At 47.3% G+C, this 57671-nt stretch carries 54 protein-coding genes (2 of these 54 cut by a window edge); 45 read left to right on the top strand and 9 right to left on the bottom strand.

Annotated elements, in window-relative coordinates; all coding sequences use genetic code 11:
• The 6 genes from ACQSGY_RS00815 to spoVM form a co-directional block, all read left to right on the top strand.
• Positions 1-375, top strand: the end of a protein-coding gene (locus tag ACQSGY_RS00815) for a Stp1/IreP family PP2C-type Ser/Thr phosphatase (RefSeq protein ID WP_184187566.1). 402 nt of this gene lie to the left of the window's left edge; 375 of the gene's 777 nt are visible here — the last part of the coding sequence; its start codon lies beyond the left edge, outside the window; its stop codon occupies positions 373-375.
• Positions 372-2597: a Stk1 family PASTA domain-containing Ser/Thr kinase gene (gene pknB / locus ACQSGY_RS00810; protein ID WP_427050314.1), complete on the top strand. Its 2226-nt coding sequence runs from the start codon at positions 372-374 to the stop codon at positions 2595-2597. The genes ACQSGY_RS00815 and pknB overlap by 4 nt, the downstream gene beginning before the upstream one ends.
• Before the next feature lie 83 nt (positions 2598-2680).
• Entirely contained in the window at positions 2681-3598 is a 918-nt protein-coding gene (gene rsgA / locus ACQSGY_RS00805; protein WP_216517372.1) for a ribosome small subunit-dependent GTPase A, read from the top strand.
• Between the two features lie 2 nt (positions 3599-3600).
• Positions 3601-4260: a ribulose-phosphate 3-epimerase gene (gene rpe, locus ACQSGY_RS00800; RefSeq protein WP_110898586.1), complete on the top strand. Its 660-nt coding sequence runs from the start codon at positions 3601-3603 to the stop codon at positions 4258-4260.
• A gap of 3 nt (positions 4261-4263) precedes the next feature.
• On the top strand, positions 4264-4524 hold the full coding sequence (locus tag ACQSGY_RS00795; RefSeq protein ID WP_184187575.1) for a hypothetical protein: 261 nt from the start codon (positions 4264-4266) through the stop codon (positions 4522-4524).
• 156 nt (positions 4525-4680) lie between these two features.
• Positions 4681-4761 carry a stage V sporulation protein SpoVM gene (spoVM, locus tag ACQSGY_RS00790; protein WP_019424875.1) on the top strand — a complete coding sequence of 27 codons (81 nt, stop codon included), beginning with the start codon at positions 4681-4683 and terminating at the stop codon, positions 4759-4761.
• Positions 4762-5045: 284 nt separating this feature from the next.
• Here spoVM and rpmB read toward each other — a convergent pair whose 3' ends face one another.
• A complete protein-coding gene (gene rpmB, locus ACQSGY_RS00785; RefSeq protein WP_024631107.1) occupies positions 5046-5234 on the bottom strand; it encodes a 50S ribosomal protein L28 in 189 nt (62 codons plus the stop codon).
• Positions 5235-5689: 455 nt separating this feature from the next.
• Here rpmB and ACQSGY_RS00780 point away from each other — a divergent pair, with 455 nt between their 5' ends.
• The 6 genes from ACQSGY_RS00780 to ACQSGY_RS00755 all read left to right on the top strand — a co-directional run bounded on the left by ACQSGY_RS00780 (position 5690) and on the right by ACQSGY_RS00755 (position 11711).
• Positions 5690-5872 (top strand): hypothetical protein, encoded by a 183-nt coding sequence (locus tag ACQSGY_RS00780; RefSeq protein WP_427050313.1) that lies wholly within the window; start codon positions 5690-5692, stop codon positions 5870-5872.
• Positions 5869-7665, top strand: a complete 1797-nt coding sequence (locus ACQSGY_RS00775) for a DAK2 domain-containing protein (protein WP_427050312.1) — start codon at positions 5869-5871, stop codon at positions 7663-7665. Before ACQSGY_RS00780 ends, ACQSGY_RS00775 begins: the two co-directional genes overlap by 4 nt.
• Before the next feature lie 100 nt (positions 7666-7765).
• Positions 7766-8629, top strand: coding sequence for a DegV family protein (locus ACQSGY_RS00770; RefSeq protein WP_427050311.1), 864 nt, complete (start codon positions 7766-7768; stop codon positions 8627-8629).
• Positions 8630-8640: 11 nt separating this feature from the next.
• Positions 8641-10686, top strand: coding sequence for an ATP-dependent DNA helicase RecG (gene recG / locus ACQSGY_RS00765; protein WP_427050310.1), 2046 nt, complete (start codon positions 8641-8643; stop codon positions 10684-10686).
• Positions 10687-10769: 83 nt separating this feature from the next.
• Positions 10770-11057 (top strand): stage VI sporulation protein F, encoded by a 288-nt coding sequence (locus ACQSGY_RS00760; RefSeq protein WP_111271045.1) that lies wholly within the window; start codon positions 10770-10772, stop codon positions 11055-11057.
• 450 nt (positions 11058-11507) lie between these two features.
• Positions 11508-11711, top strand: a complete 204-nt coding sequence (locus ACQSGY_RS00755) for a hypothetical protein (RefSeq protein ID WP_427050309.1) — start codon at positions 11508-11510, stop codon at positions 11709-11711.
• 479 nt (positions 11712-12190) lie between these two features.
• Here ACQSGY_RS00755 and ACQSGY_RS00750 read toward each other — a convergent pair whose 3' ends face one another.
• Positions 12191-13801, bottom strand: a complete 1611-nt coding sequence (locus ACQSGY_RS00750) for a response regulator transcription factor (RefSeq protein ID WP_427050308.1) — start codon at positions 13799-13801, stop codon at positions 12191-12193.
• A complete protein-coding gene (locus ACQSGY_RS00745; protein ID WP_427050307.1) occupies positions 13798-15594 on the bottom strand; it encodes a sensor histidine kinase in 1797 nt (598 codons plus the stop codon). The genes ACQSGY_RS00750 and ACQSGY_RS00745 overlap by 4 nt, the downstream gene beginning before the upstream one ends.
• Positions 15595-15724: 130 nt before the next feature.
• Between ACQSGY_RS00745 and ACQSGY_RS00740 the strand changes: the two genes are divergently transcribed.
• The 10 genes from ACQSGY_RS00740 to glsA all read left to right on the top strand — a co-directional run bounded on the left by ACQSGY_RS00740 (position 15725) and on the right by glsA (position 28391).
• Positions 15725-17047 carry an ABC transporter substrate-binding protein gene (locus tag ACQSGY_RS00740; RefSeq protein WP_188591159.1) on the top strand — a complete coding sequence of 441 codons (1323 nt, stop codon included), beginning with the start codon at positions 15725-15727 and terminating at the stop codon, positions 17045-17047.
• 168 nt (positions 17048-17215) lie between these two features.
• A complete protein-coding gene (locus ACQSGY_RS00735; protein ID WP_427050306.1) occupies positions 17216-18094 on the top strand; it encodes a carbohydrate ABC transporter permease in 879 nt (292 codons plus the stop codon).
• On the top strand, positions 18091-18927 hold the full coding sequence (locus ACQSGY_RS00730) for a carbohydrate ABC transporter permease (protein WP_427050305.1): 837 nt from the start codon (positions 18091-18093) through the stop codon (positions 18925-18927). Before ACQSGY_RS00735 ends, ACQSGY_RS00730 begins: the two co-directional genes overlap by 4 nt.
• Positions 18928-18941: 14 nt before the next feature.
• The gene (locus ACQSGY_RS00725) at positions 18942-20561 is read left to right on the top strand and encodes a sugar hydrolase (protein ID WP_427050304.1); all 1620 of its coding nucleotides are present in this window, start codon (positions 18942-18944) and stop codon (positions 20559-20561) included.
• A 269-nt stretch (positions 20562-20830) separates the two neighbouring features.
• Positions 20831-22480 (top strand): LytS/YhcK type 5TM receptor domain-containing protein, encoded by a 1650-nt coding sequence (locus tag ACQSGY_RS00720; RefSeq protein ID WP_427050554.1) that lies wholly within the window; start codon positions 20831-20833, stop codon positions 22478-22480.
• 252 nt (positions 22481-22732) lie between these two features.
• Positions 22733-23548, top strand: coding sequence for a LytR/AlgR family response regulator transcription factor (locus tag ACQSGY_RS00715; protein ID WP_427050553.1), 816 nt, complete (start codon positions 22733-22735; stop codon positions 23546-23548).
• Positions 23549-23747: 199 nt separating this feature from the next.
• Positions 23748-25016: an L-lactate MFS transporter gene (locus ACQSGY_RS00710; RefSeq protein ID WP_260866415.1), complete on the top strand. Its 1269-nt coding sequence runs from the start codon at positions 23748-23750 to the stop codon at positions 25014-25016.
• A 261-nt stretch (positions 25017-25277) separates the two neighbouring features.
• A complete protein-coding gene (locus tag ACQSGY_RS00705) occupies positions 25278-25760 on the top strand; it encodes a GNAT family N-acetyltransferase (protein ID WP_427050303.1) in 483 nt (160 codons plus the stop codon).
• A gap of 405 nt (positions 25761-26165) precedes the next feature.
• Positions 26166-27332, top strand: a complete 1167-nt coding sequence (locus ACQSGY_RS00700; protein ID WP_427050302.1) for a hypothetical protein — start codon at positions 26166-26168, stop codon at positions 27330-27332.
• A 117-nt stretch (positions 27333-27449) separates the two neighbouring features.
• On the top strand, positions 27450-28391 hold the full coding sequence (gene glsA / locus ACQSGY_RS00695) for a glutaminase A (protein WP_248064109.1): 942 nt from the start codon (positions 27450-27452) through the stop codon (positions 28389-28391).
• A gap of 189 nt (positions 28392-28580) precedes the next feature.
• On the opposite strand, the gene ACQSGY_RS00690 is transcribed toward glsA, so the two are convergent.
• Together ACQSGY_RS00690 and ACQSGY_RS00685 are read right to left on the bottom strand one after the other, a co-directional pair.
• The gene (locus ACQSGY_RS00690) at positions 28581-28934 is read right to left on the bottom strand and encodes a YolD-like family protein (RefSeq protein ID WP_427050301.1); all 354 of its coding nucleotides are present in this window, start codon (positions 28932-28934) and stop codon (positions 28581-28583) included.
• The gene (locus tag ACQSGY_RS00685) at positions 28931-30175 is read right to left on the bottom strand and encodes a DNA polymerase IV (protein WP_216514927.1); all 1245 of its coding nucleotides are present in this window, start codon (positions 30173-30175) and stop codon (positions 28931-28933) included. Before ACQSGY_RS00685 ends, ACQSGY_RS00690 begins: the two co-directional genes overlap by 4 nt.
• Positions 30176-30698: 523 nt before the next feature.
• Between ACQSGY_RS00685 and ACQSGY_RS00680 the strand changes: the two genes are divergently transcribed.
• The 7 genes from ACQSGY_RS00680 (at position 30699) to ACQSGY_RS00650 (ending at position 39745) form a co-directional block, all read left to right on the top strand.
• Positions 30699-30962 carry a hypothetical protein gene (locus ACQSGY_RS00680; RefSeq protein WP_186323029.1) on the top strand — a complete coding sequence of 88 codons (264 nt, stop codon included), beginning with the start codon at positions 30699-30701 and terminating at the stop codon, positions 30960-30962.
• A gap of 93 nt (positions 30963-31055) precedes the next feature.
• Positions 31056-33281, top strand: a complete 2226-nt coding sequence (locus ACQSGY_RS00675; protein ID WP_427050300.1) for a hypothetical protein — start codon at positions 31056-31058, stop codon at positions 33279-33281.
• Between the two features lie 123 nt (positions 33282-33404).
• Positions 33405-34616, top strand: a complete 1212-nt coding sequence (locus ACQSGY_RS00670) for a HEAT repeat domain-containing protein (RefSeq protein WP_427050299.1) — start codon at positions 33405-33407, stop codon at positions 34614-34616.
• Positions 34617-34638: 22 nt separating this feature from the next.
• Complete coding sequence (locus tag ACQSGY_RS00665; protein ID WP_427050298.1) at positions 34639-36039, top strand: glycosyltransferase family 2 protein; 1401 nt, start codon at positions 34639-34641, stop codon at positions 36037-36039.
• A gap of 320 nt (positions 36040-36359) precedes the next feature.
• Positions 36360-37163, top strand: coding sequence for a response regulator transcription factor (locus ACQSGY_RS00660; protein WP_427050297.1), 804 nt, complete (start codon positions 36360-36362; stop codon positions 37161-37163).
• Between the two features lie 264 nt (positions 37164-37427).
• Complete coding sequence (locus ACQSGY_RS00655) at positions 37428-38795, top strand: nucleotide sugar dehydrogenase (RefSeq protein WP_427050296.1); 1368 nt, start codon at positions 37428-37430, stop codon at positions 38793-38795.
• A gap of 8 nt (positions 38796-38803) precedes the next feature.
• Positions 38804-39745 carry a hypothetical protein gene (locus tag ACQSGY_RS00650; protein ID WP_427050295.1) on the top strand — a complete coding sequence of 314 codons (942 nt, stop codon included), beginning with the start codon at positions 38804-38806 and terminating at the stop codon, positions 39743-39745.
• Between the two features lie 164 nt (positions 39746-39909).
• Here the strand turns inward: ACQSGY_RS00650 and ACQSGY_RS00645 are convergent, their stop codons facing one another.
• Positions 39910-40383, bottom strand: a complete 474-nt coding sequence (locus ACQSGY_RS00645; protein ID WP_427050294.1) for a stalk domain-containing protein — start codon at positions 40381-40383, stop codon at positions 39910-39912.
• 377 nt (positions 40384-40760) lie between these two features.
• Here ACQSGY_RS00645 and ACQSGY_RS00640 point away from each other — a divergent pair, with 377 nt between their 5' ends.
• Entirely contained in the window at positions 40761-41003 is a 243-nt protein-coding gene (locus tag ACQSGY_RS00640) for a hypothetical protein (protein WP_427050293.1), read from the top strand.
• A gap of 48 nt (positions 41004-41051) precedes the next feature.
• On the opposite strand, the gene ACQSGY_RS00635 is transcribed toward ACQSGY_RS00640, so the two are convergent.
• Both ACQSGY_RS00635 and ACQSGY_RS00630 read right to left on the bottom strand, forming a co-directional pair.
• Complete coding sequence (locus ACQSGY_RS00635; protein ID WP_427050292.1) at positions 41052-41456, bottom strand: hypothetical protein; 405 nt, start codon at positions 41454-41456, stop codon at positions 41052-41054.
• A gap of 605 nt (positions 41457-42061) precedes the next feature.
• A complete protein-coding gene (locus tag ACQSGY_RS00630) occupies positions 42062-42946 on the bottom strand; it encodes a helix-turn-helix transcriptional regulator (protein WP_216514921.1) in 885 nt (294 codons plus the stop codon).
• A gap of 464 nt (positions 42947-43410) precedes the next feature.
• On the opposite strand from ACQSGY_RS00630, the gene ACQSGY_RS00625 reads away from it, so the two are divergent.
• The 15 genes from ACQSGY_RS00625 (at position 43411) to ACQSGY_RS00555 (ending at position 56970) form a co-directional block, all read left to right on the top strand.
• Positions 43411-44595 carry an LLM class flavin-dependent oxidoreductase gene (locus ACQSGY_RS00625; protein WP_427050552.1) on the top strand — a complete coding sequence of 395 codons (1185 nt, stop codon included), beginning with the start codon at positions 43411-43413 and terminating at the stop codon, positions 44593-44595.
• Positions 44596-44858: 263 nt separating this feature from the next.
• Positions 44859-46133: an ABC transporter substrate-binding protein gene (locus ACQSGY_RS00620; protein WP_188591644.1), complete on the top strand. Its 1275-nt coding sequence runs from the start codon at positions 44859-44861 to the stop codon at positions 46131-46133.
• A 3-nt stretch (positions 46134-46136) separates the two neighbouring features.
• Positions 46137-47009: a carbohydrate ABC transporter permease gene (locus tag ACQSGY_RS00615; RefSeq protein ID WP_289371182.1), complete on the top strand. Its 873-nt coding sequence runs from the start codon at positions 46137-46139 to the stop codon at positions 47007-47009.
• Positions 47010-47211: 202 nt separating this feature from the next.
• Complete coding sequence (locus tag ACQSGY_RS00610; RefSeq protein WP_427050291.1) at positions 47212-48027, top strand: carbohydrate ABC transporter permease; 816 nt, start codon at positions 47212-47214, stop codon at positions 48025-48027.
• A gap of 162 nt (positions 48028-48189) precedes the next feature.
• On the top strand, positions 48190-49410 hold the full coding sequence (locus tag ACQSGY_RS00605) for an MFS transporter (protein WP_188591148.1): 1221 nt from the start codon (positions 48190-48192) through the stop codon (positions 49408-49410).
• Positions 49411-50045: 635 nt separating this feature from the next.
• Positions 50046-50672 (top strand): cell wall hydrolase, encoded by a 627-nt coding sequence (locus ACQSGY_RS00600; RefSeq protein ID WP_427050551.1) that lies wholly within the window; start codon positions 50046-50048, stop codon positions 50670-50672.
• Between the two features lie 250 nt (positions 50673-50922).
• Positions 50923-51894 carry a helix-turn-helix domain-containing protein gene (locus tag ACQSGY_RS00595; RefSeq protein ID WP_427050290.1) on the top strand — a complete coding sequence of 324 codons (972 nt, stop codon included), beginning with the start codon at positions 50923-50925 and terminating at the stop codon, positions 51892-51894.
• A 254-nt stretch (positions 51895-52148) separates the two neighbouring features.
• Positions 52149-52319 (top strand): hypothetical protein, encoded by a 171-nt coding sequence (locus ACQSGY_RS00590; protein WP_427050289.1) that lies wholly within the window; start codon positions 52149-52151, stop codon positions 52317-52319.
• Between the two features lie 53 nt (positions 52320-52372).
• Positions 52373-53557, top strand: a complete 1185-nt coding sequence (locus ACQSGY_RS00585) for an MFS transporter (RefSeq protein WP_427050288.1) — start codon at positions 52373-52375, stop codon at positions 53555-53557.
• Between the two features lie 104 nt (positions 53558-53661).
• Positions 53662-53949, top strand: a complete 288-nt coding sequence (locus ACQSGY_RS00580) for a DUF3139 domain-containing protein (protein ID WP_427050287.1) — start codon at positions 53662-53664, stop codon at positions 53947-53949.
• Positions 53950-54066: 117 nt separating this feature from the next.
• On the top strand, positions 54067-54819 hold the full coding sequence (gene yaaA / locus ACQSGY_RS00575; protein ID WP_427050286.1) for a peroxide stress protein YaaA: 753 nt from the start codon (positions 54067-54069) through the stop codon (positions 54817-54819).
• A gap of 260 nt (positions 54820-55079) precedes the next feature.
• Complete coding sequence (locus tag ACQSGY_RS00570; protein ID WP_427050285.1) at positions 55080-55421, top strand: hypothetical protein; 342 nt, start codon at positions 55080-55082, stop codon at positions 55419-55421.
• A gap of 53 nt (positions 55422-55474) precedes the next feature.
• The gene (locus tag ACQSGY_RS00565; protein WP_427050284.1) at positions 55475-55963 is read left to right on the top strand and encodes a hypothetical protein; all 489 of its coding nucleotides are present in this window, start codon (positions 55475-55477) and stop codon (positions 55961-55963) included.
• Positions 55964-56092: 129 nt separating this feature from the next.
• Positions 56093-56398: a hypothetical protein gene (locus tag ACQSGY_RS00560; RefSeq protein WP_427050283.1), complete on the top strand. Its 306-nt coding sequence runs from the start codon at positions 56093-56095 to the stop codon at positions 56396-56398.
• A gap of 56 nt (positions 56399-56454) precedes the next feature.
• Positions 56455-56970: a hypothetical protein gene (locus ACQSGY_RS00555; RefSeq protein ID WP_427050282.1), complete on the top strand. Its 516-nt coding sequence runs from the start codon at positions 56455-56457 to the stop codon at positions 56968-56970.
• Positions 56971-57248: 278 nt separating this feature from the next.
• On the opposite strand, the gene ACQSGY_RS00550 is transcribed toward ACQSGY_RS00555, so the two are convergent.
• Positions 57249-57671, bottom strand: the 3' portion of a protein-coding gene (locus ACQSGY_RS00550; protein WP_427050281.1) for a DUF4879 domain-containing protein. The gene runs 135 nt beyond the window's last position; only the last 423 of its 558 coding nucleotides appear in the window; its start codon lies off the right edge, out of view; the stop codon is at positions 57249-57251.

The raw sequence follows: 57671 nt of genomic DNA, 5'->3' as shown, positions 1-57671 counted from the left end.
TTGACCGAAGATCACACATTGGTAAATGAATTGTACAAAAATGGTCAGATCAGCAAAGAGGACGTGACTCATCATCCACGGCGCAATGTGCTTACCCGCGCTCTTGGCACAGATGCCGAGGTAAAGGTAGACATGGATACTGTTCGTCTGGAAGAAGGCGAAGTGTTGCTTCTCTGCAGCGATGGACTCAGTAACCTGGTCAGCAATGAGCAGATTATTCAGGTTGCAGGCAATCTAGACCTTGCGCTGGAGGACCGCGCTGACCGATTGCTGCAATTGGCATTGCTTGCTGGAGGGGACGATAACATTACGGTAGCGTTATTTGAACCTCAGCAGCAGAACGCCGTTCATACGGAAACGGGGTGTGAGTCATGATCGGGCACCAGCTAGGCGGACGCTATGAGGTGATTGAGCGTGTCGGCGGCGGCGGCATGGCGCTTGTGTACAAGGCTCAGGACTTGCTTTTGAACCGGAATGTGGCGATTAAAGTACTGAGACAACAGTTTGTACATGATGAAGAATTTATTCGCCGTTTCCGCAGAGAAGCACAATCGGCAGCATCTCTCTCCCACCCTAATGTGGTTAGCATCTATGATGTGGGTCAGGAAGATGATGTGCATTATATCGTTATGGAATATGTGGAAGGTAAAAATCTGAATGAGATTATTAAGGAGCGTGCGCCTTTACAGGTTGACGAGGCAGTACACATTGCTTCCCAGATTGCGGACGCATTGGACCATGCGCATCATAATCAGATCATTCATCGGGATATCAAGCCGCATAACATCTTGATCGGCCGGAATGGTCGCGTGAAGGTGACGGATTTCGGAATCGCTCGTGCCGTAACCTCTACAACGATTACACAGACCGGCTCAGTTGTCGGTTCTGTGCATTATTTCTCGCCAGAGCATGCCAAGGGCATCGTGACCGGGGAGAAGTCGGACTTATATTCTCTAGGCATTGTACTCTATCAAATGCTGACCGGACAGCTTCCTTTTCTGGGAGAAAGTCCGATCAGTGTGGCTTTGAAGCACTTGCAGGAAGAGTTTGATGAACCACGCAAATTCAATCCGCTTATTCCGCAAAGTGTGGAAAATGTCATTCTCAAATCGATGCGTAAAAATCCGCAGGAGCGTTATCAATCAGCCAAAGAAATGCAGAATGATCTGGAAACGTGCCTTTTGCCAGAGAGACGCAATGAGTCGAAGGTTGATTTTCCTGATGAAGATGATATAGATCAGACTCGTGTTATGCCGGCGATTAAACCGGAGCCGCGTGGAATAACGTCTACAGGGACTATGCCTGTGATGGATACGGATACAGATGAGAATTCGAGCAAACCGAAGAAGAAAAACTGGAAAAAACCGACACTGCTTATATCACTGACTCTTCTTATCCTTATTGCCATGGTTGGTGTGGTGTGGTATGTCAAAGATATGCTTGTTGTACCTGAGGTCAACGTTCCTAATGTGGTCAACCAGACCGAAGAAAAAGCCCGCCAACTGTTAGAGGCTGAAGGTCTGGTTGTAAGTAATGATGTCATTCGACAATACAAGGAAAATGTAGAGCCCGGGACGGTGTTTGATCAAAGCAGAAATGCAGGCGATGTGGTCAAAAAAGGCACAGAAGTGCAGCTGAGTGTAGGTGCAGAGAAAACAAAGACACCAATGATTGACGTTAAGGGAGACCCCTATACAGAAGCGGTCAAAAGACTGACTGCATTGGGGTTCAAAGAAGACCAGATCAAACGTAAGGATGATTTCTCCAACGAAGTGCCTTCAGGTTCAGTTATTTCCCAGACGCCTGGTGTAAATGAAGAAGTTGATCCTGATGTTGATGAAATTGAGTTAACCGTGAGCAAGGGTACTGAAACGGTCAAAATGCCTGATCTGAAAAATCATACACGCAGTGAAGCAGAGCAAATGCTGAAAGAGAAAGGACTTGTGCTGGGACAGGTGCAGGAGGAATCCAGCTATACGGTAGAACAGGGCAAAGTTACGCAGCAATGGCCTGTGGAGGCAGGAGCAGATGTGAGTCCTGGCGACAAGATTACGATCTTTATCAGCACAGGTTATCCGGATCAGGCACTGGAGTATCCGTTTAACATCAACGTATCACCCAAAGAAGTGGGCAAAAACAGCAAAATTCGAATTACCTATGAAGATGCACGCGGCAAAAATCAGGAGTGGGGCACACGTACGATCAATTCTGCTCAAGTCCTGACAATTCCGCTTGTGCTAGCACCAAATGAAAACGGTGCGGTGTCCGTTTATCGTGATGGCAAATTCCTGGATACGTATGTTGTATCTTATAGTGAAGCGAAGAACGGTACAGTGAACGTACCTTCCATTGATCCGGAGCAGAACACACAAGCTCCGCCAGCGAACGCCCCTGATCCGGGGAATGGTGACAACGGCAATGGAAATGGTGATGGTAATGTGGACAATGGCGGGGAAACGGACCCTGGCTCTACTCCCGTTGATGGGGAAGGAGATAATCAGGAAGGTGACACCTCGGCCATGAAGAAGGATAAAGGTGCGGGCAAGCATAAAGAGGATAAGAAAAAAGGAGTTGTTAACGCATCAGGCCGTCCATAAGGACGGCTTATGCTGGCGTAAGGCCAAGGCGTAAGCGACATTGTGATTGTAACTGAACTGACTTGAAGGAGGGCGACGGAGCTGTGCCAGAGGGTATCATCGTAAAAGCATTAAGTGGTTACTACTATGTCATGCCGGTGGAAGACAACGGGGTTCCTTCGGTTGAAGGTTCCGCCGTTCAATGTAGAGCCAGAGGAATTTTTCGTAAAAGAGGTACTTCTCCGCTGGTTGGCGATCGTGTAAGCTACATGCTGACAGAGAACGGAGAAGGAACAGTGGATGAAATTCACAAGCGTGAGACTGAATTGATTCGTCCTCCTGTGGCTAATGTTAGCCTGGCTGTTCTGCTGTTTTCGGTCAAAGAGCCTGACATGAATCTGAATCTGCTGGACAAGTTTCTTGTTCATATTGAACAGGCAGGGCTGGATGCCCTGATTGTATTGACCAAACAGGATCTGATCGACCCGGAGGCCGAGGATCGGGACATTGTCGCTGAAGTGAAAGCACTGTACGAGCAAATCGGTTACGAGGTTATTTCGACCAGTTCCCGTACAGGAGAAGGCAGCGAGCTGCTCAGGGAACGACTGGCTGGCAAAATTAGTGTATTCTCGGGTCAATCCGGTGTAGGCAAGTCCTCCATGCTGAATGCATTGATGCCTGGACTTACGCTGGAGACGAGTGCGATCAGCATGCGTCTGGGACGGGGGAAACACACGACCAGACACGTAGAGCTTATTCCACTGGATAACGGAGGATTTGTAGCGGATACCCCTGGATTCAGCCAGCTGGACTTTCTGGAGATTGGTGTAGAGGAGTTATCCACTTGTTTCCGGGAGTTTGCGCAGTTTGCTGATCAGTGCAAGTTCCGTGGGTGTACACATACGCATGAGCCGGGCTGCCGGGTGCTTGCGGCAAAAGAGGAAGGTTTGATCTCTGAAAGCCGATATCAGCACTATGAGCAGTTCCTGACTGAAATGAAAGATAAGAAGCGGAGGTATTAACCATGATTAAAATTGCCCCATCCATATTATCAGCCGATTTTGCCAAGCTGGGCGCGGAAGTTGCTGAAGCACAGGCCGCAGGAGGAGACTGGATTCATGTTGACGTGATGGACGGTCATTTCGTTCCTAACATTACGCTGGGCCCGGCAATTGTAAAGGCCATTGCACCGCATACCACACTGCCGCTGGACGTTCACTTGATGATCGAGAACCCTGAACGGTACGTGGAAGAGTTTGCAAAAGCGGGTGCGGCGGTTATTACAGTTCATGCCGAGGCATGTGTACATCTTCACCGGGTGATTCATCTGATTAAAGAGCAGGGTGTCAAGGCAGGTGTTGCCCTGAATCCGGGCACTCCAGCGAGTGCAATTCAGGAAGTGCTGGATGATGTAGATATGGTGCTTGTTATGACGGTTAATCCGGGCTTTGGGGGTCAGGCATTTATCTCTGGCACAATGAATAAAATCAAGCAGATTCGCACATGGTTGAATGAAAAAGGACGTCACGACGTACATATCGAGGTAGATGGCGGTATTGCTGCCGATACAGCACCGCTTGTCGTGGAAGCTGGCGCTGACGTTCTTGTGGCTGGTAGTGCCGTATTCGGTCGTGAAGACCGGGCTGCCGCGATTGCCGAGATTCGCAGCAGCTACGAGGGTTAGTTCATGACCTTCAAGGAGACGCTGTGGACGATGGCTGCGAGTCTGGTAACGGGGCTAGTGCTTGCGCTGTTTGCCGTGCTTCAGGCTCCGTACAATGCGCTCACGTCCTTGATCGGGGTTGCGGTCGTCATTATGTATTTCCGCAAGTTTGATCGGAAGGGACTTCGGATTACCTTTGTTATATTCAGCATTTTGTATTATCTCATGAGTGTTTTCATGATTGCCGTCTATCAGTATATTCCCGCGCAAAGCGAAATGGGCTGATGATCAGGCTTGTCATGTGGAATAGGGACAACAGGTTCCGCATAAATATGGTTACATGAGCAGGTTTCTCATGTAGCCTTTTTTGTCGTGTTGGGGTGAAAAAGGCCTGAAGCATAGGATACGGCGGATGCATGAGCATGATGGGGAGGGTGAAGTATGAAATTTTACACATTCAAACTGCCGAAGTTTTTGGGAGGGTTTGTAAAGGCGATCCTGAATACGTTTCAAAAGAACTGATCTGGTCTACAAGATTGATAAGCACTACAGTAGCTGTACGTTGATCAGCAGCATCGTTAGGCGAATACCGCCGCTTTGGCCCAAGGCTCATCTGGAGAACCGGATCTGCAAGAAGTGCCATGCGGCGGCCATTCCTGTGTATTCAGGACACGGTGCCGCAGCATCATGTTCTTGTGTCGCAGGAATCAGCAGATTGTTGGAAGGTGCTTTTTGTAAATACCAAAAAAGCACCTGCAAGGAACAAGGTGCTTTTTGCTTATCCGATTTATAGTAGCTTTGCGTGATTATACGCGAGTCACTTTACCGGCTTTCAGTGCACGGGTGCTTACGTATACACGTTTCGGTTTGCCGTTCACGAGAATGCGGACCTTCTGAACGTTTACGCCCCAAGAACGACGGTTACGGTTGTTAGCGTGGGATACGTGGTTACCGGTGCCCGGTTTCTTACCTGTCACATAACATTTGCGAGACATAGATTACACCTCCTATCCTAAAATAACCAGTGCCTTCGGAGAGACGAACGTCATTCCATAAGGACTCAATTGTTCTTTCCTGATCCTGAGATCAGGCTTCAGTAGCTAATGGCGTTGTTCAAGCCGGCATGGCCGGATCATTTCCATTACTTAACCTGCATAAAACAATACTTGAATATAATATCATAATTAAAAAAGCTTCGTCAACTGATCCAAAAACTTTATTTATTTCTCTTGTCTAATATAGTACAATGTTGAATAGTCCATAGTACAGCCATGAATAGGCTGTTGCCGCGGGAAGCCGGAGAAAAAACCGTACGTAGAGGTTGGAGGTTTGCTTTTTTGGCAACGCTGTGAGATGCGGCATTCCATCATTGGCACCAGTCTCCATGCGGCATTCATGTCGGCTTCTGATACCGGTGCATATCCCTATGCCCGCAAACGGGTTGCAGAGAATGCAGCATATTGGTAGCCAGGCCGCCCAGACCGTTTATCCGGCTGACATGTTGTATGATATGCCTGTGCCGGACAAGGTATGGACGAAGAATAACGCAGTTGCGTTTACGCATGAACAGACCAAAATGATTCTTGGTGCAAGGTGTTCGTGTATCAAGCTAGGAAGGGGAATTCTCACTTGAGTATACGTTCTTTAAATGGAACAGATTTCACCGCAATGGTCATTGCCGGAGCGGAACAACTAGGGCAGCACGCAGAACATGTCAATTCCCTGAATGTTTTCCCGGTGCCGGATGGCGATACGGGAACAAACATGAATTTGACAATGACTGCCGGTGTTGCAGAGATTAAAAGGAAAAGCTCTGCCTCCATCGGAGAAGCTGCCGGAATTTTATCCAAAGGCCTGCTTATGGGTGCACGAGGGAACTCCGGGGTTATTTTATCCCAATTGTTCCGTGGATTTAGCCGTTCAGCAGCTGCGCATGAGGAATTGAATACAATTCAATTTGCTGCCGCTCTGCAAAATGGCGTGGACGCAGCATACAAAGCTGTAGTGAAACCCGTAGAAGGCACCATTCTTACCGTAGCCAAGGAAGCGGCAAAACATGCCACCTACTATGCAAGACGGACGAATGATATAACTGAATTAATGAATGAAGTTCTATTAAAAGCAAAAGAAGCACTGGCGATGACTCCGGAAATGCTGCCTGTATTAAAGCAGGTTGGTGTGGTCGATTCAGGCGGTCAGGGGCTTGTATATATTTATGAAGGTTTTATGGAAGTTCTGCTTCAAGGTGAGGGTGGTGCACGACCTTCGATACAAAAAGAGTCTGTTCCGTCAGCAGCTGTGAAACCGTCTGCAAAACCAGAGCCGATTACAACGAAAGCGGCACAGGTTATTGCTCCGGAGATGCCGTTGTCTGCTCAAGCCCGTCTGGAAACGGAAGATATTGAATTTCTGTATGACATGGAGTTCTTTATTAACCGTGAGCTTGGAGAAAACGCCGGAACAGCATTTGATGATGAGACGTTCCGGAAAGCGCTGTCAATAAATGGAGATTCTATCATCATCATTGCAGATGATGAAGTGATCAAGGTGCATGTACATTCCAAGACACCTGGTGATGTATTAAATCTGGCTTTGAAATATGGCGAAATTACACAGATTCATATTCTGAATATGCGTGAGCAGCATCGTGATCTGCTGACTGCGGGCATGGACGGAGCGGCTTCACCCGATCTGTTTGCTGATATACCTCATGAGAAGACAAGCACACTTGAAGAAGCGGTGCTGCCGGCGGATGAAATGGCACCTTACGGTTTTATTGCGGTGTCTTCCGGCGATGGCATAGCTGAGATTTTCAAAAGCCTCGGTGTGGATATTGTTCTGTCAGGTGGACAGACGATGAATCCAAGCACAGAGGACTTTGTGAAAGCGGTGCGTTCGATCGCGGCAGAACAGGTGTTTATTTTGCCGAACAACTCCAACATTGTACTTGCTGCTGAGCAGGCTCGTGAACTGCTGGAGGATGAACGCCGTATTACGGTGATTCCAAGCAAGACCATTCCACAAGGCATGGCTGCTGCTTTTGCTTTCCAGGAGGACGAGTCTGCCGAAACCAATCGGGATCAGATGCTGGAAGCGATCAGCCGTGTACAGTCCGGTCAGGTGACTCATGCCGTTCGGGATACGCAGTATGATGAGTTGGATATCAAGGCGGGACACTATATCGGTATCCATAACTCCAAAATTGTTGCAACAGATGAAAGCATGGTTCGTGCTTGTGAAGGTCTGCTTGCACAAATGCTGGAGAGCGGGGATGAAGTCGTTACGATTCTTGAAGGAGAAGAGGCTGATCCCGAGGTGACTGGTGCTCTGGCTGCATGGCTGGAAGAGCAGTATCCGGCTGCTGAGGTTGAGGTGCATCAGGGAGGACAGCCTGTGTATTATTATCTGTTCTCTGTCGAGTCCTGAGTCAAGCTGGCATCACAAACCGATTACTGCACTTATGGTGTTGACAGATGGTTTGCTGAATAAGGCTCGATTGTACTTTGGGTGAAGAGGAGGAATGCATATGGACCACAAAGTTGCGATTGTAACGGACAGTACGGCAGATATTCCTGAGGAACTGGTTCGTAAATACGGTATACATGTGGTTTCCCTGCGTGTATTGTTCGGGGAAGAAAATTATGCGGACGGGGTGGAGCTGACTTCGGAGCAGTTCTACGACAAGCTGAGGCAGAGCACTGTGCTGCCTACAACTTCACAGCCTTCTCCTACGGATTTTATGAGCGTATACCAGCGTTTGCTGGATGAAAATCCGGACAGACCGATTGTATCCATACACCTGTCTTCGGGCATGAGCGGTACGTATCAATCGGCGATGCTCGGCAAGTCTCTTCTGGAACGTGAAGCGGATCTTACGGTTATTGATTCAAAATCGGCTTCCTACGGGTATGGTTTAATGGTTGTACATGCTGCCGAGCTTGCCGAACAAGGCAAGTCTGTAGCTGAGATTTCAGCTGCTGTTGAGGAGATGCAGCAATCCCGCAAGCTGTTTTTTCTGGTGGATACGCTGGAGTATCTGCAAAAGGGCGGACGGATTGGCAAGGCCTCGGCTATACTGGGAACGCTGCTTAACATTAAACCGATCCTGTCTATTGATGAAGAAGGCATCATCTACGCTGTAGAGAAAGTCAGAGGCCATAAAAAGGCAATGGCACGTATCATTGAGCTGTTCCAGAAGGATCTGGCTGGAAAACGGGTCAACGTTGCGGTAGGTCATACCGCTGATCCTGCGTCGGCAGCAGCTTGTGCTGAACAGTTAAGGAATCATTTTACACTTAATGAAGTGATCTATACCAATATCGGGGCCGTCATCGGCAGCCATGTGGGACCCGGTGTCATTGCGATCTTTATGTGGCCTGTTCCGGAATGAGGGATTAAGACATGAAGCTTGAAGATATATCAGTGAAACAAATTAACGGCGTGAGTGCTCTCAGAGAGGGAGAGCTTCACGCCTTTGGCATCTCTAGTGTGAGAGACCTGTTAGAGTATTATCCGTTTCGTTACGAAGATTATCGTCTGCGTTCGCTGAGTGAGGTCAAGGACGGTGACAAGATTACGGTACAGGGACAAGTTATGGGGGTCCCGGTGCTGCAGCGTTACGGCAAGAAGTCACGTCTGACCTGCAAAATTATGACGGAAGAGTGGATGATTACGGCAACGTGGTTCAACCGTCATTTTCTCAAGGACCAGCTTACGCCTAATCGGGAGATTGTGCTTACCGGTAAATGGGAGCAGAAGCGGATGCAGCTTACGGTATCTGACTCGGAGTTTCCGGATAAAGGAGACGGACGCTCTGGCACATTGCAGCCAGTCTATTCCGTCACGGGCAAGCTGACGCAGCAGTGGATGCGCAAGACGATTAACCAGGGCTTAATTCAATACGGGGATATGATTCCCGAGATTCTGCCTTATTCCTTGATCAAAAAATATAATCTCATGCCGCGTAAGCAGGCTATTGCCGGTATTCATCGTCCGCAGGACAATCAGGAGGGCCAAAGAGCCAGACAGCGGATGGTCTATGAGGAATTGTTTCTATTCCAGCTTAAAATGCAGGCGTTCCGTGCGCTGAATCGGAATCGGATGGATGGCATGGTCCATACGACGGACAATACAACAATCCGTGAGTTTGTTCGCAGTCTGCCATTCGAATTGACTGATGCACAGAAGAAGGTTGAGCTTGAAATATTGCATGATATGCGTTCGCCCTATGCGATGAATCGACTGCTGCAGGGGGACGTAGGCTCTGGTAAAACGGTGATTGCAGCCATTGCGCTCTATACAACTGTGCGATCGGGCTTTCAGGGGGCTCTGATGGTGCCTACTGAAATTCTGGCAGAGCAGCATATGCGTTCCTTGCAGAAGCTGTTTGAACCGTTTGGTGTTACGGTGGGGCTGTTAACGGGCAGTGTGAACGGGCGCAAACGCAAGGATCTGATTGCCTCTTTGCAGATGGGCATGCTCGATATTGTTGTGGGTACACACGCCCTGATCCAGGAGGATGTCTTCTTCCGGGAGCTGGGCCTTGTGGTAACGGACGAGCAGCACCGCTTCGGGGTGAATCAGCGCAGCGTTTTGAGACGTAAAGGGTATAATCCTGATGTGTTAACAATGACAGCTACTCCGATTCCACGGACGCTTGCGATTACGGCTTTTGGAGATATTGAGGTATCCACCATATCAGAGCGGCCAAAGGGACGGATTCCGATCTCTACCTATTGGGTGAAGCATGACATGATGGAGCGTGTGCTTGGTTTTATCTCCAGAGAGGTGGACCAGGGTCGCCAGGCTTATCTGATCTGTCCGCTCATTGAAGAATCGGAGAAGCTGGATGTGCAGAATGCCATTGATTTGCATATGCAGATGCAGCAGAATTTCCCGAAATATAGAGTAGGACTGCTGCATGGGCGCATGACTGCCGCGGAAAAAGAAGAAATGATGCGGGACTTCTACAATAATGATATTCAGCTGCTGGTGTCCACGACGGTGGTGGAAGTCGGCGTCGATGTACCGAATGCCACGTTGATGGTGATTATGGATGCCGATCGGTTCGGATTGTCTCAGCTGCATCAGCTTCGCGGCCGTGTGGGTCGTGGTGCGCATGCATCGTACTGTGTGCTCATCGCTGATCCCAAGACCGAGGTGGGGCAGGAGCGCATGAAGGTCATGACCGAAACCGAGGATGGCTTCGAGGTGTCGCGCCGTGACCTGGATTTGCGGGGGCCGGGGGATTTCTTTGGCACCAAACAGAGTGGATTGCCTGAATTCCGTTTGGCTGACATGGTAGCGGATTTTGCTGTACTGGAGCAGGCCAGAGATGATGTGTCTGCGTTGATCGCGGATGCCACGTTCTGGACATCGGTGGATTACGCGCCTTTGCGTGATTTTCTTCAGGAGCAGCAGGTGTTTAAGGGCGATCTGATTGATTAACCAAATTAAAAAGTGACAAGTGACCAAGCCCTCCCGACATATGAATAAGAAGTGAGTTCATTTTTTGGGAGGTGCTGTACGTTTTGGGTTATCAACAATATGGAATCAGTCCGCAGCTGGTGGAGCGGATCAAACTAAAGATGAAAAATCCTGCGGTCAAAGAACGCATCAAAAAGCTGATTGATGGCGTGACCAAGTCCGATCTGCAGGATAAAGCGAAGGTTCGCAGGCTGATCAAATCCTCCGCAGTCATTATGAATGAGCATTTTACCCCTGCACAGGAGGAGCAGTTTGTCGCCTTTGTCATCGCACAGAAAATTGATCCCAACAATACGTTCCATTTGATCAAGCTGTGGGGCATGTTTAGGTAAAGTTGAGTGTGATGGTGTGATGGCGGCAAAGAAAGACGAGGTGTTTACACGGGGCACTCCGAGCGCAGTCCCATCTTCCGAGCGCTGTTATCCCGAGATTTTTGGAATTACCCCTTATAAGAGTAAAAATCCGGGGATAAAGGCGTGATGATGCTTCCGAGGAAGCTTTCTTTCTTGGAGAAAGCTTTCAGGCGCCCGCCTCGCTTTTACAGATTGGTTCTGCTCTCTCTCGTTGTTGGGTAACTAAGTTTTTTAAAGACCGCATTACATTCAAGGGGATTAGTAATGTGTGAAGGGCATTCTATCTGTCATCTGTGACTTGATGGGATGCCTTTTTGCTGTGGTGAGCTGCTGTAGGCTGAGATGGGAAGGGGAGGGGAGCCCGCATAGGTTGGGTTGTCGCGGCGATGGGTCAGTGTAATGAGATAACTTTTTGGGGAAGCAGTGTGGGTGAACCGTACCGCTACCGTTACTGCTACGGCTAACGAATCGAGAAGAGCTTATTTGGTCGATTTTAGCATGCTGGAAAATGTAACGATTCTGAGAAACGTTATTTCCTTGTTTTTGCCCCGGATTCATCGTTTTTTGCTGGTTTTGGAGGAAATAGCGTCACTGGGAATCGTTACATTTTCGGGAGGGTTAAAAACGCTATAATAAGGCTTCTGAGAATCGTTAGAGTTTGGAGTGGCATGATGTGGGTGCATGGAGGAGTTTCGCAGGAATAACGTGCTGAAGATTTGGGCGCATAGATGAAGTTTGGAGAAATAAATGTGTGGTTTGGCGCATAGATAAAGTACTGGTGAAATAATGGTGTGGTTTGGGTGCACAGATAAAGTATGGAGAAATAATTGCGTGTTAAGCCGTGCTCAGCAAGGGAATGAGGCGCTCGGTCGTGCCAAGTGTTGGCGGTGGAAGAGAAGTTGCTTGCATGCTGGCCCGTGTTTGATGTGGGAGTAAGGTTGTTGATTCTAACGGAGGGTGGTACCAGTCTCCCTTCAGAGCAAGTGCCGATGTGGAATCGGCTTTCCTATACGAGCCGACGTCACGAGCTGACGTCTTTGATAGAGCCTTTGGCCTTGATAAAAGACGAAAGGCCAGGGCTCAAGGTAGTCCAAAACAAAGAAACCAGGCCGTTATTCAGGGCTTGGTTTCTTTGTTTTCTCTCCTTTGTGCTGTTTCCGATATTCCTCGGGAGTTAAGCCGGTCATTTTTTTAAATACGCGGAAAAAGTATTTGGGGTTGTCGTAACCGAGCTGCTTGGCGATGCGGTAGATTTTGTCATCGGTGCTGGTCAAGGTATGTTTGGCATGTTCGATGCGCAGGTGGTTGATATAATCGGTAAAATTCTCGCCGTGCTTCTCTTTGAACAGGTAACTGAGATAGCTCGGATTCAGATAAAAGAGAGATGATACCCATTCCAGCGTTAAATCTTTCGCATAGTGATGATCAATATACTGCTTGACGTTGTCAATGACCTGTTCGGAGCGATAGGGATTATATTCCTGCAGCAGCAGAGCTGTTCCTGACAGCACTTTGTCTATATACTGGCGTATGGATTCGATATCAAACGAAATGTCCAGCATCGCCTCCAAACTGGAGGACGCATTCCCGTTGCTTGTACTTATGCCGATCCCGCTGCCGCTTTGCAAATATTGCTGCAGCATTCGTTTGGTCTCAGCGACAATACCCCGGCACTGTTCCTTCAGATGTGCAAGCAAAGCGTCGGGCTGGCGAATGAAAAAGGCAAAGAAATCAGCAATCAACTCTTTGACTTTGGACACGTTGCCGCTTTCGATGAAAAACAGTAGTTCATGTGAACGATCCCAATGCAAGGCATTTAACGGTAGAGGCTGCTCTGTATAGATATAATATTTGCCGAAGTCGGTAATAGAGCGTTGATCCAGAGCCAGAATGGTTTGATGATGCGCCTCCCGGATACCGTTCACATCGGATAGAGGCAAGCTGACGCCAATGCAGCATTCGGTAGCAGATTCTGCCAGAATCTGTCCTGAATGCTCAATGGATCGTTGCTTTAGCCGCTCCGCAGCACATCCCTGATCATATATGAGCAGAAACATGAGTTGCTCTGATTGGGGATGCGGGATGTATAGACTTTGTGGGAACGAAGGCAGTTGTGCGGCTGTGTTGGGTTCAGGACTATACATCGTCATCAAAACGAGCTGATCGGCATCCAGGATTGCATTGAATTCACGGGATCGGAACACAGGCCGTTTCGCAGGCATATGGGAGTTCAGCACCAGATGCAGAAACGTCTGGTGATCAGCATCTATTCTCATTTGCTCTGTCTCAACGGTGAGCTGAACAACCTCCTGCTTCAGCGAGTGCTCCTGTTGGAGCATATGAATGGCCTGTTGTAAAGCATGTTGAACTTCGTCCCGGCTAAAGGGCTTGAGCAAGTATTGAACCACTTTGGACGAGATCGCCTCCTGCATATAATCAAAATCGGTGTGCCCGCTAATAACGATAAGTTTGATATGTGGATATCGCTGGCCTACGGTCCGAATCAACCATTTTCCGTCCACCTCGGGCATGCGCATATCCGTGAACACAATGTCAGGTCTGGAGGATTCAATGAGCTCCAGCGCATCGGCCCCGTTATCGGCTTCGCCCACCAATCTTAGCGGATGTTCCGAGATATCCAGTTTTTTCAACAAACCTTTACGAATCAATGGCTCGTCATCTACAACGATAAACGTATACATAAGCGGCACCTCTGCTCTCAAAGACTTGGAATTTCGACGGTAATCCGGGTTCCCTGATGCATTTCACTGTTGATGGATAGTCCGTACCCGTCGCCATAATACAGAACAATTCGTGAATGTACGTTTTTGATGCCAATGCTCTGCTTGAGCCTTTGACCGACAGCGATGAACTCGGGTGGTTGTGATAGCAACTGTTGCAGTTCAAGCACCTGTTCGCGGGACATGCCTGCACCATCATCGCATACTTTGAAAATAATTCGATCCTCTTGAAGCTTGCCAGTTATGGAGATGGAGCCTTTCCCGCGTTTGTTCTCCAGCCCGTGATAGATTGCATTCTCTACGAGCGGCTGCAGAAGCAGTTTCAGCATATGGCGGCTTCTAACCTCAGGGTCCACAAGAAGCTTGAAGGTGATTTTGTCATCATATCTGATCTGTTGGATGGCCATATAATTTTCAACATGCTGAAGCTCTTCATTGACACGTACACGTTCACTGTCGGTTTTGATACTGTAACGGAACATGTCACCCAGTGATTTGGTCATCACCACAATACTTTCGACTTCCTCAATCTCTGCAATGCTGTTGATCGACTCCAGTGTGTTGTATAGAAAGTGAGAGTTAATCTGTGCCTCCAGTGCTTTCATCTGTGAATCCATTGTCAGAATTTTGTTCTGATAGCTCTCTCGAATGTGGGTATCAATCTGCTTCATCATTTTATCGAATTCGTGATACAAGATCCCGATTTCGTCGACCTGTTTGCTTCTTTTGGGTTTGATCTTCACAAAAGGGTGAGATTTGGTTTTACGCATCATTTTGGTTAATTCAATAATCGGTTTGGTTATCAGGTTAGATAGGAAAAAGGACAGAAACAGAAAAATAACTGCACAGCTTACAGCGATATATAACAATAGCTTCTGAGAGATGTTGTACTGCTCATATAGCCGTTCCAGGGATATATTGGCAACGACACTCCAGGGATGTCCGGGTACTTTTTGCATAACGGTCATGATCTTGTCCTGAATGACTTTATACTGTGACAGGCTGTTAACGTGCTCCATGGCTGATGTAAGATTGGGAGCAAGCGACTGACCGACCTGTTGTCCATCGGTAGAGTACAGAATTTTGCCTTGATCATCCGCCAAATACAGGTTCGAGAGACTGGGAGCAGGGTTGCGTTTCAGTCCATCAAAAATACTCATACTGCAATCCAGCATAAACACCCCGAGGAACTCGTGATTGTTCGGGTCGTAGAGAGCCCTTGAAAAACCTATGGACTGCTTGGCATTAATGATATAGGGTTTGACTCCAACCTCACCCACATACAAATCACCTTTACGCTGAATCGTATCCAGATACCATTGATCGTGGAGGGCAATGTAATCGAGACGCAGATCCGTGCCGCTGCTGCCATAACTGATCCATTTACCGTCTGGTGTGAAGAGATACAGGCCATTAATATAATTGGTTCCGAGCAAAATATTCTCAAAAATAAGCTTCAGCTTGCTGCGAATCATAAAGATTTCGTACTGATCATTCGTTGTGTTCAGCTTCATTAATTCATCATTCACTGTACTGTAAGCGGTTGCATTAGAAGACTGCTGAAGCAGCGTGACCGAAATCCGGTCGATGTTCTGCAGGATATCTTCCATGCTTTTAACCGAATTGCCAATGGTTGTAGAGGTTACCAGTGAGGTCTGTTCATTGACCAGCTTTGTATAACTCCGGTAGGAACTGACGGATACCACAATAATAGGTACGATGGATACGAGAACGAGGACCAGAAACAATTTGGTTTTGATGTTGAACAGAATCATACGTGCTCCCCCTGCGGATGTCAATTCTAAAAATAGTGCACCAAACTAGCTAAAGCAAATGTACCCACGCTCACCGTATGATGAGAATGTGCACAAAGCAAGAATAAACATGAATCGGGGGAATGACAAGATGAAAAATAGAAAACGGCTGTGGACGCTGACTTTAGTGCTGCTTATGACATTTCTGAGCGCATGCAGTTCTTCTGGTCAGGAACAGAACAGTTCCGACAATGCTGGCGATGATGCCAATAAGCCGATTACGTTGACGATGATGCTCTCCGGAAACAAAGCTTCGGAAGGAGAAGACTTCGAGCTTGAAACACTGCCTCGTCTGGTCAAGGAGAAATTCCCGAACATTAATCTAGAGGTACAGAAGCTTCCTGATGATCAGTACAATACGTCAGTGCGCACGAAGCTGGCTGCGGGGCAGGGCCCCGATATTTTCTGGATTTTCCCTAAAAATTCAGCAGGCGGAGTCATTGATTTTGCCAAAGCCGGGTTTGCTGCTGACCTGTCTGACTTGAAGTTCTGGGATAACATCAGTCAAGGTGCAAAGGAGGATATGTCTGTGGACGGCAAGCCATACGGCGTATCGGGCGGGATTGCTTTTCTGGGTGCGTATTACAACAAGGAACTGCTGCAGCAGGTGGGTTATTCCGAATTTCCGAAAGACTGGTCTTCCTTCCTGGAACTGTGCCAGAAGCTGAAGGATGCGGGAATTACACCGATTGCGATGGGAGATAAGGACCCTTGGGTGATTCAATTCGGAATGTACCAGATCGCGGCCAACATGGTATACCCGGAAGATATGGATTTTGATGTGAAGCTGCAAAAAGGAGAGACATCGCTGACCGATCCAAAGTGGATTGAAACAATCTCGAGGTATAAAGATCTGTACGACAAGGGCTATGTAGTGAAGAACTCGCTAGGTATTGGAAGTGCTCAATCTGCACAGCTGTTTATTGACGGCAAAGCAGCGATGACCCTGACGGGCACATGGGATTATGCTTCCATGACCTCCAAAGGTGCGGCTGACTTTACCCGTGGTTTCGCTTCCCTTCCAGGCAATGATTCCGGCAAACCGGTATATGTATCTGCTGCAACATCGGCGGGTTACGCACTCAATGCCAAATCTGCCAATCTGGATGCGGCAAAGCAGGTGCTGAATTATTTATTTGACGGACAATCCGAGCTATTCAAGGCGTTTGTGGCTTCCAACAGTTCTATCAGTGTGTATAAGGGCGTGAGCCTTGAGAGGGAATTGTTCAAGGAAGTGAATGATAACTATCAGGAAACGGGCAATTCGGTCTATTTCAGCAATCAGATGTGGCCTGCGGGCGTGTCGGATGTGATGCAAGCCAAGTTTGCAGAGATTATCGCCGGACAGAAGACAACTCCTGAACAGGTAGCTGAAGCTATGGAAAGCAAATTCAGAGAGCTGTGGAAAAACTAGGAGAGTGTCTGAAAACATTGAAGGAAGCCAAGTTTGCTGAATTTTTGTTCAAAGCCAGGAAATTTTTCTAGTTAGATAACAGGAGTTAAGAGACACGACCGGTTGCAGGGGGAAGGGCATTCGAGGCAGCTTCCCTGGCTTCGGTCTTTTCGGAAAGGATGGAGCAAGATGAACTCAACGGTCATGAAAAAGTCCATGTACTGGTTCGCGGTACCCGCATTACTCTTCTACCTGACCTTCTGGATTTTTCCGATCCTGCGGTTATTTCAGTACAGCGTAACGGACTACAATGGCTATGCTCAGGCGTACAGTTATATCGGGCTGGATAATTACAAGGAGCTCTTTCGCGGTGATATTCTCGGTGTATCCCTCAAGAACACATTGATCTATACATTGGTTACCGTTATTGCAGGCAATATCATCGGTCTGGCCATGGCGCTGCTATTGAATATGAAAATAAGAGGAACCGGAATATACCGTTCTTTGGCATACATTCCTACGTTATTCAGTGCTATCGTTGTGGGCTTTCTCTGGAGCTATGTATATATGCCGGATTACGGGCTGATTTCTTCCTTTCTGGATAAACTGGGCATTGCTAATGAACTCAATTTTCTCGGTGATTATTCAACTGCACTTTATTCGATCATTTTGGTGGAAATCTGGAAAACGATTGGCACTACGATGATTATTTTTCTCGCGGGTTTGCAAACGGTCCCGAATGATCTGCTGGAGGCTGGACGGATTGACGGGTGTGGTCCGTGGCGACTGCTCCGGCATGTAAAGATTCCCCTTCTGGCTACAGCTATCACCATTAACGTGACACTTAGCTTGATCAACGGTCTCAAGGCGTTCGACTTTCCGTTTATTATGACGAATGGCGGGCCAGGCACAGCAACGAATACATTAATCTTTTTGATCTATAAAATGGCATTTACCGAGCAGCTCTTCGGCAAGGCCTCAGCACTTGGTGTCATATCGTTTGCCGTTATCATTATCATAACTGCGGTGTTTGTACTCAAGATGAACAAGCGGGAGGTGTCGGCATGATGCTTCGTCGATGGATGGGAAAAGGTACTGTGCAGCTGGCGGTTATACTGATTATGGCGCTGAATCTGATTCCACTTATCATTGCCTTTTCTACGTCGCTGCGTGATCCGAAAGACAATACGAACCCGCTAGTGCTGTTTCAAGGCGTATCTCTGGCAAGCTACAAGGCCGCCTTCGAGCGTATGCATTTCCCGGAAGCGCTCTGGAACAGCATCGTGCTCACCGGGGTATCGGTCATCTTTGTGGTTGTATTCGCGGCGATGGCTTCGTACCCGATGGCACGGCTGAAAACAAGACTCAGCAAGTTTATGTATTTGTTCTTTCTGTCGGGTCTGGTGGTACCTGCGCAGATGGTGCTCATTCCTATTGTACAGATGATTAATACATTGCATATCCCCACCAATCAATACACACCGATTTTTATGTTCATTACCTGCAGCTTGCCTTTCTCGACCTTCCTGTATACCGGTTTTATTCGCAGCGGTGTGCCTGAAGAAGTAGAGGAGGCTGCACATATCGACGGCGCCGGACTTTTCCAGCGATTCTGGACGGTTGTTTTTCCACTGCTCATTCCAGTGACCGTCTCGGTTATTATTACGCAGGGGGTATGGATTTGGAACGATTACTTTTTTAATATGATCTTTATTTCGGGAGCGGGGGATTCTCCTCTACCTCTGGCTATGCTTGGCTTTTTGGGGGATCAGCAGAATCCGACGCAATGGAATGTATTGTTTGCAGCCTGTTTTCTATGCGCACTGCCGCTGTTGCTGGTGTTTTTATTTTTACAAAAATACTTTGTTGGCGGCATGACGGTTGGCGCTGTTAAAGGTTAAGGAGGGGAACGGAGATGAGTCATGTAAGTGATAAGCTGAGGAGTGGACAGATGAAGAGTGAGCAAATAAGGAGTCCGCATATCACCAATGCATTCTGGATGGAGCAGGCGCAGCAATGGATTCCGAAGCTTTATGAGCAAAAAGTAGTTCCTGAGCAGCTTATTCGTTCCATACGTGATGCAGATGCCTTTCAAGGGTGGCGAATAGAGCCGCTGGCCCCGGCAGAAGCCATGTCCGAACAGGTGCTTCGCAAGGGAGACGAGATTACACTGGATTTTGGTCAGCATCTTGTCGGTTATGTCACACTGTCGCTGCTGAATGTGCGAAGTAATGCAGATGCTCCTTTACGATTAAAGCTGACCTTTGGCGAGATGCCATGTGAGGTTGGAGAGGATTTTGCCACATATGAGGGCTGGCTCAGTCGTTCCTGGCTGCAGGATGAGATCGTGAATGTCGATGTGCTTCCGGGCACGATTACGCTGAACCGCCGCTATGCTTTTCGTTATTTGAAGCTTGAAATATTGGAAACGTCCATTCGGTATGATCTTCAGCTCAAGGAAGTGTTCTGTACAACCGTAACGTCTGCTTCCATGGATGCCATAACCCCACTGCCAGCCAGCGTGGATGAGGAACTGGTGCAGCTTGATCAGGTTTCAATTCATACGCTGCGAGATTGTATGCAGACGGTGTTTGAGGATGGGCCAAAGCGTGATCGTCGTCTCTGGATTGGGGATCTGCGTCTACAGGCACTGGTCAATTATGAGACGTTTGGCTGCAATGACCTGGTGAAGCGCTGCTTGTATTTGTTTGCCGGGTCAAGGCTGGAAGGCGGGCAGGTAGGCGCATGTCTATATGAAAAACCTGAACCGTATGTAGACGATATTTATTTGTACGACTATTCCCTGTTTTTTATCACGACGCTGTGGGACTATTACGAAGCAACGAAGGATCGGGACACGTTGGAGGTGCTTTGGCCTGTGGCCAAAGAACAGGTTGATATTGCGCTGAAACGGCTGGATAAGCGTGGGATAGTGCAGGATGATGAGACATGGTATTGTTTCCTCGATTGGCATGAGCAGCTGAACAAACAGGCGGGTGCGCAAGCGGTGCTGATCTACGGGTTGAAAAAAGCTCTATGCATCGCCCGCGAAATGGGACTTTCTGAACAGGTGGAACAGCTTCAGACGCAGATTCGGCGGGCCGAAGAAGCGGCGCTTCAATTTTTGTGGGATGAGGAACAGGGTTTCTTCATGAGTGGTGAACAGCGGCAGGTGTCTTGGGCATCACAGGTGTGGATGATTCTGGCCGAAGTGGTGGACGTGGAGGTGGCGCGTGCATTGCTGCAACGGTTGAAGGGTTATTACGAGGCGATTCCAATGAATACCCCTTACATGATGCATCACTATGTTGAGGCCCTGCTCCAGTGTGGACAACAACAGGAGGCCTTGGATCAGATTCGCACCTATTGGGGCGGTATGATCAAGGATGGAGCAGATACGTTCTGGGAGCTGTATAATCCCGAAGACAAGACATATTCTCCGTATGGCAGCAATCTGATCAACAGTTATTGTCACGCGTGGAGCTGCACGCCGAGTTATTTCATTAGACGTTATTTTGCTGGTGAGGAAGGCTGATCAGAACATGACCTATGCACACTATGTTTATTCTAAAATTTTATGATGTGGTCTCAAAATACAGAAATTCAGGTCAATCGAATCCATCCGATTGGCCTTTTATCATTTTCACAGGATATCCTTTGCTTTCCGGACAGCAGAACGGTAAACTGTTGCATACAAGTAGTGTGGTCGCCATATGCACCGGGGTGCCGGGTAGTAGGCAGTGCTCAGGCACTGCTGTATATTTTCAGATAGATGCGGGGGAAGTTACGTTGGAAATGTTTACAATGCTGCTGGGACTATTTGAACGGGCGGCGCTGCTGATTATATTTTTGTTTTTTCTGTCACGGGTACCGCGGTTCAGGCAGATTTTGCAAAAAGGAAAATTAAGAAGACAGGAGTATGCTGCGGTTACATTGTTATTCTGTGCGTTTGCCATCTTTGGTACATATACAGGCATTAATGTAGAAGGTTCATTGGTCAATGTACGCATTATTGCGATCCTGTCGGGTGGAATATTGTTTGGTGCGCCTGTTGGCATCATTACGGGCATTGTCTCAGGGGTGCATCGATACCTCATTGATATGGACGGCATCACCGCTGTCCCATGTCTTATTACAAGTGTTCTTGCGGGTCTGGTGTCCGGTTACATTCACAAATACACCCCCAAATCAAAGCGTTGGATCATCGGTATTGGTGCAGGCATGATCATTGAAGCACTCACGATGCTGCTGATTCTGCTGTATTCGTATCCTGATCCGCTCGGGGCGGATATAGTATCGAAGATCGCACTTCCCATGATTCTCGGCGAGGTGAACATCGGTCTGATTGTACTTCTGGTACAGAGTGTGGAGGGGGAAAAGGAATTAATTGCAGGTCGTCAAGCCAAGCTGGCACTGGAGATTGCGAATAAAACACTGCCTTACTTCCGCTCGATTGATGAGGACTCACTCCGTAACGTATGCAGAATTATACAGGAAGATATTCAAGCTGATGCGGTTGCCATTACCGATACGCGGAATGTTCTGGCTTATGTCGGATTCGGGGAAGAGCGCTATCATATTGGCAATGAGATTATTAGCGAGATGACCAAAAGCACGATATCCAGCGGGGAAATTATGATCAGTAATGATGTAACGGATGAGAAAACACCGGATATCCACTCGCTGCTGATTATTCCGCTGAAGGAACGCGGTGAGGTGACCGGTGCGCTCAAAATTTATTATCGAAAAGCTTACAGAATTACGTATCCTCTGCAAACGATGGCTGTCGGGCTCTCCCAGATCATCTCTACTCAGATGGAGGTTTCACGGGTAGAGGAGATTAAGGCTGCGGCGAACAAGGCGGAGCTGCGTGCACTGCAGACCACGATTCATCCTCATTTTCTGTTTAATGCACTCAATGCGATTGCTTCATCTATCCGTACCAAGCCGGACCGCGCACGCGAGTTGATTGTGAACCTCTCGGGATATATGCGTTACAATCTGGAGCTGTCTGATGAGTTGATTGATATTCATAAGGAACTGGAGCAGGTCCGCAACTATGTAGAGATTGAGAAAGCTCGCTTTGGCAGCAGACTTAGTGTCATCTATGAGATTGATGAAGTGGCAGTGCATATTCCGAGTCTGGTTATTCAGCCCCTTGTGGAGAACGCGATTATCCATGGTATTCTCAAGGTGAAGGGACCAGGAACGGTGCGGATTCGCGTGCAGGATGTTCCTGATCGTGTGCGCATCAGTGTGAGTGATACAGGGGCAGGCATAAGTCCCGATATTATTGAAAAGGTATACCATGATCGCATGCCAGGTAATCAGATTGGGCTGTATAACGTGCATCGGCGTGTGAAGCTGATCTATGGACAAGGCTTAACGATTACAAGACTGGAGCAAGGAACGGATATTTCATTTGATGTGCCCAAAGGAGATGTCTTAACGTGATGATGTTTTTATGAAAGAGCACGATGAAAGGTATTATGAGAGAGCATGATGGAGGATTTATGAAATGTACGATGAGGGATTTTTGAAAGTAAAAGAGGATGGAATGAAGAGAGTTTCTAGATGAATTACCATGAGAGAGCATCTGATGCAGGTACTATGAGAGCGCATGATGGAGGTATTTCGAGAGAGTTAGATCGAAGTATTATAGGAGCGCATGATGGAGGTATTATGGGAGCGTTAGATAGAGGTATTATGAAAGCTTTAATTGTTGAGGATGAAATTCTGGCCAGTGAGGAGCTTAGTTATCTGATTCAGGAGCACAGCCGCATTGAGATCGTGAGGTGTCTGGAGGATGGCCTCGATGTGCTCAAGTTTCTGCAGGAGCAGGAGGTCGATGTTATTTTTCTCGATATTAATATTCCTTCGCTGGACGGTATGATGCTGGCTCATCATATTGGCATGTTTGCACGTAAACCCTACATTGTATTTACCACGGCGTACAAGGAACATGCGGCTGAGGCTTTTGAACTGGAGGCATTTGACTATATTCTGAAGCCTTACGATGAGAAACGGATCGCAGCCATGTTGCACAAGCTGGAGGCGACCTTCAAGCGGGACCAGGAGCTGAGCGATGGAGTTCAGGTCAGTGGGCGGGAGCAGCAAAACGTGCAAGGAAATCAAGGAACGCAAGGGCACGCTGTAGACAATGACCCTGGATATGAACAGGACAACCAGACGGGAAAACGTATTAATCTGCTGCGCAATGAAAATATTATCGTCACGGATTCGGCGGATATCTATTATGCAGAAGCTCAGGAGAAGGTGACGAAGGTGTACACCAAAAACGGGGAGTTTACGATGCCGGTCAGCATATCTGATTTTCACAGCCGTCTGCCACAGGATGCCTTCTTCCGTTGTCATCGTTCCTATCTCGTGAATCTTTTCCAGATTCGTGAAATTGTACCCTGGTTCAACAATACGTATTTGCTGCGTCTGCGTGATTTGGAGGCTGAAGTACCTGTCAGTCGCGGCAAGGTCAAAGAATTCAGGCAGCTCATGCGCATATAACGGCATTTCATTCCGTAAATGATGCAACTCATGCTCAAAACGGTCGAATGAATCCCCTTTCATGTATGATTGGCTTGTGAACAACGTTCCGGTTTGCTCGAGCAGCATACAGAATGTTCAACAGGTTACAGACATCGGCAAAGGGGAGATTACGATGAAAGCAGCTATTTCATCCGCTTCATCAGCATCTGATTCAACTATGACATCATCTATAAAAATGAACCGCTGGCTCATTGTGCTTGGTACGATCATTGTACAAATGGGGCTTGGCACAATCTACACCTGGAGTTTATTTAACCAGCCGCTGGCTGATCGTTTCGGATGGGACGTCAGTTCGGTTGCGATAACATTTTCAATTACGAGTTTTGCTTTGGCTTTTGCTACGTTGTTTGCAGGTCGGCTGCAGGAGCGTTGGGGGCTTCAGCGCCTGATTCGTACGGCTGGCATTGTGCTCGGGCTGGGACTGATTCTTAGTTCTCAGGTCAGCTCACTAACGCTGCTGTATCTGCTGGCTGGCTTTGTTGTTGGATTCGCGGACGGCACAGCGTATATTACGTCTCTTTCGAATTTAATTAAATGGTTCCCTGAACGGAAAGGTCTGATCTCGGGTATCTCGGTTGGCGCCTTCGGTACGGGTAGTCTATTGTTCAAATATGTGAACTCCGCCTTGATTGGTGCAGTTGGTCCAGCACAAGCGTTTATGTATTGGGGCATCATCGTTCTGGTGCTGATCACTGCAGGATCATTCCTGATCCGTGAGGCGGTCGTTCGCGAGACCTCTCCGGCGGCAGATGTAAAGGCGGGTACGGGTGTGAAACCAGCAGAGGTCCGTCATGAATACACGGTCAAAGAAATGCTTCGTACCAAAGAAGCATACATGCTCTTTGGTATTTTCTTCACAGCTTGTATGAGTGGTCTGTATCTGATCGGTATCGTCAAAGACATCGGCGTGAAGCTCGCAGGACTGGATGTAGCTACAGCAGCGAATGCGGTGGCCATGGTCGCGATTTTCAACACGGCGGGCCGTATCATTCTGGGGGCCTTGTCGGACAAGGTAGGACGTATGAAGGTTATCGCAGGAGCGCTGCTGGTTACAGCTGTAGCTGTCATGACACTGAGTCTCGTACCACTGAACTTTGGCATCTTCTTCGCATGTGTGGCAGCGATTGCCTTCTGCTTTGGCGGTAACATTACGGTGTTTCCAGCCATTGTAGCCGATTACTTCGGTTTGAAAAATCAAAGTAAAAACTATGGCATCATCTATCAAGGCTTTGGATTTGGTGCTCTGGCAGGATCATTCATCAGCGCGCTGCTGGGTGGCTTCCATATCACTTTTATTGTGATCGCTGTACTCTGTGCCGTATCTCTTCTGATGGCTCTGATGATTACACCTCCGGGTTCAAACCGCCGGACACGTACTGCTCAGAAAAAACAGATGCAGCTGAATCCTTCATCACGCGCGAGCTGAATCGGAGCAAATGTTGTGCATGATGTAATGCTTCTTCGCTATTCAGTTTAACAACTTTCCAACTGAACACAGAATGCTATGCAAAATGAATAAACAGTTCAGGCAAACGGTCTCTATTGAGACCGTTTTTTTGCTTTTGGAAACGGCTCTGTTATACTCAAGATGAATCGGGGACTTCGTGCACTTCGGTGACGACGTTGCATCTTGATCCATAGCTACTGCACAATCACATTTAATGATGTATTCCAAGGAGGCATTTCCATGAATTTTGTGAAATACACAGAACCGGACTTTGAACATTATTATGCACTTGTTTCCAATGAGGACGTTATGAAACAGATTACCGAGCGTGCGATCCCTGAAGCGGAAGCCAGAACACAATTTGATTCAATGCTGGATTATAATCTTCGTTCGTTGTGCGGGCACTACCGTGTAAACTTGCAGGACGATGGAGGTGTGGCTTACGCCAAATTAATTCAGGATGAGGACAATCCGTCGCGAGCAGAGATGGGATATATGATTCTGCCGGAGCATTGGGGCCAAGGTCACGGAACAGCCATTGCGTCCCGTCTGATTATACAGGCTCAGGCCGCAGGCATTGAGCTGCTGTATGCCGTGATTGATCCTTCCAATGCGGCATCCCGACAGATTTTGCTCAGACAGAACTTTGAATCAACGTGGACGGGAGACTACGATGGTTTGCCTGGTGAGATATTGGAGTTAAATCTGCGTTCTGGGAGATAGAAAAGCTGGTTTATTCCGTGAAAAAGTCGCTGAAAAGCGATTTTTTTATATCTATCTAAGTTTAATTAAAGATTTTACACCATGCACTCCGATGACAGAACAACCTTCCAATCGCTGTTATCCCCAGATTTTTTGGATTCCCTTTTCCAAAGGGGAAAATCCGGTGATAAAGGCGACCGCTCCGCTTTTTCAGGTTTTTTCTGTCCTCTCCGTTCACGTGTAAATGAATAGTTTAACTTATATATCTATATCCATCTATTGTGCAGGTGATTAATTATCCAGCAATCACTCATCCAGCAATGGGCCAGTATAATACAATTTTCAGGGGGTTAAATTAAGTTTTGTAATAGTGCAATATTGTCTTTGCTAGATTACTCTTAAAATCAAATGTACAAGGAGAGCGCCATGATCACACCACTGGAGAAGATCTCTCATCCTCCGTTTAACCCCATTCATAACAAACTTTATAATCCACTTGAGCTGCTGAAGGGCTTTGATCCGGACAACCCACAGAGCCTGCTAACCACGCCTGACTTCCAGTGTTTTATATATTTTCATCAACAAGGGGGTACGACCATCTCGGACCCGTATGCCGCTATGATGGAGGCTATGCATGACACATCGGTGGTGCGCGAGATGAATGCATTTCTCGCAGCGGAGTTAGAGGCAGGCCGCCGCCCTGTTGCCATCATGGGGGGACATCAGGAAAAGCGAGGGAGTACAGCGTATTGTAAAGTAGCACGAATTGCCAAGAAACTATCCGAGTCCGGCTTTGTTGTCGTTAGCGGAGGTGGACCAGGTTGTATGGAGGCAACGCATCTTGGTGCTCTTCATGCAGGTCGGTCTGCGGACTCGCTTGAATCAGCAATTAATCGATTGGCCAAAGAACCCTACGATGCATTTCCCCAAAACATGCAGCATCTCATCGGGAAAGATGGACGTTCCGTTCAGGAAGAACTGTTAAGAGAACTGCATGCATGGATGCTTCCCGCGTGGGAAATTGTGAATGAACTCAAGGACCAGCTCACCCCGCTCAATCGCAGTCTGGCCTTGCCGACCTGGCATTATGGGCACGAACCCTTTACGCCGTTTGCTACCCATGTTGCGAAATATTTCCTCAATAGCATACGTGAAGATGTTCTCCTGACCCTGGCTTCTTGCGGTATCATTTTTTCGGAAGGAAGAGGAGGCACCATTCAGGAGGTGTTTCAGGACGCTTCACATGTCTATTATCGTGATAAAGACGCTGACAGCAAGGCTCCGATTACTTCCATGCTGTTTCTCGATAGCAAGTTCTGGACTGTTCCAGACGTCCCGGATCAGGGGCTTCACATGCCGGTTCTGGATTTGCTTTATCCACTTTTCGTGGGTACGAACAATATGACAGAAGAGGAATTCAAGCGTTATATCCGCGTTGTGGATGATGCGGATGAAGTGGTAGACATTATTATCGAAAATGCACATTCAGCGAGCCAGGTCGTACATAAACTCGCCAGAATCGGTATAACCAATATTGATTCAAAGCTCATGGCTGAAAGAGCTGAAACTTTTGTTAATCAAAGAAACATATGAGCATACTCCTGTCTCTAGTTCGGGTGATTTTCCGTGCCGCAGGGTAATGAATAGGATAGAATAGGGATAGGCATCGTGCAGGGTGCTTCTATAGATATAAGGTGGAGGAGATGACATATGAGTGAGTCAACGATGGAACGACTGAATGCCTTGCTGCCGGAGTGGCTGGAGACCAGCCGCTTGCATACAGGGCAGGGGAAGGTAGCTTCCTATATTCCAGAGCTGTTCAAAGCGTCACAGGATGATCTCGGTATTCATATTATGGACGCTGAAGGAAATCATGTGTCTGCTGGCGATTGCGGTGTGCCTTTTACGATGCAAAGTATCTCCAAGGTGTTCACGCTGATTCTGGCTTTGATGGATCACGGGGAAGAGGCCGTCTTCTTTAATGTAGGAAAAGAACCGACGGGTGACGATTACGATTCAATGATCAAGCTGGAGCTGGTTGAACCGGGCATTCCGTTTAATCCCCTCATTAATGCGGGTGCAATAACCGTATCCTCCCTCGTTGGTGGTGACTGCAAGGAAGAGAAGTCCCGCCGTATTCTCGAATTTTTTCGCAAGCTCGCCCACAATGAACGACTGGGTTATAACGAAGAGGTTTATCGTTCGGAATCCGAAAGTGGTCACCTGAACCGCTCACTCGCTTATTTTCTCAAACACAACGGTGTAATCAAGGATGAAGTGGAGGATGTTCTGGCTGTCTATTTCCGTCATTGTTCTATTGAAGTGACCTGTGCGGATCTGGCTCGCATGGCGCTTGTTCTGGCGTATAACGGAACGGATCCTATCACGGGTGAAGAGCTTATTCCCCGCCGTTATGTGCAGATTGCCAAAACGTTCATGACCACCTGCGGCATGTACAATGCCTCTGGTGAATTTGCCATTGAGGTAGGTCTTCCGGCCAAAAGCGGTGTTTCCGGCGGTATTTTGACGCTCGTACCGGGACAATTCGGCATCGGCCTGGTTGGACCGGCATTGAACCGCAAGGGCAACAGCATTGCCGGTGTGCATCTGCTGGAGCGTCTTTCCAAGGAGTTTGACTGGAGTTTCTTCTAAAAATTTAAAAGGCAAACATAACATTTACCCATATAAGCAGTGGATAAATCAGATCTCTGGCATGCTGCTTCTTTCGAACGAGGCAGGGCAAGGGAACTGTTTGTCGGCTGCTTTTTAGTTCATTAGACCACTATTACAGGGATACGGTGCTGCACAACTTGAAGCTGCTGTACTTGTACTGATCCACTCTCATTCATCCAGCCATTCACCGGCGGGGATTACACCTGTAATCAGGTTCATCTGTAAATCACGGGTTCCATCTGCTGTCAGCAGCCTGAGCGTACGGGCAGGCCGATCCAGCTTGAGTACACGTCCCGTATAACAAATATCGTCATGCTCATGGAACAGGCTGATGGTGATTTGGTCACCCAGCACCATGGAATTGCTCAGCAGCCGGGACATTTCTTCGGCAGCCTGGGCATCCAGAGAAGGGCGAGTACGCGGGGCAAGCTGCTCCTGATGAAGAATATAAGCTTCCCGATGCTCCGGAAGCATCATGCGTGAGGACTCAAAGAGTCCGTTCTGCTGCAATTTTTTACTCATTTATAGTGACCTCCAATTTTGTGAGAACGGTCCTGGGCCTGTGCAGACGAACAGAGGGAGGATGCCCGCATAATGGCGGTGTCTCCGAACTTGCGTTTGATATCATCTGTAGCCCGTTCCAGTTCTCTTTTGCGTTCACGGTCGTCAAACCAGGATAACTGCACCTCCGAATCGGGCACAAGCCCGGTCAGAGATACGCTGATGCGGCGAATGGGTAATCCGTCCCAATGGCGAAGAAACAGGGCAGCCGCGGCATCATATACTTCATCCGTAATGTTGGTGGGTTCATTCACCTTCATCTGACGGGAAAAGCCTGTCGGTCTGTCGTAATCCTGCCCCCGGCACCCAACCGAGACCACATGCCCCATGAGTGATTTGTCCCGGGAACGCCGACTGACCAGCTCTGCCAGCTCCAGCAGTACAACCTTGATCTCTTCCCAGGTCTCATAATCCCGCGGCAGTGTCATCTGATGTCCGATGCCCTGCTGCTGGTGTGTGTATGTGCCAGGCTTCACCGGGGAATCGTCTATACCACGGGCTATACGCCATAATACTTCCCCATTTACCCCCCAGCGCTCCTTCAGACGAGACAACGGTGTATTTGCCAGATCACCAATCGTATGAACTCCCATCTTGTAGAGATGCTGTGCCATACGTGAACCGACCATAAACATGTCGCGTACAGGTTTTTCCCAGATTGTGGACGGCATCTCCCTGCGCGGCAGCGTGTAGATGCCCCCGGGAACTTTTTTGGCATACAGGTCGCAGGCCATTTTACTGACCACCTTGGTATCGCTGATCCCGATTCGGATGTAAACGCCTGTTTCATCCATGACTCTGGACTGAATGCTGCGTGCAATCGTTTCGGGACTGCCGAACAGATCCAGACTTCCGGTGACATCGAGAAATTGTTCATCAATGCTGTAGGGTTCCACAAGATCGGTGTACGACTGCAAAATGCGCGTAATGTGAAGGGAGACGCGGATATACTCGGCCATACGTGGACGAATGACGACAACATCCGGGCACTTGGCAAGGGCTTCACCCAGCCGCTCTGCGGTTGTAATGCCGTAGGACTTGGCGAGAGGACAGGCCGCCAGAATGATGCCCGAGCGCCGAGCCGGATCACCAGCTACAACCAGAGGGCGATCCTTGTACTCGGGATGTGCAGACTTCTCCACACTGGCATAGAACGACTGGCAGTCTGCCAGCATGATGACACGTCTGTCTTGGCGGGGCATACTATTTCCACTCCTTATCTGCTGTAATTCTGGGTGTTGTTCCTATCGGGTGATCTATAGGCGGAGTACTCATTATTTACAGTTTATTTACAGTATGGAACAAGTGTTCCTGTTTTATAAGCATAAAGGACAATTGCAAATGCGGCAACCGGAATTATTTTGCAAATTAGACACAAATACAGAATGACCAGATTGAAGCCCGGAAATAGGAAATAAGAAGTGCTTTTTTACATATAATGTGAGAGATCTGTGACCGCAGGGTGATGACCAGCAGTTCATTTTGCTTTTTGTAAAAGCTGGATCAACGGACAGAGTCCTATATGAGGGACTGATGTCCTTTTTTCATTTTCAGCACTTTTCAGAAAACCTTGATGTGGCGCGGGTTTTCACTGATGCGTTATCGGACTATAGTATCAATTTTGTAATCTTTATGGTTAATACTGTAAAAAACAGCGCAACTTTAAAAATGGACTCGCGTTTAATGGGGTATATGTTTCACGGGGGAAGGATGCCCAGAGCCGCGTTGCACATAACAATAAAGAGTGGAGTAGCGCAGGAGCAGCAGTGCATTCATCTGTGCTTTTTTGGGCAGATCACACATGTAAAAAGACCGCAAACGGAGCAGCTGCCTTGGTGGGCTGGAGGATGGCGCGAATGGCCGGGTATGGGCAGAACGTTCCATATCATGTTTGCTTCCATCAGCCTAGTTACAATACAGAGGCTTAGCGCTATAGTGAGAACTACACCGCTGACATCTCTACCAAAGCGGACATCCGAAGCGGAATGATCGTATGTTTCCTGCCCAGATTTGATGTACACGTTACAAATCCGGTGAATGGGGAAGCAGGATGCATACTAGAGAGGTGAGCAATCAGAAGTCATGAGCAGACAACGACGAAGACGCTGGTTACTGACAGCTTTGACGGGTGCGATGGTGCTGACTGGCGGGATATTGGCCGGATGGCATTATATGCAGCCCAAGCTCGTTACGTATACAGCGGAGAATGGCACGGAGATGAAATTCAAGACCGATGGAGACCGGTTCATGCAATACGAAAAGGATGGAACATGGAAGGAAATGTTCGTCAAAGGGGTCAACCTTGGGGCAACTTCACCAGGACATTACCCGGGAGAATTTCCACTTACCGAGCAGGATTATCTGCGCTGGTTCGAGCAGATTCAGGACCTCGGAGCGAATGTGATCCGTGTGTATACGGTCCATCAGCCGATTTTTTACTCCGCACTGGTCGATTATAATCGCGGCCGGGAGCAGCCATTATATTTTATACAGGGCATATGGTCACCCGAGGAGGAATTGATCGAGAAGCGGGATGCCTATGCCGATCATATTGAGCAGACGTTCAAGCAGGAGATTGAAAAGGCAGTATCTGCGGTATACGGAGATGCAGACATTGCAGCCAAAAATGGAGAATCCAGTGGTAAATACAGAACCAATGCCGGAAAATATTTGATGGCATGGCATGTAGGCACAGAATGGGACCCTGCTATGGTGGACAATACAAACAAGGTGCATGCGGATGTGCCGCAGTACAAGGGTGTGCATTTCTCAGCTACGGCAGAAGCTTCTCCGTTTGAGAACTGGTTGGCAGAGCTTCTGGACTATACGGCTGTTCAGGAGAAAAAGTATGGGTGGGAGCACCCGATGACCTTTACCAACTGGGTCACAACCGATGTGCTGGATCATCCGGGAGAGCCGCTGTATGAGGAAGATATGGTTAGTGTAGATGCACGGCATATCAAGCCTGAGGCATGGGATGGAGGTTATTTTGCCGCCTACCATGTGTATCCGTATTACCCGGACCTGTTCCACATCGATAAGACGCTGCAAACGATCAAGGATGCCAATGGGGAGTACAACACGTACAAAAGCTATCTGCGCAAGCTCAAAGCCGAGTTTTCCGATATGCCTGTAATGGTTACGGAATACGGTGTGCCTTCCTCCTTGGGTATTTCCCATCTGGGCATGGGCGGACGGAATCAGGGCGGGCATAACGAGGTGCAGCAGGGGGACATTGATGCTTCGCTGACACAGGATATTTATGACGAAGGGTACGCAGGAGCTATTCTGTTCATGTGGCAGGATGAGTGGTTCAAAAAAACCTGGAATACAATGCCGATCGAAATTCCGGCTGACCGCCGGGCGTACTGGCTGAATGTGCTGACGAATGAGAAAATGTTTGGCCTGCTGGCGATGGACCCCGGTAAACAGGAGCAGCTGACCATCGACGGCAAGCTGGATGACTGGAATAAGCTGCAGCCTGAAGAGGTCACGGTCTGGAAAGGCAAGGTGCAGGGCATTCAGGAGATGAAAATGACCCATGACGAAGCCTATCTGTATATAGGCCTGACGCTGGATGAGCCATTTGACCCTGAACAGAGGCTGCTTCGAATCGGTACCAATACCCTTGCTGGTGGCAGTCAGCCTGGCGGTATGCTTTCAGGCAAAACGCTGAGCGATGGACTGGAAACGGTCATTACGATTGGCAAGGATAACGAGTCGCAGGTGCAGATTGCGAAGGATTATGATTTCAACCAGCGACTGTACGGCAAGGATGGATATGACATGATTCCGGATCAGGAATTGAAGTCGGCTGAACCGTTCCATTCGTGGAACCTGGCGGTCAGTCTGAAAATGACACCACCGGATACACGTTCAGCGCATCCATTTATGACAGAGAACGTCGGGATGTTAAAGCGGGGAACAACAGCACCCGGACAGGCAGACACCGATTCGTTGACAGCCTGGCAGTATAACGGCAATCAGGTGGAGATGCGAATCCCATGGATGCTGCTTGGCTTCGGTGATCCAAGCTCCTTGCAGGCGATTGAGTATGGACCATTGAAAAACGGACGTGAGTTCTCTACAACGACAGTTGAAGGCATCACATTCGTTCCATGGCTGACGAATCGATCCACGAAACAGGTATCATGGCCTGGCGGTGAACAGACAAGCCTCGACCTGAAGGCATTGCCCGTCTACAGCTGGAAGCCTTGGGAACAGGTCAAGTACAGCGAAAGGCTCAAGCTGAGCTATGAGAAAATGAGGCAGACCTACGAAAAAATGCCTAGTTTTCGCATCGATTAAATAAGATAAGTGAATGTGTAGAAGATGGAGAGGAATGAAGGTACAAAGATGGGATGAATTGGACAATTCCTTGAATCAACAGCACAGAAAATCATAAAGCAGCATAAAGGAGGACTTTTTCACATGTTCCAGAGTTTGGCTTTGGCCTATTGGTTTCTGATGGTCTGCATCGCACTTGTGATTGTGGGCGTGATCATTCTGTTTGCCATGAAAATGTCCCACAATGGCAAACAGCGCAAAATGGCTTTGTACGAAATGAAGCAGCGGGATTATTTCACATATTTGCAGACGGCACTCACAGAGAACAGCCCGCTCAAGCTGCCGCCCGGAAAACTGGCCCCGCTGGAGCGCCGGGTTATTCAGAACAAGCTCATTGAATGGATTGACCAGTTCAAAGGCGAGTATCGGGAGAGACTGATTGAATTGTGCCGTGAGGCCGGATTTGTCGAGCATGATCTCAAAGAGCTGGGGCGCTTGCGTTACGGTCGTCAGATTGATGCGGCATATCGTTTGGGTGGGATGCGCTGTCCCGAAGCGGTTCCGGGGTTAATGGAGCTGCTCAGAGATGAGAAGCCTGGCCCGATGGCGATTATGATTGGACGCTCGATTGCGAGATGTACGACTCGGCATGGCGAGTTGAAGGATATGCTTGCACTGCTTTTAACGAAAGGAAAATCGATTCATCATCTGGTCGCAGATATACTGCTGGAAGCAAATCTCGATACAAGCCGTGTTCTGCTCGAACTGCTGGAGGACCGCAATCCTGACTTTGTCAAAGTGGGCCTTGTAGCGATGTGGGGACAAGCGGTGCCTGAAGTAATGCCTGCACTCGACAGGCTCGTTGGAGCAGAGCATCAGGATGTACGGGCCGAAGCGGTGAAGCTGTATCTCAGTGCAAGTCCGGCCCTTCGGGATGAGACGATTCTGAAGCTGATTCAGGATCCGGACCCGGAAGTTCGCGCTGAAGTGGTGCAGGCGCTGGGCTCGAAGCATGCTTCAGGCAGTATACCGCTGCTGCGCAAGGCACTTCGTGATGCAGACTGGAGAGTGCGCTACAACAGTGCGGAAAGTCTGAGCAAGCTGGGCGAACCCGGGTTCGAGGCTTTGTGTCAGGCAGCCGTGCAGGGAACAGGTGCAGAGCGCGAGATTGCGATGCAGCAGATCGAGAGCACGATGCAGCAATCGGGAGCCGACCACAAGGCGGTAGAACAGATGATTGCACATAACAAAAAAAGATTGCTGTATGAACGTTACTTTGGCCCTGTGCGCGGTGAGAACCGACCAGCCAAAAAACGTGCAGGCGTTGCAACAGTAGGAGGGGATTACACTGCTTAGAGATCTATTGCTCATCTACGGTATGGTCGCCATCTATTATGTGGTGTTTGTTAATACACTTTATTTTTCCATACTGGCCCTATCATTTCGTAACATCTGGACCATCTTCCGGCGTTCACATTACTCCAAGTACAACACGTTATCCGGCTCGGAGCTGGTACCTTCGGTTTCCCTGCTGGTGCCAGCGTACAACGAGGAACTGACGATTATTGAAAATGTGAACTGCCTGATGACACTGAATTATCCTACGTATGAGGTCATTGTCGTCAATGATGGCTCCAGCGATTCCACCTTGAAGATGCTGCTTGAGGAATATCGTCTAAAGCCGATGCCGAATACGCAGCTGCGGGGAAAAATCCCTTGTCAGTCCATTCGCGGAATTTACCACAACCCGGAGTTCCCGGATCTGTATGTGATCGACAAGGAAAATGGCGGCAAGGCTGATTCCCTGAATGCGGGCATCAACCTGTCCCATTATCCGCTCATCTCTTCCATTGATGCCGATTCACTGCTGGAGAAGGATGCCCTGATCCGCATGGCACGCATGTATATGGAGAACCCGGAAGAAACTGTAGCGATCGGCGGGGATGTGCGTATTGCCAACGGCTGCAAGATCGAAAATGGTGCGGTACAGGACGTATCCTTGCCGCGCAAAATCTGGCCGATGTTCCAGTCTATCGAGTATCTCAAAGCCTTTCTCGGCGGACGGATTGGCTGGAGTCATATGAACGGTCTGATCATCGTCTCTGGTGCATTTGGTATGTTCCGCAAGGATGCAGTTATTGCCGTGGGTGGTTACCGCGACGGTTATCCGGGTGAGGACATGAACATTATTATCAAGCTTCATCGCTATATGCTGGAAAATAAATTGAAATACCGCGTTGCCTTCTGTCCTGAAGCGGTGTGCTGGACACAGGCGCCGGATTCCTACCGGATTTTGTCCAGTCAGCGCAAGCGCTGGGGCCGCGGAAATCTGAAAAACATGCTGGAAAATCGTGGTATGCTGTTCAACCCGAAATACAAGGTTATGGGATTAATCACGATGCCATATAACGTCATTTTCGAAGCATTAAATCCGTATTTCCGTATTACCGGACTGATCGCTCTGGCTGGATACGTGCTTCTGGACATGACCCAGTGGCCGATTCTCGTTCTGTTTGGATTGCTGAACTTTGTGAGTGGATATCTGCTGAGTGTAGGGGCGTTGATTCTGGAGGAGATTGCATTCAAACGGTACAACAAGCTCTCCGATCTGGTCAAAATGCTCGTCTACTCTGCGCTGAAATTTGTGGGTTATCACCAGCTCGGCGTGTTATGGAGATTGCAGGGTCACATTCAGTTTTTGCAAAATAACAATTCCTGGGGCACGATGACCCGCCAAAGTTGGTCTGAGGAATCCAAAGACGCCACCAAGGCTGCCTAAGGCAGGCAATAAAGTAACAACAGTATAGATGTTCAACTCCATTTTTACACGACGACGAAGAGGACAGAAAAAACCTGGAAAAGCGAAGCGTTCGCCTTTATCACCGGATTTTCCCCTTTGGAAAAGGGAATAAAAAAATCTGGGGATAACAGCGATTGGAAGGTTATTCTGTCATCGAAGTGGGCTGTGTAAAATCTTTAGTTCAACTTATATAAAAGCTTTCTGCAAATAAATCGGAAGATTGTTCTGTCAACTTAGCATTCGTGTAAACGACTTGTTGAACTTGTATAAATCATTGAAGGAGAAGGGTGGAAAAGAACATGCCAAATACGGCGACATTGCAGCGTGACGCTGCCGTTGATGTGTACCGCAGTGTAGAACAGGGATTGAAGGAAACAGGTGCTGAAGCATGCGGCTTAATGTTCATTCACTGTGCAGGTCAGGTTCAGCCGGAGCAGCAGGTCAGAACACATCTGGAGCACGCGGGTTATGCGTCCTTCGAGGTGTGGCAGGATAGCCAGACGCAGACCGTTGCCGTACTGCTTCCAGGTCTCTCGCTCGACGAGGTTCACTATGAAGGACTTCGTATCAAGCATGAGCTGCAGGAGAGCGTTCCTGGTGCTGATCCGCAAATTACACTGGCCAGTTTCCCGCCAGGGGAGCGCCCTTCGAAGGCAACGATTCAGCATATGGCCGAATCTTCGAAGCTTGTGGATTCATCGGAAATTCATATCTATACGCTGGAGCATACAGCGGATGACCCGGAACGGATTTTGATCGTGGATAATGATCCGACGGTTCGTGAATTTTTGCAGCTGCGTCTGAAAATGCAGGGATACGAAACCTACGAAGCGGTGGATGGACTCGCCGCTCTGGAGCTGATCGAAAAAGTAACGCCTGATCTGGTGCTGACCGAGTTGAATCTGTATGGCATCGATGGTCTGCCGTTTATCCATCACATTCAGAAGCTGGAGATGGAGCAGCCGCCCAAAATTGTTGTGTTGACGGAGCAGCGGGTCGAGCAAACGATCAGCCAATGCTTCCGCAGCGGGGTCGATGATTATATGACCAAGCCGTTCTCTCCTGTGGAGCTGGACGCCCGGATCAGACGCTGCCTGCACTAGAAGATCAATTTTAGATTCACAACAATTACAACCACATCTATATGATCTGAACTATTTTTTTACACTTTAACGAAGAGGACAGAAAAAACCTGAAAAAGCGGAGCGGTCGCCTTTATCACCAGATTTTCCCTTTAACAGAAGGGAATCAAAAAAATCTGGGGATAACAGTGATTGGAAGGTTATTCTGTCATCGAAGTGTCTGTGTAAAACCTCTTAGTTCAACTTATATAAGCAACATCAAATAAACTGCCCGGAGGGAATATCATGGAGAATCAACAATTTCACACTTTACTGAACGCGATCGAAAATAAAGAAGCGGTACTGGGCGTTGTCGGCCTCGGTTATGTTGGCCTTCCCCTTGCGGTGGAGATGGTCAACCAAGGGTTTACCGTCATCGGCATCGACCTGGATGCTTCCAAAGTCGACAGCATCTACAATGGAGATTCCTATATTCACGATATTTCGTCCGACGAATTGAAAAAAGTAATGCAAAGCGGCCGTTTCCAGCCAACAACGGACTACAGCATGCTGCGTGTCATTGACGCATTAAGCATCTGCGTACCGACACCGCTTAGCCAAAATCAGGACCCCGATACCTCTTACATTGAGACCGTTGTAGATCAAATCAAGCTTCATATGAAACCCGGCATGCTGATTACACTGGAAAGCACGACGTATCCAGGTACAACGGAAGAGCTGATCCAGCAGGAGCTGGACAAGATCGGACATGAAGCTGGCAAGGACTATTTCCTTTGCTTCTCGCCTGAGCGAGTGGACCCGTCCAATGGCCGTTTCACCACGTATAATACACCGAAAGTCATTGGTGGTACCACCGAAGCTTGCCTGAAGCTCGGCACGGCGTTATACAGCAAATATGTAGAAACCGTGGTTCCGGTATCTTCACCTAAAGTAGCGGAAATGTCCAAATTGCTGGAAAACACCTTCCGCAGTGTCAACATTGCCTTCGTTAATGAAATGGCGATGATGTGCGACCGGATGGGTATCGATATCTGGGAGGTTATTGACGCGGCTGCGACAAAACCGTTTGGCTTTATGCCATTCTATCCAGGGCCAGGCATCGGCGGACACTGCATCCCGCTCGACCCGATGTATCTGTCGTGGAAGGCCAAAGGATTCCGTTTCTACAGCAAATTTATTGAACTTGCGCAATCCACCAATGACAATATGCCGTACTATGTACTGAATAAAACGTCAACGATCCTGAATGAATACGCGAAGTCTGTTCGCAAATCGAACATTTTGCTGCTCGGCATGTCGTACAAACCGAACATTGCCGATCTGCGTGAATCACCAGGACTGGAAGTATACGAGCTGTTCAAGGAAAGCGGCGCAAACGTTAGCTATTACGACCCGCATGCAGCATCATTCAGAGATAAACACGGCGAAACCGTGTACAGCCAGGCTTTTAATCTGGAGCAATTCAAAACGTATGATTGCATCGTGCTGATCACCAACCACAGCGACTTGCCTTATTATGATATTGCGGAGCTGGGTGTACCGATTCTGGATACACGTAATGCATTCCGTACGTACAATCATTCACACATTTACAAGATCGGTCACTCGGTACAGCATCCTGTGTTTGCACCAAGTGAAGCGGTTCTCGTCTGAGGCGACTGATGAGAAAACAGGGCAAGTGGGCAGGTAAGGCTAAATGGGCTATTGTGGCTGTGGTGTTCTGCCTGCTGCTGCTGTCCTGGCTGTTCAAATGGTTTTCGCATGAGGAGCACAAGGCGACCTGGCTGTGGGATACGTCGATCATTACGAAGCAGACACCTGAGATTATCGCGTTCTCCAAGGAACAGGGCGTGGATACCATTTTCCTGCAAGTTCAGGATGAGGTACCCGATGCGGCCTATCGCAAGTTTATTGCAGCTGCGACCAATGCCGAGATCGAAGTGCACGCCCTTAACGGTCATGCCGACTGGGCTTATCGCGAAAAGCGCGCAGAAGGACTTGCTTTTATTGAACGAGTTCGGGCATACAATACATCCTCTGCGAAGAATGAACGCTTTGTGGGCATTCAGCTCGATGTCGAGCCGTACCAGCTAAGACGTTGGGAGAACGAAGAGAGCAGTGTCATTGCCGAGTGGCAGAACAATATGGAGGTCTGGACGGAAGCCGGAAAGGCCGCAGGCCTGCATATGAGCGCAGCTATTCCATTCTGGCTGGATGCTCGTCAGTCCGCTGGAGGCAAGGAAACATTCAGTCGCTGGGTCATCTCCCGTTTTGATGCGGTAGCTATTATGGCTTATCGGGATAGCGGGCAGCAGATGTATGATCTGTCCAAGGAAGAGCTGGCTGAAGCGGATGAGCTGGGCAAGATGGTCTGGATTGGAGCAGAACTTGCGGATACACATGAGGGGGACCATCTGACCTTTTTCCGCAAACCGATCAGCAATATGGACGAAGAGATGCAGAAGGTGTTTAAACTGGGCGCATCACATTCTTCTTTTGCAGGTGTGGCTGTGCATCATTATGAGGCCTGGTATGCGAAGCAAAACGGGATTCCGCTCGCGCGCAAGACGGAGGAGAAGAAAGAGGAATCACAAACGGAATAGTCGAAGCTTCAACGTGAAGTTATGATCCCTTCTGGGCAAAAGCTGCAGGTATTCGTTCCTGCGCTTTGCGGCTCAGAAGGGATTTTTATATCAATTAGAGAGAGTTGTTCCCGTTGTTCTCATATTGGCAATGTCCTACCTCTCTAAACAGATTAAGTGTAACTCTATTCCTTGCTAACCTGAACCGTTCTCGTCTGCGAGTCATAGGAGACATTAACGTCGTAGATCGAAACGACATCTTTTAATGGAAAATAAATGCGGTTTTGAATCAAAAGAACGGGGTTATTCGTCCGAAATGACTCATCATTGTGCTGAAACGTATCACTTCCAACCTTGAACTGAAACAGTGGGGTAGGAATTGCAAAGTCTTCATTAAGAATTCTGAATGTTTTGGTTTCTGATTGGAAAGATAATGCTTTGGAATTGATCTGGAACGGAAGGCACCTCACGAATCCGTCGAGATCAACATAGGTGTGCCCTTTGATGACCAGACCTGTGAATGATTTTTCATCTAACACATTGGATTTGATGTTCACCGTTGAGTCGGAAGCGGGAGGAGAAGCAGCGTTTACGGATGAACTGAAGCCAGCCATAGCAAGAGTTAGTAAGCTCACAACTAAAAACCTGGAAAGACGCATGATCAACCACTCCTTTGGTATATTCATTAGAAGTAACGTAACACCGAGTACATAAACAGCGACTTTTTTTATTTTTATGGATATTTATGTATAAAAAGGGAGGGATATATTGAAAACAATGAATGGAGATGAGATTAATGAACCTTACTGATGCTCTTGAGAAGAATGTCCAATTAATGAAAAAGAAGCTATACACTGTTTACGGAAATATAGTTCCAGCAAATGATAGCACTGTAAAGATTGAGTTTTATGCGGATGCTTTTTTCGATTATTAGTCAGAAGGATTTAGATCCTTTGCTAATATTCCCATGAACAACTGGAGAGGATCCAAGTGGTAGAGAGAGCAATATGCTATTAAACTTGCTGAAGGGACTGAAGTGGAACTTCATGTGAAAAATTTAGTTCATACATTTAACATAGGTGAGACAGCAAAACCATTTTATGTTGACGAAGAAAAAGAAGAAATTGTTTACCCTAACAAAGAAACTGATGTGAGAGACGGAGAGTGTTATAAACGTGTACATCTTGTTGATGTACATTGTTGCAAGGGAGGGTACTTAGGAAGGGGAATTGGATGGGGAGGCTGTGGTGACTATTGGTACGATCACGATTGCTGTTAACATAAACAAATGGAATGCTTGATCGACGGGATCAAGCATTCCACACTACTACACACATCCAATATGTATTACATATGCTGGTAGTGTTTTGATATTGGTGAGATCGGGATATATATATCCTTGTACATAAACATTTGCACTTCTTTGTATGTCAGTGACTAGCATTAGAGCGACTTCAATATTTCCTACAGCGGCATTATTGGCAATTACAATAGACCAACTACCTTTGCAGCAATCACAAAACTTATCATATATAGGTGGGATTGTTTGTGTGCAAATCAGTGGAAGATTTGGCTGCACTGGAAGATTGGGCAACGCCGGACCTGTGCAATAATCTACAATATATTGTAACCAATCTTTACGCTGGCTTAGAACATTATAATATTGAATTTGGTGTGGTAACGGCGCTGGAGCAATTCTGATGCCGGCATTCTCACTTTTCAAGTGTCTCATTACAATACTCCCTCCTGAGCAATTCTAAAATACTTTATGAATGCTTTGAAAAATAGGTGTCTGTCTACTTATACATGAAGGGTTGAAAATTTTAGAAACGAACAGAACGAATTCATTTGGCTTCCAGGAGCGTGGAGCGCAGCCAATTTGCGGATATGGAACAATTACACATGCCGGTCAAGCTAGAATTTCTGTTTCTGGTATCTGTCCGTAGGCAGTGTGCAATCTGGACCAAATTGCACATGCCAGTTCCGGATACGGTCGGCAGCCGGTGAAAGTTGGTTAGACGACACAGGCGCAGCTCCTCATCAATCTGAACTAAGTAGTATGTACCATTCCATATTGATTCCTGGTTACCGGCGGCGACCGACGAAGTTGGTCAGACACCCCAAGGCAGCTCAGCATTTAGACTGTCTACACATGCTGTTTCGGATCCCTGGTGAATGACCGTCAATTGTTACATAGGTTTAGGATGTAAATGAAAAGAAAACCTGAATAAGGCAAATCCCGATCACTAGCTAGTGAAGGGGCTTGCCTTATTCAGATTATTTAGCGCTTGAGAACATGGATGCATCCCTTTAGCGCCCACTTTCTTAGCCAACTCATTAATCACTCTTTTGTTCCGTTGTCGTTGTTCGATAACGGTTGGGGGGCAGACCAACCTGCTTTTTGAAGGCTTTGGAGAACGAAAACAGGTCGGGGTAACCCACGGAATGAGCCACCTCCGTTAAACTCAGCGTGGTCTGCACGAGCAGAAGCTTGGCCTGGTTCATTTTGAGCTGCTGAATATATTGCACGGGGGACAAGCCGTAAGCTTTGCGAAACTGCTTGGCGAAGTGGGTTCGATCCACTCCTGCGTGAGCGGACACACCTTCTACGGTAATTCCGCCTGCAAAATGAAGTTCAATGTACTCTTTACCTTTCTGAAGCCAAGGAGTAGCCACATCCGGTTGCAAGTCTTTGGTCGCCGGAGAACGTGCGATACGGTCAAAAAGACTGAGAAACCGGGTCAGTCGCCCCAGATCACTGGCACCGTCCTGTGGTTTGCGAACGTCTTCCATAAAAGAACGCATGCTGTTAGCCGTTTCGGAGGTCAGTACACCTGAACGATAGGGTGTATCAGGACTCAGCCCAATTCGGGAGAGCAGTTCAGCGGCATATGCTCCGTCAAAGGCGATAAATATTTTTTGCAATGGATGGTCGGGATCTGTCCAGTACTCATGCGTGACATGCGGAAACAGACAGAAGGCATCTCTGGCTCGCAGAGAATACTGCTTTCCGTCCTGAATGAATGTCCCTTCCCCCTCCAGTACAAATAACAAATAGTGATATGGCGTAGTCCGAGGACCAATATGATAGTTGCTTTTGGCAATGTTGCGACCAATGCGTAAGGGCCAGGCGCCGCTGGCCTTCTCAAATTCAGACGGAGTGAAGAATAGAATATCCAGAAACTCGTGGTGATCCTCCTTCATGCGCTCAAGCTCGGTCATCAGGAACACCTCTTTAATAATTAAGTATCGTTGATATCATCTAAAAGAATCGTTTATAACCTATTATACAGGTTGGTTTTATGTAAATTCAAGACGAGTAAAACCTGAATTCGAAAAACGACCACAAAATGACAAAAATAAATTGCCGCGAAATGACATTGATCACAGACAAATCAATTGTTATGATGTCCATACCTATTAAACCAAGTTAACTAATCGGTATTAATGATTATTTACGACTGTTAAATTAATTTAAAGAATCACACGACAACGGAGGTGACAGAAAAGACCTGGAGAAGCGAAGCGTGCGCCTTTGTCACCGGATTTTCCCCATGAAAGGGGAATAAGAAGAAATCTGGGGACAAGAGTGCTCGAAAGGTTTTCTGTAACCGAAGTGTTTGAGTGGACATTTAGAGCAATTTTATCCATAGAAGGGAATGACGTTTGTGAGCGAACAGGAAGAAATGAAGTTTGGATGGTTTTTACCAACCGCCGGAGATGGGAAGTATGTAGGTGTAGCGCCAGAGCGTGAGCCAAGTCTGGATTATCTGGTGCAGGTGGCACAGACGGCGGAGACGGCCGGATTTGAATTTGTACTGATTCCGACAGGGGGAGCCTGTCTGGACGCATGGGTGGTCGGCTCGGCGGTAATGAGTCACACCAAGACATTGCGTCCCCTTGTAGCGATTCGCCCAGGTCTGGTTACACCCGTACTCGCAGCTCGCATGGGTGCGGCACTGGATCAGCTCTCGGGCGGTCGCGCCATGATTAACGTGGTTACAGGCAGTTCGGTTCGAGATCTGGAAGAGCTCGGTGATCCGCTGGCACATGCGCATGATGAACGATATGTTCGCGCAAGTGAATATATGGAAGTCATGAAGCGTTCATGGACACAGTCGACGGGACTGAATCTGACAGAGTTTGCCGGAAGTGGTGCACAATCAGGTACAGATGCATCCAGCGATCCAAATTCTGAATTTAACGGTCAGTATTATAACTTCAAAGGCCCGGTAGGCATGCCCGAGACGGTACAGAAGCCATTCCCTCCATTCTATCTTGGAGGAAGTTCTCCAATTGCAAAGCGAGTGGCAGTTGAACATGCAGATACCTTCCTGATGTGGGGCGAGCCGCATGACTGGATTCAGGAGCAGATCGAAGAGATCGAGGTCATTCGGGAGCAGGTGAAAGAGGAAACGGGACAAGATCGTCAGCTCCGCTACGGTATGCGTGCACAGGTGCTCATTCGGGATACCGAAGAAGAGGCATGGGCAGCAGCATGGGAGATCATCAGCAAAGTACCGCCGGAAGCGATTGAAAAGGCCAAAGCCGCGTTCGCCGAAACGGATGCCACCAACCAGCGCAGACAAAATGAGCTCCGGGAACTGTCGGAGAAACAGCAGTTTGTGGTTGGGCCGAACTTGTGGACAGGTTTGTCGGTAGTACGCTCCGGCGGAGCCATCCTCATTGTGGGTACGGCGGAGCAAGTCGCAGAAAGGCTGATGGAATACGGAGACTTGGGCGTAACGACTTTCATTTTGTCCGGTTATCCGCACCTGGAAGAAGCCGAAATCTTCGGCAAGACCGTGATGCCAATCATTCGCGAAAAGTGGAAAACTAGACAGAAGCAACATTCAGTTACTGCCAACTAGTTACTACTAATTTAAGTAAGTATACCTTTTTTTACACTTTAACGGAGAGGGCAGAACCGATCTGAAGAAGCGGAGCTAAAAGCTTTCTGAAAGAAGGCTACTTCGTAAGCATAATCCCCCTTTATCACCAGATTTTAACCATTGAAAGAATAAATTCAAAAAATCAGGGGGTAACAGCGATCGGAAGATGGTACTGCACTCGGAGTGTCTTGTGTAAAACATTCGTTAAACTTACGTTTATCATCCTTAGGAGGTCGTCTTTCATGAAAAAAACGAAAAAAATGATTCTGCCGCTTGTCAGTATGCTGGTCATGTCCATCCTGCTGTCCGCTTGCGGCGGTGGAAATAACGCGTCATCCGGAGAGAACGGCTCCTCAGGTTCAGGCAAAGTGACCATTAGCTTCATGCACTGGCGCGGCGAGGATTCCGAAGCATTCAACAAAACGATCGACGCGTTTGAAAAAGAAAATCCGAACATCCATGTGGAGATGCAGACGCTGCCTTCGGATCAGTATCAATCTACAGTACAATCCAAAATCAGTGACGGCTCTACGGGCGATGTGTTTGCCTCTTTCCCGGGTGCTCAGTTCCAAGCATTCAGCAAAGCAGGATTATTTACCGACCTGACCGGATCATCCTTCCTGTCGGCGTACAATCCGAAGCTGATCGAAGCTGGACAGAAGGACGGCAAGCAATATGCGATTCCATACCAGCTTGTATATAACGACCCGATCTATAACGTGAAACTGTTTGAAAAGTATGGCCTCACACCACCGAAGGATTGGGAAGGGTTCCTCGCTCTTTGCCAGAAGCTGAAAGACAATGGCATTATTCCGATTGCCTTTGCCGGAGCGGACATTGGTCCAGGCCAATTTATGAATACAATGGTGATGAACAATGCACCGAGTGACGACATTTTTACCAAAGTTGAAGCAGGCGAAGCCAAACTGACAGATGAGTTCTGGGTGAAAACATTGACACAAATCAAAGAACTGAACGATAAAGGATACTTCCAGCAAGATGCACTGGGTACGAAAGACCCGGCAGCAGGTGCACTGTTTATTCAGGAAAAAGCAGCGATGCTCGCAAGTGGATCATATCAACTCGCTCAGAACAAACAACAAAACCCGAATCTGGAGCAAAAGCTGCTCGCACCGATTACGGTAAGTGCCGACCAAGCGAAATATGAAGGGGTACACACCACCACGTTTATGCTAGCGGTAAACAGCAAGTCGAAACACCCGGAAGAAGCCAAGAAATTCCTTGAATTTCTGAGCAAACCGGATGTAGCTGGCGCATACGCCAACCAGACAGGACAAAATGTAACGGTGAATGATGTGAAGTATGACACACCTGAGCTTCAGGTTGCAGGAGAGTGGGCGAACAAAAAGACCGTGTTCCAGCCACGGTTCACGATTCTGAATGGAGATAACCAAAAGGCTGTAACCAATTCCATTCAGGCTGTGCTGAGCGGCACTTCACCAGAAGAAGCAGCACAGCAGGCACAAGCGATCATTGATCAGCATATCGGGAAATAAACGATGAAAAACCGTATTCAGCTATCCCTGTTTCTGTTACCCGGATTGCTGCTGTACGTTGGATTGTTCGTATTTCCTACATTGACGGGGCTGTTCTACTCCTTTACGGATTGGGACGGGGTATCCCCGTCGTATGCATTTGTAGGGCTGGATAATTACAAGGACAGTCTCAGCAGCATCGTATTTCGCAAAGCCTTTGGCAATAACGTGGAGTTTATGTTAACGGTTGTCATCGCTCAAACCTTTATTTCACTCGTCTTGGCTCTACTTCTGGTACGCAATACCAAAACAAGAGTGGTGCTGCGGGCGCTGTATTTCTTGCCGGCGATTTTGTCGTCGGTTTCGGTCGGTCTGATCTGGGCGTTCATGTATGACCCGTCCATTGGACTGATCAATTACGGATTAAATGAGGCGGGCATGGGCAGCATGGCTCGTAACTGGATCGGTGATCCGAAGATTGCGATCTTCTCCATCGCTGCAGTGCAGGTTTGGGCTCATGCAGGACAAATGATGATTGTGTTCATCGCAGGTCTGCAAGGCATTCCGGCAGAACTGTATGAAGCGGCACGTATGGACGGCGGCAGTAAATGGCAGGTATTCCGTACCGTGACCTGGCCGTTGCTAGCCCCTTCGGCAACCATTGTTGTAGCCTATACGACGATTCAGTCGTTCAAGGCCTTTGACCTCATTTTCACGATGACGGACGGAGGTCCGAACTACGCCACTGAAATTTTAACCACATATATTTACCACACGGCCTTTGGAAGCTATTCGTTTGGTCTGGCTTCAGCCGGTTCGATGATCTTCCTGGTGCTGCTCGCGCTATTGACACTGTTACAGTTCAAAGCGCTGCGTGCCGACCGGGTAAGTTATTAACAGATGGATGAAGGCTTCTTTTCGTGAGCGTTAGCGGCGAGAATGATAAGTCAAGAATGTGTGCAGGAGTAAGAAAGAGTCATTTTAGAGAATCGAGAGCTTTATTGGAAAAATACGAACTAGTTGATGTTAATGTTGGTAATTGATGTTGAATGCAGAGATTAATTATAAGTGTGAGGTTGAGAGAAAGGAGGGAGATTATATGGTTTTCAAATGGTTCAATCGACTGATTCTGTTTGTGTACGCGCTGCTGATCCTTGTGCCGCTGTATTTTGTATTTGTATCGTCGTTTAAAACAAGCAGCAATTTCTTCACCAGTCCATTCAGCTGGCCGGACCCGTTTACGTGGGATAACGTGACGGGGCTGTTTCGCAATCAACCGATGTGGCAATACTTCGGGAACAGTATGGTTGTGACGCTGGGCACGGTAGCCATTGAGCTGCTGCTCAGCAGTATGATTGCTTACGCTATTGTCCGCTGGGGCGGCAGAGTAGGCAAAATTGTGTTTGGGCTGTTTGTGGCAGGTTTGATCGTGCCGTCCCAGGTCAGCATGCTGCCGATCTATTCCCTCACACGTACGCTCGGATGGTCCGACAGCCTGACGGGTCTGATTATCGTGTCGGCTGCCATGCTGATGCCTGTTTCGGTGTTCATGCTGACAGGTTTTATGCGTATGCTGAATTCGGAAATTTTGGAAGCAGGCAGTATGGATGGCGCCAACGAGTGGAGACTCTTCACCCGAATTGCTCTGCCACTGGCGGCACCTTCACTCGCGGCAACAGCGACTTTTCTGCTTGTGATGGTCTGGAATGACTTGCTTATTCCGATGCTTATGCTTACCAGCAAGTCGAAGCTGACCCTGCCACTTGCGCTAATGCAATTCCGAGGGGAGTACGTGACCAATTATCCGATGATGCTGACCGGCGTTCTCGTGACAGCGATCCCGATGATTGTGCTGTTCCTGCTGCTTCAGCGTTATTTCGTGGCAGGTCTGACCGCAGGTTCCCTTAAAGGATGAGGGACCAGAAGACAACTAAAAGATTGTTCGCAAAACCAAGTTCGTTTTATATTCGTTGTAAATTGGCGTCACATCGTATTTTGCATTGATTTCTGGTTCATTCTGCATAATAATGGTTTAGTGTCAGAATGACTACATAGAGATCAAGGGAGCTATAATCTGATGAGCAAATTGGAAGTATTGCGGAATCCCAAGCAGCGAAAGCTGCTGTTCAGTGCCGGTATGAGCTGGCTGTTTGATGCGATGGAGGTCGGCATGATCTCCTTTATCGTGGCTGCACTCGCGAAGGAGTGGAGTCTTAGTCCCGGACAAGTCGGGGTGCTGACAAGTATCAATTCGATTGGTATGGCGCTCGGTGCCTTGCTTGCAGGTGCACTTGCGGATCGTTTTGGACGAAAAGCGATTCTGATGTGGACGCTGCTAATCTTCACGATTGCAAGCGGTCTGTCTGCACTCGCTACCGGATTTGCAGTATTGTGCGCCCTGCGTCTGCTTGCAGGTATTGGTCTTGGCGGTGAGCTGCCGGTGGCATCTACGCTGGTATCGGAATCGATGCCTACGGCCGAACGTGGACGAGCTGTTGTTTTATTGGAAAGCTTCTGGGCAGGGGGCTGGATCGTATCGGCGCTCATTGCCAATTTTGTCATTCCAGAGTATGGGTGGAGAATTGCGTTTGCAATCGGTGCACTTCCGGCGTTCTATGCGCTGTATCTGCGCCGTGCCATTCAGGACCCGCCTCGTTACAAAAATCACACGAAATTGCGTAAAATTACATTCCGCGAGAAGGTTGCCACGGTCTGGTCTGCACCGCATCGCCGAACAACATTAATGCTGTGGATTTTGTGGTTTACCGTTATTTTTTCGTATTATGGCATGTTCTTGTGGCTGCCTTCAGTTGTGATGGCAAAAGGCTTTACATTGGTAAAAAGCTTCCAGTACGTGCTGATCATGACGATTGCACAGCTGCCAGGTTATTTTACTGCTGCGTATTTCATTGAACGTTTCGGCCGCAAATTTGTGCTTGTTGTGTACCTGACGCTGACCGCAATTAGCGCGATCGCCTTTGGACTGGCTACGACGGAAGCGACGATATTGGCCGCGGGAATCTGCTTATCGTTCTTCAATCTGGGCGCGTGGGGCGGGCTGTACGCATACAGTCCAGAATTATATCCAACTTCCGTGCGTTCCACAGGTGTTGGTCTGGCTACATCGGTAGGCCGGATTGGGGGCGTGCTCGCACCATTTATGGTGGGTATGCTCGTTCAGCGGGCGGTTCCGATCAGCCTGATTTTCACTATTTTCTTCGTAACGATCCTTATTGGAGCAGCTGCCGTGCTGTTCTGGGGTCGGGAAACGAAAGGACAGGAACTCGCTGAGTCATAGTCAGAAAATGGTAGCGCAACTTTTGTGCGGGTCTGTTTGCCTAGGGAAATGACGGCTGGACAAGCGGTACAAGGTTGATATAAGAAGAGGTGTGACCCTGATACGACCATGGGCTCATGCCTCTTTTTGATATGTGCAGGACTCATTTTTTCATGCTCCATCAGTCCGATAGACGTGCTATTTTCGTTATCCTATAATGACACTCGGGATGTCCAACCGTGAGGATTCAGGGGGAAGCCGTATATCTGGATTCAGAAAAATGGAGGGTTAAGGAAATGACGAATAAGAATAGATTTGAGATGGATCAAACGTTGGTAATGAATGTATTGCGAGAAAAGAATCAAATGAATACAGAAAGTATCAAGGAAATAAATTCAGAAGGTATCATTGATGAGAAGATAAAATGGAATGAAAAGCATATGGCGAATGAAGAGCATAGCGTGTACGAAATGGTACGAATAGATGATGCCGCCGGGGTGAATGTGATTTATGGCTATACCGAGAGCATTAAAGAGAGTGGGATGCACAGCGGTTACACGGGAAGCGATGTGATTGATCTAGCTCCTATCACCGTCAGTCGTAAGGTCACTCATGGCAGGGGGAGAAGGAGTGGCAAGAGAGCACGGCGGATCAGTATGCTTCTTGGAGCCTGTGCAATGACACTTGGACTTACCGTTGCCGCTCCTTCTGCGGGTGCGCAGAAGCTGGAGCAGGGAATTCGCAGTGAGCACGTGGTACAACTGCAGGAGCAATTGAGCGAGCTGGGGTATTTTGACGCTGGTGTGACCGGTTATTATGGTACGATTACCAAGAGCGCGGTTCGCAAGTTCCAGCAAGCACAGGGACTGAGCGCCGATGGTGTAGCAGGACCGATTACTTTGGAGAGGCTGAACAAAAAGGTCAAAGCTGAAGGAGAAACGCTGCGTCAACTGGCGAAGCTGATCCATGGGGAAGCACGCGGTGAATCTTTTGAAGGACAGGTTGCCGTAGGGGCAGTTGTCTTAAACCGGGTGCAATCGGGAGAATTCCCGTCATCCATCTCCGAAGTCATTTTCCAGAAAGGCCAGTTCACAGCGGTGGACGATGGTCAGTTTAATCTGAAGCCAACCGTGACCTCGTTCAAGGCTGCGCGCCAAGCTTTGAATGGCGTTGATCCGACGAATGGTGCACTGTATTATTACAATCCGAAAATTGCTACGTCGGAATGGAGCAAGAGCAGACCGACACTGCTGACTATTGGACAGCATGATTTTACGAGATGAGGCAGGCTTGTAGCAGATAATAGAGCAATAGTAGATTTTTGATACAACTAGGGACTCGGGCTGTACACTGCTCATCTGCAGGTATTTGTCCGGGGGCCATTTCAGCGAAGTATTCACTTCGCTTTTTTGCGTTGCCTGTCTTGAGGAGGTATGTTTTATCATATATAGTGAGAATGGTTCTCGATATTTATCGTGAAAGAGGGGTTCTCCTATATTACACCAATTCAAATTAACAGATGTTCATCAATATATGGATCATTTATCTGAGGGTATGGATAGCCAGTTGTCTTTGAGAGGGTGGGAGCAGCAATTAAAACTGCCGGAAAGGTTGGGTCATGGGTCTATTATGCGTATGGTGATCCGACCAGGCATGGAGGTGCTCATTGAAAACCTCGTGTTACAAGAAAATCTAAAGCTGCGTATTGATCAGGATTGTCAGGTTTTGGGTTTTGCTTACCGACTAAGCGGAGAAGGATATTGTGAATGGAACAGTACACCTACAACGACATCCACTTCTCCGGGACATACGGTATTTTTTACAGATCGTACGAAGGTATATTTAGAGACAAGCGCTGTGACTAAAAGTTATGGGGTGAAGGTGAGACTGGATCCCAAGGTATTAGGTGTCTATTTCGAGACACCGACTGAACAGAGCAGGCTGGAACGGATGATTCAACACTATCGAAATACCATTCGCCATCATCAATTAAATCCGATGACCCAAAAGATCGTATATGAAATGCTGGCATGCAGCTATACAGGAGCAATGAAGCGTTTATTCATAGAAAGTAAGACGTTGGAGCTGATTCTGCTATTCATGAGCGAGCAGGAAGAGGGGAATTTACCTGATAGGACCATGCCAATTCAAAGCAGGAATGATTTGGAGAAGCTGCATCTAGCTAGGCAAGTGATTGTAAACCATCTGGAGCAGCCTCTCTCCATTCAGGCATTATCCAAAACCGTAGGGCTAAGCACGACGAAGCTGAAGAAAGGTTTCCGTGAATTGTTCGGCATGACGATCTTCGACCTGGTGCGTGATCAACGTCTCAAGAAAGCGGCCTGGCTGCTTGAAACCAATCAGATGAAAGTATGTGAGGCTGCGGTATCCGTGGGTTATAGTAATCCTAGTAATTTTGCATCCGCATTTCGAAAAAAATATAGATGTAATCCGAGTGAGTTTATACAACAAACTCGACATAAGCAGAATGAAAGCCTTTCTTGAAAATGAGCGTGTCCCCAAAGTTTATTTGTAATGATCCATCCCCTACAGAAGTTTGATGATAAAGCAAAATGAAGACCTCCAGCCCACTTCACTCGTGGTTTTGGAGGTCTTTTCGTTCCGATTTAGGGACAGCCCCATTTTTTCAGGTTCAGTCCGCTGCAGGTGAAGAAAAATCCTCAGCAGGTAGAACACGCTCCCTTGACATGTGATAATCATTCTCATTGGAAAACAAAAAATAAGGGAGGACATACAAGATGAGATTTAAGGTGGGTTCATACTTCATGGTATTGATCAGTACGTTGGTGTTGATGGCTGGTTGTGCATCCAGTCCCGATGAGAAGACAGCAACAGACAAGAGTACGACAGCTTCTTCGGATGAGGTTCGGACGTTCACGCATCCGCTGGGAACATTAGAGTTGATCTAACCCTGCTTTCCGCGCAAGGAATGCAGGGAGTATTCAGGAAGTGAGGCATGGTTATGAAGAAATCTTTTCTTGTTATCTTTATTACAGTACTGACCGCGATGATCTCTATAGCCAATTTTAATTTGATTATCGGTCCACTTACACGGAATCTTGGATTGTCCGAGATACAGTCTGGCAGTTTGGTTGCTATAACCGGATTTTGTTGGTTTCTCGGAAGTTTCCTGTGGGTAAAATACACAACCATACGCAGAAAAACCAAGCTTCTGCTCGCGATATCGGGATACACGATAGCGATTACGGCGTTTGCTTTTATTGCGGATCGTGCTCAACTAGCCCTAACCCATTCGGCTGCTTTGTATTGGATGTTTCTGGGATTGCGTGCACTCGCCGGATTTTTCTTCGGAGCCATCCCGGCCATTGCTCAGGAATACTTGATACAATGGACGTCAGCAGCAAAACGAACAGGCGGCATGGCTCTCTTCGGGGCAGCCAATGGATTAGGTTTTGTGTTTGGCCCCGTCTTGGGAGCTATCTTTGCATCGTATAGTCTCACTGCTCCGATGTACATTTCTGCGTTTCTTTTAATCATTGTGTTCATCATGGTTGGTTTTCTGATTCCTGGTCAATCAACAGATTCCAATCTCCGTAGAAAGGTGAAGCTGTCTCCGTTGGATCATCGTATTCGGCTGTATATAAGTATTGGTCTGGTGTTGTCCACCATGATGATTATTTTGCAAGTGACCTTAGGATTCTACGTTCAGGATAAACTCTCTGTCTCGGCACAGGAGGCAACTCGCATGATTGGCCTTGCTTCAGCTATTGCCGGATTAATCGTTGCTGCTGTACAATTAGTGATTGGACGTTCCCCCAAATGGCCGCCTGACAAGTTACTTCTGTTGGGTCTTGCTTTCCTGGGGTTGGGTTTCTTGTTATTTACCATCGCACCATCCGATTACATGCTTGCTTACGCCATAGTAGGTGTGGGTATAGGTTTCACGCTGCCAGGTTATATCAGTGCAAGTTCACTTGCGGTAAGCGTGCGTGAGCAGGCCGATGTTACCCCTTTTGCATCTGCAGCACAGGGTGTGGGTTCTTTTGCAGGTCCGGTAATTGGAACGACGCTATACTCATTTCAGCCGGGGATTCCGTATATCTTGTGTACTTTATTTGCAGTGTTCTTTTTTTGTTGTGTCCTTTTGAAAAAAAGATCAGGACATCCCGTTTATGCAGAAGAATGAGCTGTATTTAACAAAGTAAGGTGGGTTATTAAGAGCTAATCTCAAGCAAGCTAAACGCTCTAGTACACGGCAACAAATACAGGCAGGATTAAGGTGGAGAAAATATGAAATACCTGAAAGGGATAGGTGTTGTATTCACAATCATAGTGATTGCTTCTTTTGCTTGGTATGGCTCCTACAAGAGTGATATGAAGAAACTTGAGAATAATTTGAGGACGTATTTAACGGTTGAAAAAGGAATAGATGAACATGCGATTATAAGTATCAAAGCTCGCCGTAGTAAAATGCCGATGTATCCTGTTGTTGTTAAATTTAAAGACAATCCGGAGGAGTATATCTACTACTATAGAGAAGATGAATGGATTCAGCTGGCGCCTGATCCGAATTCGTAAACTTTTAAAACTATTATGAAGGCGCGAGCTTAATATGCCACACGATTGGATTCATCTGCCTAATCCTGTACAATGAATAACGATAAAACAACGGTAGATTAAGGATGGATTAGAACGATGAGGATTATTATATCACCAGCCAAAAAGATGAAGGTCGACACCGATCTGATGGCTAACGCACAAATGCCGCAATTCATAAATGAGTCAGAACAACTCCTGAGTCTGCTTCAGACGTTATCTTATGACGAACTCAAAACGCTCTGGAAGTGCAACGATGCTATTGCAGAACTGAACATGGAGCGGATTCGGAATATGAACCTAAAGGCCAATCTTACCCCAGCTATCTATGCCTACGAAGGCATTCAATATCAATATATGGCGCCTGGCGTTTTTCAGCAGGAAGAGCTGTCGTATCTGGAGCAACATTTGCGCATATTATCCGGGTTGTATGGCATGCTGCGTCCTTTGGACGGGGTTACCCCGTATCGGTTGGAGATGCAGGGCAAGCTGCAAGGGCCGGGGTTCAAATCTCTTTATCAGTTCTGGGGCAGCAAGCTGGCTGATCAGCTTCAGGCGGAAAGTAACTGCATTCTCAATCTGGCTTCCAAAGAATATAGCAAGAACATCACTCCTTTTCTGAACGGAGAGACCCGGTTTGTCACTTGTGTATTCGGACAGATGGTTGGTGGGAAACTGGTTGAAAAAGCCACCCGCGCCAAAATGGCGAGAGGTGAGATGGTGCGGTATATGGCAGAGCGTAAGATTACAGATGTGCAGGATATTAAGGCATTTGATCGGTTAGAGTTTGTTTTCTCAAAAGAACAATCGGATGAGAGTACTTATGTGTTTATTTATTCAGAGGAAAAGTAGTTGCTAGCATGCTAGTGGATATCAGAGAGGGAATGATTCCCGTTGTACTTCATTAAAAGTCGCCATTCGGCGGCTTTTATTATTTTAAATATGCTTAAAAGGAAAAAAGCCCCTGTAATTGAGGACTAATTTACTATTACCTAAATTAAGGGAAATGTCGATACATATACTTTAACTAATTTTACCACATCTAGGCGTGAATCTAGGAATACAAGTTCCTTATTTTGATTCTAAACTCATGAACACTGGGAGGTATTGAAGTGAAAGCATTTGATTTTGATAAATTGAATAAAAGAAACTCAAGGAATGCCGCAGCTGTGTTACGCTCCTTTATCGAAATTGAGGTTAACGAATACAGTATGAGTGATATTATTCAGTTTCTTAATCATTCTTCCATAGGAGAGGAACTAGAATTGACGGATCATTTTATCATCCGAAAAAACGAAGATGAAGTGCTTGTATTTAACGAAACGACTGAAATGTTTGTAAAGAATCCTGAAGATTACAGAGTATATGTCGAGATTAGCTCTTTAATATATCTAATGAACCAGTATATGTCTCAAGGATTAAGAAAAATAGATTCCCTTTTGAAATTGAACTAAGAGAATCCTGGGGTGGTACATAACAATTCTAATGCAAATAAGGAGGATACTTTTTGAAAAAAGCATTATTCACCGGCATCTTCTTGATCATTGCAACAGTAGGTTGGATATGGTATTCAATGAATGACCTTACACCTATATCATCGACCACGCACATTGTTTCAGTTGAACTACAGGCTGATTCATCATGTAAGGTAACTGTTAGCGATCCATCAAAAGGGCACAACAGAACGAAGACAGAAACATTTGAAAGCCCATCATGCAGCAAATTAAAAGGAGGGGATGAACTAACTTATAGGTATCTTAACGAGGGGAAATATCTATACATCGTTTCAATTAATAAAGAATCGACAAAAGACCCTTTGACAGGAGTGATCGCTAAAATGATTGAACATGATGGTTACTTTTATATTCACGTTATATCTCCTGTTTTTGGAAAAGAAACCTTTCCGATTGATAAAAAGGATTGGAAAAAGCTAAATATCAGATCCAATATTACATTTTATATAGACCACTGGAAACATAACATTGAACTACTTTAAATGGATTCGATTCGTAATAGAGAAAGATGAAAGTCCTTCCGTTTTTTTGAATGGATGGCGCTGCACTCGGACCTTTATATCTTACAAATATTATCGACTACGATATTGTACAATTTTGGAGGTGAGTGTGTGTCGAGTTGGATCAAATGGATTTGGGGTACAATGGTTCTCGTCAATCTAGCCGTATTTATTTGGTTTCTAGTTGCTATTGTAAAAGAGGTCTCTGATCAAGCTGATAAGAAAACGATCCCGCTAGATCTGGATGCGAAGGAGATCGTGACCATTACGACGGGCCCAAGATCGGATTGGAAGTGGACTGTTCTAGAACCTACAGAAAAACCTGAAATATACAAGCTAACCATTACCGAAAAATTAGGCATACATAAGGTCTATAGGATTAATATTGCAGAAGGGCTATCACTAGAAATGAAGTGAGTTTGAAAGGAAAGTGTACAATACGAATGAGATACGATTTGAGAGTGAGGACGACGATGAATAACTATATAAACTCTTTTATAAAAAAGTTTGATTATTATTTTGAGCATAAAGAAATCTCAAATATTATTTATGTACATGATCAGGACGATCATGAGAGATTAGATCAAGTCCTGTTCCTTGAGAAAAAGGATAGTCATGTCATAGGCTTGTATATAAGAGGTATGAATCCGTTAATCTCAGTGAACAGAATTTACGATTTGGATGATTTTAATTTATATGCAAGTTATGAAAGATTAGTTGAATCGAAGGAAAATATTAAACTTCGAATAGAAAATATACGTTTGTATTTTAGCTCTAAATATAACGAATTATTAGGTTTTTATTTATCGGATAATGATGAATCCAATTCTCTATTTGTACTATTTTTACAAGATGAGATGGATGTAAAGAAGAATTGGAGTAAGTCAGACGCTAGCAAGATACTTAAAAATAGGTATTCAACTGAAGGATATATCACTTACGAGACAAAGAGTCAGGGTGATTGGGAAGAAATCGAAATGGAATATTAATCGGAAGAACCATAGCAGAACATCGATGGATGAGGTGAAGTAAACTGTACCCTGTAAAGTAGACGTATTTTTAAAATGTCTCTTTACGGGGTACAGCTTTATTCATTTGATGATGCTTTGTGCTGCGTAATCTTAAATTTGTGAGTGCATATTTAAAATTTGTTTTAAAGATAATATCCTAATTCAATTGTTAAAAGAAGAAACAGACGCAGCATCATTGTACTTAGGCATAGTTACATAAAAAAGAAGATGATGCTCTGTGTGTTGGGCTTTAGAACTTAACGAACATTAATCCAAGCAGTCCACTGTGTTGGAATATTAATGGAATAGACGGTTCCTACAAATTGCCCGCCCGAACTAGGAGCCTCATAAACCCACGAATAAGCAAAGGCATCTACAACACGATCACCGTCCAGATCAATAGCTTCAGACCAAGTGTTTGTCATTTTATTTCCTGCGAGTGTGCCGAAGTGAGAGCTGTCATAGCCGATCTGGAAAGTAACACACTGAATCCAGTCCCCCCCGTGATCATTGGCAGTGGAGATCGGGTTGCTATTGAAGCCGTAAATTTCTTGACCACCATTAGGGGAAGCGACAGCGTATACATTAATGTGAGATACCTTTGGGGCAGGTGCATGTAGCACGGGGCCGCTATTTTCTTGCTGCGCTTTAAACTCGGCTTTGGCTGCCTCTACAGCTTC

Source organism: Paenibacillus sp. TC-CSREp1 (genome assembly GCF_050171015.1).
Lineage (GTDB): Bacteria > Bacillota > Bacilli > Paenibacillales > Paenibacillaceae > Paenibacillus > Paenibacillus silvae.
This window is presented reverse-complemented; position numbering and strand designations above follow the sequence as displayed.

Excerpts from the sequence above, each read along its gene's own strand:
- ACQSGY_RS00720 (WP_427050554.1), top strand. The coding sequence starts at position 20,831 with ATGCTGCTGGGACTATTTGAACGGGCGGCGCTGCTGATTATATTTTTG.
- ACQSGY_RS00615 (WP_289371182.1), top strand. The coding sequence starts at position 46,137 with ATGAAAAACCGTATTCAGCTATCCCTGTTTCTGTTACCCGGATTGCTG.
- ACQSGY_RS00635 (WP_427050292.1), bottom strand. The coding sequence starts at position 41,456 with ATGAGACACTTGAAAAGTGAGAATGCCGGCATCAGAATTGCTCCAGCG.
- ACQSGY_RS00725 (WP_427050304.1), top strand. The coding sequence starts at position 18,942 with ATGAGTCATGTAAGTGATAAGCTGAGGAGTGGACAGATGAAGAGTGAG.
- ACQSGY_RS00660 (WP_427050297.1), top strand. The coding sequence starts at position 36,360 with ATGCCAAATACGGCGACATTGCAGCGTGACGCTGCCGTTGATGTGTAC.
- glsA (WP_248064109.1), top strand. The coding sequence starts at position 27,450 with ATGAGTGAGTCAACGATGGAACGACTGAATGCCTTGCTGCCGGAGTGG.
- spoVM (WP_019424875.1), top strand. The coding sequence starts at position 4,681 with ATGAAATTTTACACATTCAAACTGCCGAAGTTTTTGGGAGGGTTTGTA.
- ACQSGY_RS00670 (WP_427050299.1), top strand. The coding sequence starts at position 33,405 with ATGTTCCAGAGTTTGGCTTTGGCCTATTGGTTTCTGATGGTCTGCATC.
- rpe (WP_110898586.1), top strand. The coding sequence starts at position 3,601 with ATGATTAAAATTGCCCCATCCATATTATCAGCCGATTTTGCCAAGCTG.
- ACQSGY_RS00710 (WP_260866415.1), top strand. The coding sequence starts at position 23,748 with ATGACATCATCTATAAAAATGAACCGCTGGCTCATTGTGCTTGGTACG.
- yaaA (WP_427050286.1), top strand. The coding sequence starts at position 54,067 with ATGAGGATTATTATATCACCAGCCAAAAAGATGAAGGTCGACACCGAT.
- ACQSGY_RS00650 (WP_427050295.1), top strand. The coding sequence starts at position 38,804 with ATGAGAAAACAGGGCAAGTGGGCAGGTAAGGCTAAATGGGCTATTGTG.
- ACQSGY_RS00620 (WP_188591644.1), top strand. The coding sequence starts at position 44,859 with ATGAAAAAAACGAAAAAAATGATTCTGCCGCTTGTCAGTATGCTGGTC.
- ACQSGY_RS00795 (WP_184187575.1), top strand. The coding sequence starts at position 4,264 with ATGACCTTCAAGGAGACGCTGTGGACGATGGCTGCGAGTCTGGTAACG.
- ACQSGY_RS00780 (WP_427050313.1), top strand. The coding sequence starts at position 5,690 with ATGCAGCATATTGGTAGCCAGGCCGCCCAGACCGTTTATCCGGCTGAC.
- ACQSGY_RS00585 (WP_427050288.1), top strand. The coding sequence starts at position 52,373 with ATGAAGAAATCTTTTCTTGTTATCTTTATTACAGTACTGACCGCGATG.
- ACQSGY_RS00735 (WP_427050306.1), top strand. The coding sequence starts at position 17,216 with ATGAACTCAACGGTCATGAAAAAGTCCATGTACTGGTTCGCGGTACCC.
- ACQSGY_RS00645 (WP_427050294.1), bottom strand. The coding sequence starts at position 40,383 with ATGCGTCTTTCCAGGTTTTTAGTTGTGAGCTTACTAACTCTTGCTATG.
- ACQSGY_RS00685 (WP_216514927.1), bottom strand. The coding sequence starts at position 30,175 with ATGCCCCGCCAAGACAGACGTGTCATCATGCTGGCAGACTGCCAGTCG.
- ACQSGY_RS00705 (WP_427050303.1), top strand. The coding sequence starts at position 25,278 with ATGAATTTTGTGAAATACACAGAACCGGACTTTGAACATTATTATGCA.
- ACQSGY_RS00605 (WP_188591148.1), top strand. The coding sequence starts at position 48,190 with ATGAGCAAATTGGAAGTATTGCGGAATCCCAAGCAGCGAAAGCTGCTG.
- ACQSGY_RS00745 (WP_427050307.1), bottom strand. The coding sequence starts at position 15,594 with ATGATTCTGTTCAACATCAAAACCAAATTGTTTCTGGTCCTCGTTCTC.
- ACQSGY_RS00610 (WP_427050291.1), top strand. The coding sequence starts at position 47,212 with ATGGTTTTCAAATGGTTCAATCGACTGATTCTGTTTGTGTACGCGCTG.
- ACQSGY_RS00770 (WP_427050311.1), top strand. The coding sequence starts at position 7,766 with ATGGACCACAAAGTTGCGATTGTAACGGACAGTACGGCAGATATTCCT.
- ACQSGY_RS00730 (WP_427050305.1), top strand. The coding sequence starts at position 18,091 with ATGATGCTTCGTCGATGGATGGGAAAAGGTACTGTGCAGCTGGCGGTT.
- ACQSGY_RS00715 (WP_427050553.1), top strand. The coding sequence starts at position 22,733 with ATGAAAGCTTTAATTGTTGAGGATGAAATTCTGGCCAGTGAGGAGCTT.
- ACQSGY_RS00740 (WP_188591159.1), top strand. The coding sequence starts at position 15,725 with ATGAAAAATAGAAAACGGCTGTGGACGCTGACTTTAGTGCTGCTTATG.
- ACQSGY_RS00655 (WP_427050296.1), top strand. The coding sequence starts at position 37,428 with ATGGAGAATCAACAATTTCACACTTTACTGAACGCGATCGAAAATAAA.
- ACQSGY_RS00600 (WP_427050551.1), top strand. The coding sequence starts at position 50,046 with ATGCTTCTTGGAGCCTGTGCAATGACACTTGGACTTACCGTTGCCGCT.
- ACQSGY_RS00665 (WP_427050298.1), top strand. The coding sequence starts at position 34,639 with ATGGTCGCCATCTATTATGTGGTGTTTGTTAATACACTTTATTTTTCC.
- ACQSGY_RS00555 (WP_427050282.1), top strand. The coding sequence starts at position 56,455 with ATGAATAACTATATAAACTCTTTTATAAAAAAGTTTGATTATTATTTT.
- pknB (WP_427050314.1), top strand. The coding sequence starts at position 372 with ATGATCGGGCACCAGCTAGGCGGACGCTATGAGGTGATTGAGCGTGTC.
- ACQSGY_RS00580 (WP_427050287.1), top strand. The coding sequence starts at position 53,662 with ATGAAATACCTGAAAGGGATAGGTGTTGTATTCACAATCATAGTGATT.
- recG (WP_427050310.1), top strand. The coding sequence starts at position 8,641 with ATGAAGCTTGAAGATATATCAGTGAAACAAATTAACGGCGTGAGTGCT.
- ACQSGY_RS00590 (WP_427050289.1), top strand. The coding sequence starts at position 52,149 with ATGAGATTTAAGGTGGGTTCATACTTCATGGTATTGATCAGTACGTTG.
- ACQSGY_RS00690 (WP_427050301.1), bottom strand. The coding sequence starts at position 28,934 with ATGAGTAAAAAATTGCAGCAGAACGGACTCTTTGAGTCCTCACGCATG.
- ACQSGY_RS00630 (WP_216514921.1), bottom strand. The coding sequence starts at position 42,946 with ATGACCGAGCTTGAGCGCATGAAGGAGGATCACCACGAGTTTCTGGAT.
- rpmB (WP_024631107.1), bottom strand. The coding sequence starts at position 5,234 with ATGTCTCGCAAATGTTATGTGACAGGTAAGAAACCGGGCACCGGTAAC.
- ACQSGY_RS00675 (WP_427050300.1), top strand. The coding sequence starts at position 31,056 with ATGAGCAGACAACGACGAAGACGCTGGTTACTGACAGCTTTGACGGGT.
- ACQSGY_RS00700 (WP_427050302.1), top strand. The coding sequence starts at position 26,166 with ATGATCACACCACTGGAGAAGATCTCTCATCCTCCGTTTAACCCCATT.
- ACQSGY_RS00625 (WP_427050552.1), top strand. The coding sequence starts at position 43,411 with ATGAAGTTTGGATGGTTTTTACCAACCGCCGGAGATGGGAAGTATGTA.
- ACQSGY_RS00595 (WP_427050290.1), top strand. The coding sequence starts at position 50,923 with ATGGATCATTTATCTGAGGGTATGGATAGCCAGTTGTCTTTGAGAGGG.